53 protein-coding genes and 1 tRNA gene are annotated in these 57,671 nt (G+C 68.1%); 15 read left to right on the top strand and 39 right to left on the bottom strand.

All coding sequences use genetic code 11. The features are described from left to right. Window positions 1–121 precede the first annotated feature (121 nt). From ASD66_RS20705 to ASD66_RS20690, 4 genes are read left to right on the top strand one after another with little or no spacing between them, the layout of a single operon-like run. On the top strand, window positions 122–910 hold the full coding sequence (locus ASD66_RS20705; RefSeq protein WP_082599640.1) for an ABC transporter ATP-binding protein: 789 nt from the start codon (window positions 122–124) through the stop codon (window positions 908–910). Beyond that, window positions 907–2,259, top strand: a complete 1,353-nt coding sequence (locus tag ASD66_RS20700) for an ABC transporter permease (RefSeq protein WP_056892090.1) — start codon at window positions 907–909, stop codon at window positions 2,257–2,259. Before ASD66_RS20705 ends, ASD66_RS20700 begins: the two co-directional genes overlap by 4 nt. A gap of 29 nt (window positions 2,260–2,288) precedes the next feature. Then, entirely contained in the window at window positions 2,289–3,566 is a 1,278-nt protein-coding gene (locus ASD66_RS20695) for a sensor histidine kinase (protein WP_056892089.1), read from the top strand. Then, window positions 3,506–4,162, top strand: a complete 657-nt coding sequence (locus ASD66_RS20690) for a response regulator (RefSeq protein WP_056892088.1) — start codon at window positions 3,506–3,508, stop codon at window positions 4,160–4,162. Before ASD66_RS20695 ends, ASD66_RS20690 begins: the two co-directional genes overlap by 61 nt. A 326-nt stretch (window positions 4,163–4,488) precedes the next feature. On the opposite strand, the gene ASD66_RS20685 is transcribed toward ASD66_RS20690, so the two are convergent. The 14 genes from ASD66_RS20685 to ASD66_RS20620 all read right to left on the bottom strand — a co-directional run bounded on the left by ASD66_RS20685 (window position 4,489) and on the right by ASD66_RS20620 (window position 19,355). Next, window positions 4,489–5,565 (bottom strand): acyltransferase family protein, encoded by a 1,077-nt coding sequence (locus ASD66_RS20685; protein WP_235530184.1) that lies wholly within the window; start codon window positions 5,563–5,565, stop codon window positions 4,489–4,491. Further along, entirely contained in the window at window positions 5,562–7,031 is a 1,470-nt protein-coding gene (locus tag ASD66_RS20680) for a hypothetical protein (protein WP_156388827.1), read from the bottom strand. Before ASD66_RS20680 ends, ASD66_RS20685 begins: the two co-directional genes overlap by 4 nt. 27 nt (window positions 7,032–7,058) lie before the next feature. After that, on the bottom strand, window positions 7,059–7,232 hold the full coding sequence (locus ASD66_RS20675; RefSeq protein ID WP_200950136.1) for a Flp family type IVb pilin: 174 nt from the start codon (window positions 7,230–7,232) through the stop codon (window positions 7,059–7,061). A gap of 106 nt (window positions 7,233–7,338) precedes the next feature. Further along, window positions 7,339–7,527 carry a Flp family type IVb pilin gene (locus ASD66_RS20670; RefSeq protein WP_056892084.1) on the bottom strand — a complete coding sequence of 63 codons (189 nt, stop codon included), beginning with the start codon at window positions 7,525–7,527 and terminating at the stop codon, window positions 7,339–7,341. Between the two features lie 170 nt (window positions 7,528–7,697). After that, entirely contained in the window at window positions 7,698–8,336 is a 639-nt protein-coding gene (locus ASD66_RS20665; RefSeq protein WP_056892083.1) for a response regulator transcription factor, read from the bottom strand. Next, the gene (locus tag ASD66_RS20660; RefSeq protein ID WP_162254300.1) at window positions 8,308–9,777 is read right to left on the bottom strand and encodes a sensor histidine kinase; all 1,470 of its coding nucleotides are present in this window, start codon (window positions 9,775–9,777) and stop codon (window positions 8,308–8,310) included. The genes ASD66_RS20665 and ASD66_RS20660 overlap by 29 nt, the downstream gene beginning before the upstream one ends. Before the next feature lie 134 nt (window positions 9,778–9,911). Beyond that, window positions 9,912–10,844: a type II secretion system F family protein gene (locus tag ASD66_RS20655; RefSeq protein WP_056892081.1), complete on the bottom strand. Its 933-nt coding sequence runs from the start codon at window positions 10,842–10,844 to the stop codon at window positions 9,912–9,914. Window position 10,845: 1 nt separating this feature from the next. After that, window positions 10,846–12,741 carry a type II secretion system F family protein gene (locus tag ASD66_RS20650; protein WP_056892080.1) on the bottom strand — a complete coding sequence of 632 codons (1,896 nt, stop codon included), beginning with the start codon at window positions 12,739–12,741 and terminating at the stop codon, window positions 10,846–10,848. Beyond that, window positions 12,738–14,123: a CpaF family protein gene (locus ASD66_RS20645; RefSeq protein WP_056892079.1), complete on the bottom strand. Its 1,386-nt coding sequence runs from the start codon at window positions 14,121–14,123 to the stop codon at window positions 12,738–12,740. Before ASD66_RS20645 ends, ASD66_RS20650 begins: the two co-directional genes overlap by 4 nt. Window position 14,124: 1 nt before the next feature. After that, window positions 14,125–15,309 (bottom strand): AAA family ATPase, encoded by a 1,185-nt coding sequence (locus ASD66_RS20640; RefSeq protein ID WP_056892078.1) that lies wholly within the window; start codon window positions 15,307–15,309, stop codon window positions 14,125–14,127. Continuing rightward, complete coding sequence (gene cpaB / locus ASD66_RS20635; protein WP_082599638.1) at window positions 15,306–16,082, bottom strand: Flp pilus assembly protein CpaB; 777 nt, start codon at window positions 16,080–16,082, stop codon at window positions 15,306–15,308. The genes ASD66_RS20640 and cpaB overlap by 4 nt, the downstream gene beginning before the upstream one ends. Window positions 16,083–16,125: 43 nt before the next feature. Continuing rightward, the gene (locus ASD66_RS20630; RefSeq protein ID WP_056892076.1) at window positions 16,126–17,793 is read right to left on the bottom strand and encodes a Tad domain-containing protein; all 1,668 of its coding nucleotides are present in this window, start codon (window positions 17,791–17,793) and stop codon (window positions 16,126–16,128) included. Next, complete coding sequence (locus tag ASD66_RS20625; protein ID WP_082599637.1) at window positions 17,793–18,230, bottom strand: TadE/TadG family type IV pilus assembly protein; 438 nt, start codon at window positions 18,228–18,230, stop codon at window positions 17,793–17,795. The genes ASD66_RS20630 and ASD66_RS20625 overlap by 1 nt, the downstream gene beginning before the upstream one ends. Window positions 18,231–18,464: 234 nt before the next feature. Next, complete coding sequence (locus ASD66_RS20620; RefSeq protein WP_056892074.1) at window positions 18,465–19,355, bottom strand: Bax inhibitor-1/YccA family membrane protein; 891 nt, start codon at window positions 19,353–19,355, stop codon at window positions 18,465–18,467. Between the two features lie 350 nt (window positions 19,356–19,705). Between ASD66_RS20620 and ASD66_RS20615 the strand changes: the two genes are divergently transcribed. Continuing rightward, a complete protein-coding gene (locus tag ASD66_RS20615) occupies window positions 19,706–21,010 on the top strand; it encodes a hypothetical protein (RefSeq protein ID WP_156388826.1) in 1,305 nt (434 codons plus the stop codon). Window positions 21,011–21,281: 271 nt separating this feature from the next. On the opposite strand, the gene ASD66_RS20610 is transcribed toward ASD66_RS20615, so the two are convergent. Then, window positions 21,282–24,746, bottom strand: coding sequence for an Ig-like domain-containing protein (locus tag ASD66_RS20610; RefSeq protein WP_056892072.1), 3,465 nt, complete (start codon window positions 24,744–24,746; stop codon window positions 21,282–21,284). 250 nt (window positions 24,747–24,996) lie between these two features. Here ASD66_RS20610 and ASD66_RS20605 point away from each other — a divergent pair, with 250 nt between their 5' ends. Both ASD66_RS20605 and ASD66_RS20600 read left to right on the top strand, forming a co-directional pair. Further along, window positions 24,997–25,425, top strand: coding sequence for a DUF5990 family protein (locus ASD66_RS20605; protein WP_056892071.1), 429 nt, complete (start codon window positions 24,997–24,999; stop codon window positions 25,423–25,425). A 278-nt stretch (window positions 25,426–25,703) separates the two neighbouring features. After that, a complete protein-coding gene (locus tag ASD66_RS20600; RefSeq protein ID WP_056892070.1) occupies window positions 25,704–26,846 on the top strand; it encodes a glycosyltransferase in 1,143 nt (380 codons plus the stop codon). A gap of 161 nt (window positions 26,847–27,007) precedes the next feature. On the opposite strand, the gene ASD66_RS20595 is transcribed toward ASD66_RS20600, so the two are convergent. From ASD66_RS20595 to eno, 11 genes are all read right to left on the bottom strand, one after another. Then, window positions 27,008–27,081: transfer RNA gene (locus ASD66_RS20595), tRNA-Leu, on the bottom strand. Window positions 27,082–27,094: 13 nt separating this feature from the next. After that, window positions 27,095–27,661, bottom strand: a complete 567-nt coding sequence (gene def, locus ASD66_RS20590; RefSeq protein WP_082599636.1) for a peptide deformylase — start codon at window positions 27,659–27,661, stop codon at window positions 27,095–27,097. Continuing rightward, window positions 27,658–28,185: a glycine cleavage system protein R gene (locus tag ASD66_RS20585; protein ID WP_056892069.1), complete on the bottom strand. Its 528-nt coding sequence runs from the start codon at window positions 28,183–28,185 to the stop codon at window positions 27,658–27,660. Before ASD66_RS20585 ends, def begins: the two co-directional genes overlap by 4 nt. Window positions 28,186–28,210: 25 nt before the next feature. Beyond that, window positions 28,211–29,056, bottom strand: coding sequence for a uracil-DNA glycosylase (locus ASD66_RS20580; protein ID WP_056892068.1), 846 nt, complete (start codon window positions 29,054–29,056; stop codon window positions 28,211–28,213). A gap of 7 nt (window positions 29,057–29,063) precedes the next feature. Further along, window positions 29,064–29,375 carry a hypothetical protein gene (locus ASD66_RS20575; protein ID WP_056892067.1) on the bottom strand — a complete coding sequence of 104 codons (312 nt, stop codon included), beginning with the start codon at window positions 29,373–29,375 and terminating at the stop codon, window positions 29,064–29,066. Between the two features lie 43 nt (window positions 29,376–29,418). Continuing rightward, entirely contained in the window at window positions 29,419–30,336 is a 918-nt protein-coding gene (locus ASD66_RS20570; RefSeq protein ID WP_321163515.1) for a Ppx/GppA phosphatase family protein, read from the bottom strand. Window positions 30,337–30,355: 19 nt separating this feature from the next. Next, a complete protein-coding gene (locus ASD66_RS20565) occupies window positions 30,356–30,790 on the bottom strand; it encodes a type II toxin-antitoxin system VapC family toxin (protein ID WP_056892065.1) in 435 nt (144 codons plus the stop codon). Beyond that, a complete protein-coding gene (locus tag ASD66_RS20560; RefSeq protein ID WP_056686033.1) occupies window positions 30,787–31,023 on the bottom strand; it encodes a type II toxin-antitoxin system VapB family antitoxin in 237 nt (78 codons plus the stop codon). The genes ASD66_RS20565 and ASD66_RS20560 overlap by 4 nt, the downstream gene beginning before the upstream one ends. 212 nt (window positions 31,024–31,235) lie before the next feature. Continuing rightward, the gene (locus ASD66_RS20555; protein WP_056892064.1) at window positions 31,236–31,757 is read right to left on the bottom strand and encodes a DUF501 domain-containing protein; all 522 of its coding nucleotides are present in this window, start codon (window positions 31,755–31,757) and stop codon (window positions 31,236–31,238) included. Further along, the gene (locus ASD66_RS20550; protein WP_056686027.1) at window positions 31,754–32,332 is read right to left on the bottom strand and encodes an FtsB family cell division protein; all 579 of its coding nucleotides are present in this window, start codon (window positions 32,330–32,332) and stop codon (window positions 31,754–31,756) included. Before ASD66_RS20550 ends, ASD66_RS20555 begins: the two co-directional genes overlap by 4 nt. A 7-nt stretch (window positions 32,333–32,339) precedes the next feature. Continuing rightward, window positions 32,340–33,620, bottom strand: a complete 1,281-nt coding sequence (gene eno / locus ASD66_RS20545) for a phosphopyruvate hydratase (protein WP_056892063.1) — start codon at window positions 33,618–33,620, stop codon at window positions 32,340–32,342. A 209-nt stretch (window positions 33,621–33,829) separates the two neighbouring features. Here eno and ASD66_RS20540 point away from each other — a divergent pair, with 209 nt between their 5' ends. The 6 genes from ASD66_RS20540 to ASD66_RS20515 all read left to right on the top strand — a co-directional run bounded on the left by ASD66_RS20540 (window position 33,830) and on the right by ASD66_RS20515 (window position 41,669). Then, the gene (locus tag ASD66_RS20540) at window positions 33,830–36,139 is read left to right on the top strand and encodes an esterase-like activity of phytase family protein (RefSeq protein ID WP_056892062.1); all 2,310 of its coding nucleotides are present in this window, start codon (window positions 33,830–33,832) and stop codon (window positions 36,137–36,139) included. A 200-nt stretch (window positions 36,140–36,339) separates the two neighbouring features. Further along, the gene (locus ASD66_RS20535) at window positions 36,340–37,263 is read left to right on the top strand and encodes a MetQ/NlpA family ABC transporter substrate-binding protein (RefSeq protein ID WP_056892061.1); all 924 of its coding nucleotides are present in this window, start codon (window positions 36,340–36,342) and stop codon (window positions 37,261–37,263) included. A gap of 2 nt (window positions 37,264–37,265) precedes the next feature. Beyond that, window positions 37,266–38,288, top strand: coding sequence for a methionine ABC transporter ATP-binding protein (locus ASD66_RS20530; protein ID WP_056892060.1), 1,023 nt, complete (start codon window positions 37,266–37,268; stop codon window positions 38,286–38,288). Further along, window positions 38,288–38,947 carry a methionine ABC transporter permease gene (locus ASD66_RS20525; RefSeq protein ID WP_056686012.1) on the top strand — a complete coding sequence of 220 codons (660 nt, stop codon included), beginning with the start codon at window positions 38,288–38,290 and terminating at the stop codon, window positions 38,945–38,947. The genes ASD66_RS20530 and ASD66_RS20525 overlap by 1 nt, the downstream gene beginning before the upstream one ends. 177 nt (window positions 38,948–39,124) lie before the next feature. Further along, window positions 39,125–40,159, top strand: a complete 1,035-nt coding sequence (locus tag ASD66_RS20520) for a FlgD immunoglobulin-like domain containing protein (protein ID WP_156388823.1) — start codon at window positions 39,125–39,127, stop codon at window positions 40,157–40,159. Between the two features lie 232 nt (window positions 40,160–40,391). Next, complete coding sequence (locus tag ASD66_RS20515) at window positions 40,392–41,669, top strand: hypothetical protein (RefSeq protein WP_056892058.1); 1,278 nt, start codon at window positions 40,392–40,394, stop codon at window positions 41,667–41,669. Between the two features lie 77 nt (window positions 41,670–41,746). Here the strand turns inward: ASD66_RS20515 and ASD66_RS20510 are convergent, their stop codons facing one another. The 8 genes from ASD66_RS20510 to lon all read right to left on the bottom strand — a co-directional run bounded on the left by ASD66_RS20510 (window position 41,747) and on the right by lon (window position 52,876). Beyond that, window positions 41,747–42,214 carry a hypothetical protein gene (locus ASD66_RS20510; RefSeq protein WP_156388822.1) on the bottom strand — a complete coding sequence of 156 codons (468 nt, stop codon included), beginning with the start codon at window positions 42,212–42,214 and terminating at the stop codon, window positions 41,747–41,749. Window positions 42,215–42,274: 60 nt separating this feature from the next. Continuing rightward, window positions 42,275–42,739, bottom strand: coding sequence for a hypothetical protein (locus ASD66_RS20505; protein WP_056892056.1), 465 nt, complete (start codon window positions 42,737–42,739; stop codon window positions 42,275–42,277). A gap of 17 nt (window positions 42,740–42,756) precedes the next feature. Further along, window positions 42,757–44,130: a TrpB-like pyridoxal phosphate-dependent enzyme gene (locus tag ASD66_RS20500; RefSeq protein ID WP_056892055.1), complete on the bottom strand. Its 1,374-nt coding sequence runs from the start codon at window positions 44,128–44,130 to the stop codon at window positions 42,757–42,759. Window positions 44,131–44,204: 74 nt separating this feature from the next. Further along, a complete protein-coding gene (locus ASD66_RS20495) occupies window positions 44,205–44,855 on the bottom strand; it encodes a MazG family protein (protein ID WP_056892054.1) in 651 nt (216 codons plus the stop codon). A gap of 13 nt (window positions 44,856–44,868) precedes the next feature. Continuing rightward, window positions 44,869–45,570, bottom strand: a complete 702-nt coding sequence (locus ASD66_RS20490) for a hypothetical protein (protein ID WP_156388821.1) — start codon at window positions 45,568–45,570, stop codon at window positions 44,869–44,871. A gap of 67 nt (window positions 45,571–45,637) precedes the next feature. Further along, on the bottom strand, window positions 45,638–49,249 hold the full coding sequence (mfd, locus tag ASD66_RS20485; protein WP_056892053.1) for a transcription-repair coupling factor: 3,612 nt from the start codon (window positions 49,247–49,249) through the stop codon (window positions 45,638–45,640). Between the two features lie 61 nt (window positions 49,250–49,310). After that, on the bottom strand, window positions 49,311–50,468 hold the full coding sequence (locus tag ASD66_RS20480; protein WP_056892052.1) for a low temperature requirement protein A: 1,158 nt from the start codon (window positions 50,466–50,468) through the stop codon (window positions 49,311–49,313). 71 nt (window positions 50,469–50,539) lie between these two features. After that, a complete protein-coding gene (gene lon, locus ASD66_RS20475) occupies window positions 50,540–52,876 on the bottom strand; it encodes an endopeptidase La (protein WP_056892051.1) in 2,337 nt (778 codons plus the stop codon). 136 nt (window positions 52,877–53,012) lie between these two features. Here lon and ASD66_RS20470 point away from each other — a divergent pair, with 136 nt between their 5' ends. Further along, window positions 53,013–53,579, top strand: a complete 567-nt coding sequence (locus tag ASD66_RS20470) for a TerD family protein (RefSeq protein ID WP_056685980.1) — start codon at window positions 53,013–53,015, stop codon at window positions 53,577–53,579. Between the two features lie 12 nt (window positions 53,580–53,591). On the opposite strand, the gene ASD66_RS20465 is transcribed toward ASD66_RS20470, so the two are convergent. The 4 genes from ASD66_RS20465 to ASD66_RS20455 form a co-directional block, all read right to left on the bottom strand. Continuing rightward, window positions 53,592–54,050: a hypothetical protein gene (locus ASD66_RS20465; protein WP_056892050.1), complete on the bottom strand. Its 459-nt coding sequence runs from the start codon at window positions 54,048–54,050 to the stop codon at window positions 53,592–53,594. Between the two features lie 58 nt (window positions 54,051–54,108). Further along, window positions 54,109–54,567, bottom strand: coding sequence for a bacterioferritin (gene bfr / locus ASD66_RS20460; protein ID WP_235530183.1), 459 nt, complete (start codon window positions 54,565–54,567; stop codon window positions 54,109–54,111). A gap of 10 nt (window positions 54,568–54,577) precedes the next feature. Continuing rightward, window positions 54,578–54,784, bottom strand: coding sequence for a bacterioferritin-associated ferredoxin (locus ASD66_RS24280; protein WP_056685971.1), 207 nt, complete (start codon window positions 54,782–54,784; stop codon window positions 54,578–54,580). A 93-nt stretch (window positions 54,785–54,877) separates the two neighbouring features. Then, window positions 54,878–55,786, bottom strand: coding sequence for a LysR family transcriptional regulator (locus ASD66_RS20455; protein ID WP_056892048.1), 909 nt, complete (start codon window positions 55,784–55,786; stop codon window positions 54,878–54,880). 72 nt (window positions 55,787–55,858) lie between these two features. On the opposite strand from ASD66_RS20455, the gene ASD66_RS20450 reads away from it, so the two are divergent. Next, window positions 55,859–56,770 carry an EamA family transporter gene (locus tag ASD66_RS20450; protein ID WP_056685965.1) on the top strand — a complete coding sequence of 304 codons (912 nt, stop codon included), beginning with the start codon at window positions 55,859–55,861 and terminating at the stop codon, window positions 56,768–56,770. A 156-nt stretch (window positions 56,771–56,926) separates the two neighbouring features. Here ASD66_RS20450 and ASD66_RS20445 read toward each other — a convergent pair. After that, window positions 56,927–57,671: lipid-transfer protein (locus ASD66_RS20445; RefSeq protein WP_235530182.1), on the bottom strand; the 745-nt coding region annotated here is incomplete at its 5' end.

Here is a 57,671-nt window from a genome sequence, read left to right as displayed (position 1 = left end):
AGGTGTCGGTGAGCCAAGGGTAGGGCCGACGGGGTGAGGACCGAAGAGTAGGGATTTCCCTACCCCGGTTGGCGGTTTGCGACCATCGATCCGGAGCCACCGCGCAAATAGCGTCAGAGGCATGAACTCACAGACCCACGAAACCCGGTCAGCCCTCGACACCCAACCCGCCCTCACCGTCCGCGACCTCACCCGCTCGTACGGCGACGCAGCCAACCCGGTCCGCGCCCTCAACGGCATCGACCTCACCATCCCGACCGGCAGCTTCATCGCCGTGATGGGCCCCTCCGGCTCCGGGAAGTCCACGTTCCTCAACTGCGCCGCCGGCCTCGAACGCCCCGACGGCGGCCGGGTGCTGATCGGCAGCGACGACGTCACCGACTGGTCGGAGTCGCAGCGCACCAAGCTGCGCCGCGACCGCATCGGCATCGTCTTCCAGGGCTTCCACCTGATGCCCTACCTGACCGCCGAGCAGAACGTCGGGCTCCCCCGGCGCCTGGCCGGCGACCGGGTCGACAAGCAGCTCGTGCGTGACCTGCTCGGTCGCGTCGGGCTCGCCGAACGCCGCAGCCACCTCCCCGGCCAGCTCTCCGGCGGCCAGCAGCAGCGTGTGGCGATCGCCCGCGCCCTGGTCAGCCGGCCCGCCGTGCTGCTCGCCGACGAACCGACCGGCGCGCTCGACTCGTCCAGCGCCCGCGAGATCCTCGAGCTGATGCGGCACAGTGTCGACGAGCTGGGCCAGACGGTCGTCATGGTCACCCACGACCCCGTCGCCGCGTCGTACGCCGACTCCGTGGTGTTCCTCGTCGACGGCCGCGTGGCCGGCCGGATGGACCGACCCAACGCCGACGCGGTGGCCAGCCAGATGGCCCACCTCGACGACCTGGTGATGGCAGGAGCGGCGTCATGATCGGCCTGGCAATGCGCTCGCTCAGCGCTCGACGTACGGCGTTCACCGCCACGTTCGCGTCGATCTTCTTCGGCACCGTGCTGATCGGATCGTTCGCGACCCTGCTCGAGACCTCGTTCACCGACATGGCCAAGGTCGACCAGGACACGCTCTTCATCATGGGCGCCGTTGTCGGCAGCTGGGGCACGATCATCGTGCTCTTCTCCCTCGCCTCGACGCTCGGCATCGCGGTCCGCCAACGCGACGTCGAGATCGCCCTGCTCCGCACCATCGGCGCCTCGCCCCGCCAGGCCCGGCGGATGATCCGCATCGAGACCTTCGTGGTCGCCCTGGTCGCCTCGGCACTCGGCGCCGGTGCCGCCTGGCTCGGCGGACGCGCGCTCTTCACGATGATCCGTGAGGGCGGCATGGTCGCCGACACCGTCGACTACGCCGGCGGCCCGGCCTCCCTGGGCATCACAATGCTCGCCGTGCTCGCCACCAGCCTGGTCTCGGCGACGATCGCCGGTCGCAAGGCGACCAGCGGTGCCGCCACGATCGCACTGACCGACGGCAATGCCGGCACGCAGAGGATGCGCTGGTGGCGCGTGCTCGTCGCCGTGCTCCTGATCGGCTACGGCGTCACGATGGCGGTCATCACGATCACCGTCACCGCCCACTCCGACGACCCGTACGACGCGATGGCCACCTCGGGCTCCAGCTCGATCCTGGTCGCGGCCGGACTGGCCTGCATCGCTCCCCTGCTGCTGCGCTGGGCGGCCACCCTGATCCGCCCGCTCGTGGGTCGCGCGGGAAGCACCGGCCACCTCGCGGCGTACAACACCTCGCGCCGGGCACCGCTGCTGGCCGGCGTGCTCGCCCCGGTGATCGTCTTCACCTCCGCCAGCATCGGCACCCTGATGGCGGTCGGCATCGACGGCCGCACCCTGGCCGAGTCGAACCCCGACTCCGACACGATCAACATGCTCAACAACGTCGTGGTCGGCATGATCTCGCTGTTCGCCGCGATCATGGTGGTCAACGCGTTCGCGGCCGTCGTCTCGCACCGCCGCGGTGAGCTGGCCCGGCTGCGCCTGCTGGGCGCCACTCCCGAGCAGGTGCGTGGATCCGTGGTCGCGGAGGCCGCCATCGTCGCGGTGGTCGGCGTCGTCCTCGGGACTGCCGCCTCACTCGCCACGGTCGTGCCGTTCGCGATCGCCCGCGACGAGGGCATCGTCCCCGACGGACAGCTGTGGTTGCCGCCGGTGCTGGCCGTCGTCGCCGTCGCCATCACGCTGTGCTCCGCCGCGGTCGCCGTACGCCGCACCACGGCACGCCAGGCCCTGGCCGTCGCGGGTGCAGGGCAATGAAGGCCGACGCAGTGACAGACTCAATCACCATGTCCCTGCCCTTGCCGCGGATCGAGTCGATCCTCCCGAAGCCGGTGAACCGCGAAGCGTTCATCGAGCGGCTCCGTCTGACCACCGTCGCGCTCGGCCAGGCCTTGCTGATGGTGCCGGCGCTGGTGCTCGGCATCCTCACCCTGCTGGCCTGGCCGCTGCTGCTGGTGTTGGTCGGCTTCGGGCTGGCCCACCTCGCGGTGCCGGCCACGGCCCAGCTGACCCGGCTGCACCGCTGGGTCTCCGGTCAGCTGCTGGGCGAGACGATCAGCAGCGGGTACGCCGACACCACCGGCACGAACCCGCTGACCCGGGCGTTCATCTGGCTGCGCGACCCGGCGCGGTGGCGTGACTTCGCGTTCCTCTGGTTCTCCGTCACCGGCGGCTTCGTGCTGTCGCTGGTGGTGGTCGGCCTGCTGGTCTCGCCGATCACCTACCTCTTCGGGCTGGTGCTCGACACGAGCGTGGCGTGGGCGCTGCTCCTGCTCCTCTCGGGTCCGATGCTGGTGGTGTGGTGGCTGGTCACGCCGGCCCTGGTGCGGGCCCGGGCGCTGGCCGAGCGCGGCATCCTCGGCCACTCCCGCGTCGAGCAGCTCGAGCGCCGGGTCGAGGAGGTCGCGGTCTCCCGCTCCGAGGCACTCGACCACTCCGCCGCGGAGGTCCGCCGCATCGAGCGCGACCTGCACGACGGTGCCCAAGCCCGCATCGCCGCGGTCGGGATGAACGTCGGCCTGGCCGAGAAGCTGCTGGCCACCGATCCGGGCGCGGCCGCGGAGCTGCTCAAGGAGGCGCGTGAGACCACGGTCTCCGCCCTCGAGGACCTCCGCTCCGTGGTGCGCGGAATCCACCCGCCGGTGCTGGCCGACCGCGGACTGGGCGGTGCCGTCGAGGCGATCGCGATGGCGATCCCGTTGCCGGTGACCTTGGCTCTCGACATCGACGGCGAGCTCCCTCCGCCGGTTGAGTCGGCCGCCTACTTCGCGGTGACGGAGTGCCTGACCAACATCGTCAAGCACGCAGACGCCAGCAGGGCCTGGGTGACCGGCTCCTACGACGGCGCACTGCTGCGACTCGTCGTCGGTGACGACGGACGCGGCGGCGCCGACCCGGCCGGCTCCGGGCTCGCCGGTGTGTCGCGGCGACTGCTCGCCTTCGACGGCACAATGGACCTGACCAGCCCTCTCGGGGGACCCACAGTCGTGACCATGGAGCTGCCGTGCCCGACCGCCCACGGATCGTCCTCGCCGAGGACCAGGCCCTCCTCAGGGCCGGCCTGACCAGGATCCTGGAGGCCACCGGCTTCGAGATCGTCGCGGCGGTCGACAACGCCCCGGCACTCACCGCTGCCCTCGCGGGCCCCGATGTGGATGCCGCCGTGGTCGACGTACGCATGCCGCCGTCGTTCACCAACGAGGGCCTGGTCGCGGCGATCGCCGCCCGGCAGGCCCGGCCCGGGTTCCCGGTGCTGGTGCTCAGCCAGTACGTCGAGCCGCTGTATGCGCGCGAGCTCCTCGCCAGCGGAGAGGGTGCGGTCGGCTACCTGCTCAAGGACCGGGTCGCCGACGTCGACAACTTCGTGGCCTCGGTGCAGCAGGTCGTCGACGGCGGCACCGTGCTCGACCCCGAGGTCGTCGCCGCCCTGGTCGGCGGCGTCTCCCGGGACCACCCGCTCGAACGGCTCACCGCCCGCGAGCGGGAGGCACTGACCCTGATGGCAGAGGGCCGGTCGAATGCCGCCATCGCCGCCCGCATGTTCGTCACCGAGAAGGCGGTCGGCAAGCACATCAACAGCATCTTCACGAAGCTGGATCTCCCCCAGGCCTCCGACGACAACCGCCGCGTCCTCGCCGTCCTCACCTTCCTCGGCGGCTGAGCCCTCGGTGGTCGCGCAGGCCGAGGAACGAGCGTCTCGAAACCACCACCCCGCCGTTGGTTGAGGAGGGCGCTCTGCGCCCGTCTCGAAACCAACCACCACTCAACGAATCAGGATGTACTGATTCCTGAAGCGCGCGCGCCACGTCCCGCTGCGGGTGGGCGGCATCGGCAACGGTGGTGCAACTGCGTCGTAGGTCTGGCCGGTCGGCGTGGTGATCTCGATCGTGTGCCGCTCCGGCCACTGACTTCGCGTCTGATGCCGCCATCGAGGCGTTGTCGCCCAGCGAGCCGATAATTCCGAGGTGATCGAACAGGAAACTGATGCTAGACAGCGCCACCGACAGCGAGTTCTGGCTGAGTCGCAGGGGTACCGCGACGGTGCTTCAACCGCAAGAAGGGTTCCTCGACGCACACCCATGACAAGTGCACGATGGTCGCCGTCAGGAGAATCGCCACAAGGAAGGACACAGCCTTGCCCGGCCAAGACACGCCCGCCGCCGCTGCCAAGATCGGGTAGTGCCACAGATAGATGGCATAGGAGCGCTGGCCGATCAGTCTCATGATGGGGCTCGTGAGGAGACCGGACCGAGGCTCCTGCACCAGCATCACGATCGCCGCGGCAGTCAGCCACGGCACAAGGGTCGTGACGATGAGGAACTCGGTCCGGAGGCCGACCAAGCTCATTGCCAGCACCACCCCGAGCGCTGTAGCGGCGATGAACGGGCGATTCCGTCCCACGGGCCGCCCCGACAACCACGCCGCCGCCAGACAGCCAACGAGAAGCCCATCCATGCGCGAGTCGGTGCCGAAGATGATGCGAAGCGGGTCTGCGTCCACGGAGTACAGGTAGAGCCGCTCGATGATGGCAAACGCCGATCCCGCCGCCGCCGCCCACATGACGGCTCGCCGCCCCCAACGCATGCTCGCGACGAAGACCAAGGGCCACACGATGTAGAACTGCTCTTCAACCGCCAGGGACCACGTGTGCATGATGATGGTGTCGTGGCCCTGCATGGCCGTCGTGAAGTTTCCGACGTAGAACACGGCTCCGAGGAAGTCTTGACCGCTCGGCATTACAGGACTGTCCGAAACCACGGTCAGGACGGCGACCACCCCGAGGAAAAACAAGAGTGCGGGCAGCAGTCGCAGCGCTCGTCTGACGTAGAAGGCACGGAACGACACGCAGCCAGCCCCGGCCCGTTCGTCCAGAAGCAACGCGGTGATCAGGAACCCGCTCAGGGTGAAGAACATGGTCACTCCGACGGTGCCGGACGCATGCACTTGCGGCACCATCGTGTGTGCCAGCAGGACCATGAGGATTGCGATCCCACGCACGCCGTCCAGGACAGGCCGGCGACCGAGGTGCCAGGTCTCTCGTTCGCGGCTGCGCGCGAGACTCACGGCGCGACCAGATAGACGCGTCCCGCGTCAGCAGTAATCAGGTCCCAGGAAAGGCGTTCTTGCAGGGCCGTGGCCAACGGTGAGTCCTCCACCAGCAGCGCGTGGCGCGCACCCGTGGTCCGAACCGCTTCCCGCCACCCGGCGGCCGCGGCGTTCATGGTGGCGTAGTCGTGAAGCTCGCCCAAGGAGTAGGCCTCGGTGAACCCGTCGATGAGCGGGTCGACGTTGGGGTGCGCCCAGCGCAACCAGCCGCCCGACGCGTAGTCGTTCAGCACGGGAGTGCCCGAGGGAAGGGCACGGAGCTCATCATTGATTCCTGAGGGCATGCCAGCCGGCTTGGCCGCCACGTGCGGCACCACCATGGCAAGGACGGCGAGGGAAGCCACCACCGCGCCGAGCAGAACCGTCGCTTCGCGACGGCTGCCCGCTTCTCGCGATCGACCCAGCCAACTTTGGATGGCAGCGGCCAGGAGAGGCGCCGCGATGATGGCGCCCAATGTGACGGTGCGAACTGCGAGCAGTGTCCATCCAGTCGCCATCAGCAAGAGCAGCAAGCGCGTCCACGGAACTCGCTCTGTCTGACGAGCCCAGGTGAGAACGATCAACGCGAGCATGAGGGCTGTCGCTCCTGGTCCGATCGCACGGAACGACGGAGCCTGCCACTCGGTGATGAATGCACTGATTCCACTGACAGCAAAGGGCGCCTCCAACAACGCGGGACCCACCGGCGTGATGGCCGCTGCGCAAATTGACGCGACGGGGAGGGCTGCAAAATGGAGCAGGGTTCGTCTATCCACACGGCGATCCAGGGCCAGTCCGAGGACGACAGCGATGCCGACGAGAGGCCCGGTGAACCACATGCCGTGCGAGCAAGCCCACACCCAGGTCAAGGGCACCAGCCACCAGCGTGCGCGCAGGTCGTCGGCCGTGCGGAGCCAGGCAACAACCGTGACTGCCAACAGGATGTAGGTGACCATGTGCGGTCGCGGCGACAAACTGGCACTCATGCCGACCGTGCAGAGTGCGACAGTGAACGCGGCAGCGGTCAACCCAGCGCTTCGTCTGCAGGTCTGGTAGATGATGACGACCAGCACCACGAGGGAGAGCCCGAAAAGCCACGCAACGCCGGCCAGTCCGAACGCGGACTCGAAGCGGGACGCGATCACCTCCGGCAGCCACTGGGTGAGGACGAACGGACGATCGTCTGACGTTGACCAGTCCGGTTGGCCGACTGATTTCGCGGTCCAGACGTCGGATCCGAGCCGGAGGTGCCAGAAGCTGTCCGGATCCGAGATGGGACGGGCAGCCTGACGAACCACGGCCGCGATGAACATTGCAAGCAACACGAGAGGTGCCCAACCGAGGATGCCGGACGCGCCGTCGGCGCCGGCTCTTGCCGGCGCCGACTCGTCGCTCCCCGTTGTCCTCGCTCCGGAAGGTGCCTGATCAGTCAGCGATTGCTCCATGTGCTTTGCCCCCGAGAGTTCGATTGCTCAGAAGTTGCCGACAGCCGCAGCAAGGGTGTCGTAGTACGAGTTGAGGGCATTGCCGAAGGTGGCCACGCCGAGAAGGATGGCCATGGCGATGAAGCCGACGAGCAGGCCGTATTCAGTCGCGGTTGCGCCGGACTCCGAAGACCTGGTCTTCGATCCCTGCAAGAGACGCATCAGGATTCTCATGTTCCCTCCGAGTGAATCTGTTGGTGAAATGCCCACGGCCGACCGCTGCCGACGTCTGTCGGCAGCGGCCGGCCGTGTTCAGGTCAGGCTGTGATCACCAACCGCCGACGGTGCCGCCCAGACCGGCGAAGAAAGTGTTGAGCGCGTTGCCGAAGATGGCGACACCGAAGACGATGACCAGGGCGATGAGCCCGACCAGCAGGCCGTACTCCGTCGCGGTCGCGCCCTTCTCGTCCTTGTCGGTCTTGCCGATGAGCATGAGGGTGATGAACTTCTCGAGCATTTGATTCTCCCTGTGTTGAGTCCTGCGGATGTTGAGTCCGAGCCCCCACAGGACTCGTTCTGGGCTCAATCTTGCCGGGATCCTTGGGCCTGCGGATCGGGTGATCCGCTCACACCCCATGGTCATTTCGGACTACCCGGGACCCACCAGGTGGTCTGGTCCAGTAGTCGTCAGGGTTTGACGGAGGAGAGCAGACCAGTGCGCATCGCAGTCACCAAAGCTTGGGCGCGATTGGTGGCGCCGAGCTTCTCGTAGATGCGCGTGATGTGCGTCTTGGCCGTCGACTCACTCATGAAGAGCTTGCCCGCGATCGCAACAGTGCCCAAACCTTCGGCAAGCAGCTCAAGCACTTCTGTCTCGCGACCGGTCAGCTTGGTCGGCTGCGGTTCCGAGGCTCGCCGGATCATGGCGGCGGTCAGACCGGAGCACAAGAAATTTCGGGGGGATACAGCCGCGTGACCGGCTGCCTGAACGACCTCGCTGGCCTTGCTGTCTTTGCCCACGAACGCTGAGGCACCCGCCTCCATGGCCGCGAAGATGTGCTCGTCGCCGGCATGCATGGTGAGCATCACCAGACCCACGCTGGCGCTCTCGGCACGGATGGCCCGGATGATCTCCAGTCCAGTGCCGTCCGGCAACTGCAGGTCGGTCACCACGACGTCGGGTTGCAGTGCTGCCCAAGCGGCCTTGCCCTCGGCGACGCTTCCCGCCTGACCGATGACCGTCATCTCTCCCTGCCGTTCGAAGGCGCGGGCCAAGCCCTGCCTGATCAGCTCGTGGTCATCGATGAGCAGGACGCGTGTGGTCATCGCTCGGGCCTTCCGTGATCGCACTGTTGTTCCTGGACTGCACTGTCACCACAGTGCCACCATCTGGCCGGGGCGTGATGGTGAAGTTGGCATCGATTCGCTCCGCACGCTCTCGCATCGTGTGCATCCCGTAGTGGCCGGGGCGTGCCCCCGCCGCTCCGACACCGTCATCTTCGATGACCAGACGGACGCACTTTCCGTCGCTGGCCAGCGTGACCCACAGGTTGATGGCACGCGCGTGCTTGCGCACATTGCCGATCGCCTCCTGCCCAATGCGCAAGAGCTCCTGCTCGACGCGCGGGGGCAGTCGTGGGCCGCGCTCATCGAAGAGCAGGTGGACGCGCATGCCGCTCTGGTGACTCACCTCGCGGACATACTCAGCCAAAGCACCCGAGACGCTGCTGGCCTCGTCGAGGTCGTGCCGAAGGTCAAAGATGGAGAATCGCAACTCACTGACCACCCGGGTGATCTCGGCCCGCAAGTCGTCGGCCATTTGGCGTGTGGCGGGGTCGACGCTGGTCTCCGCGATCTCATCGGCCAGATAGCCCAGAGAAACGATCTCTTGGGCAACACCGTCATGGATGTCCCTGGCCAGCCTGTTGCGTTCTTCCGACGTGGCGAAGGAGCGCACATCGTCGAAGAGGAGTGCCGTGTCGAGACGCACCGCCTGGGTGTCGGCAATGACCTGGAGGTCGGCCAGTTCCGCCTTCGACCACGTGGAGGTGCGGCCGAGCAGCAGGACACCGAAGCAATGGTCACCGACCCGCAGCGGCAGGGCGACCAAGCCCTTCCCCTGTCGCGGGCGGCCAGTCCAGGCGCAGATCGACGCCATCTTCTCGTCGGCGGCGGTCACCGGGCCGTCTATGACGAGCGATTCGAACGTGTCCTTCCCGATCTTGAGGATGACGGCGGACCGTTCCGCGCTCACCGCCTTTCGTGCCGCCTCGTTGAGTGCGCGGGCAGCAGTGACACTGTCCAGGCCCACCGGAAGTTGTTGAGTCAACGTGTGCAGCTGCGCAACCAGGTGGTGGGCTGCGGCGTACGGTGCCTGCGTCGTCTCCATCTCGCGGACAGACCGGCTCTGCCAGACGGCGAGCATCCCCGCGCCGAGGCCGAAGACCAGCCAAGGCATGGAAGCCTGGATCGCTGCTCCGTCTCTTTCCAGTGAGTTCATTGTTGCCCAGGCGCCGATCATTGCAGCACCACAGGCCAACGACGTGTTGACAGTTGTCACCCATCCGTGCCGCAAACCCGCGACAACCGGCGGCACAACGAGATAGATGAGCAAGGGTTCAACCGGTCCATCGGCTGTGCCGATCAGCACGACGGCCAAGACTCCCTCGACCACCGGTGTCCAGGGCAGCGTGCTGCCTTCGGGGTTGAACTCAACCGCGCAGGCAACCGCGGCGAGCAACACCAACGAGATCAGGATGATGCCCACCGAGTCGATGCTCCCGACACTCAGGGCCTGGCCCGTCGGGATCGCCAGCACGAAGGCCCGGGCGGCCGTCGTGACGCGCCAAGACCGCGCGCCAGCCGAGGCCGCGCGCGAGGGAGTGCCGGATCGAAGTCTCATCAGCCGAACAGACCCTGAGCCGATAGCACGACCGGCCCCATGATCACGATGAAGATGCACGGCAGGATGAAGAAGATCAGCGGGAACAGGATCTTGACCGGGACCTTCTGGGCTTTCTCCTCGGCGCGTTGTCGTCGCTTGTCACGCATCTCCTTGCTCTGCACCCGCAAGACCCGGGCGATCGGGATGCCGAGCTGATCGGCCTGCACCATCGCCAGGCAGAAGGACTTGAGGTCCTTGATCGTCGTGCGCTCGCCCATGGCCCGCATCGCCTCCATGCGACCCACGCCGATCTGCATCTCCTGGAGCAGGCGCGCGAACTCCTGAGCCAACGGCCCCGTGGTGTTCTTTGCCACCCGAGCAACCGCGGCATCGAAGCCGAGCCCGGCCTCCACCGAAATCGTCAACAGGTCGAGAGCGTCCGGCAACGCATTCTGCATCAGGAGCGACCGCTTCTCCCCCGCGTTGTGCAGCAGGATGTTCGGCAGGAGGTACCCCAGTGCCCCAAGGGCTCCAGTGACTAGGAGCAGCTTGGGGGCTGCGTAGTCCTGGGACAGCCCGTACAACCCTCCCAACCCGCCCAGGAACGCCATCCCCAGAACCTTGAGTCCGATGATGCGATTGACATCCCAGCCTTGAGGGTTGCCCGCAACATCAAGCTTGTGCTGGAGGCGCTCTGCAGTGTCAGCACGGGTCAACTTGCGCCCAAGACCCACCACCTGCTCACCCATGGGCGCAATGACACGCTCTGAGAAGGGCCGCTCAAGCTCCTGCTTGAGCACATCGGGAGCCTGGTCGATGGCCCGCACCGCCGCCAGCGAACGTGCGACGCCGCGCCGTTCATTCGTGGCCACACCGATCACAGAGAGAGTCAGGGCCATCGCGCCGAACAGGAGCAAACCGCCCAGAAGGAGGAGCATTCCCGCGCCCATCTCAGACCTCCACCTTGACGATCTTTGACATTACGAAGAATCCACCGAGGAGCATCGTGATCGCCGCCGCACTCATCGCGTACCCCAGGGGCTCGGTGTAGAGCGGGCGGACCGCATCTGGGCGGACCAACAGCATGTAGAGGAAGAGCACGATTGGCATGCCACCTAGCACGTAGGCGGACATGCGTCCTTCGGCACTGAGCACCTTGACCTGCCTACGGAGGTACTCCCTCTCGCGGAGCGTGTTCGCCACGGTGTTCAACAACTCCGACAAGTTGCCGCCGACCTCGCGCTGGATCCGGATCGCCATGACGACCCAGGCAAAGTCCTCGCTCTCCATCCGGTCCGCGACGCCATCAAGGGCCTCCTCGATCTGTACGCCGAGGCGCTGCTCGACCAGAGCCCTCCGTAGTTCACCGGACATCGGCTCGATGCCCTCGCGCACGACGGTGTCGATCGCCTGCGGCATCGACAATCCCGCGGAGAGTCCGCCCGCCATGAGCGTGAGCGTCTCTGCCAGCTGGGAGTTGAACGCAGCCAGTCGCTTGCTGTGCCGACGCCTGAGGTAGAGCCAGGGAAGGATGGTACCGAGGACAAGGAAGACCACCATGGCCGGACCACCACCGAGGATTAGTCCGATGAGTCCCGCAGCAGCCGCCACGCCAGCATGGATCAACAGCCACTCGGCAGCGGTCAGCGAGACTCCTCCGCCGGCGAGACGCTTGTTCAGCCTCTGTTCAAAGTCCCCCTTCACGAAGTTCTCGGTCAGGGCAACCGCGGACTCCTTGAGGCTGGCCGGCGCAGCCTCCCCCGCGCGCTTGCCCTTGCCTCCGGGCTTGGCCTCGCCGAGGTACACCGCGAGACGCCGCTGGTTCTCGCTCGGGCCCTTGGCACCCATCATCACGATGGCGAGCAGGATCGCGAGACCGACGCCGAGCGCCAGTCCCCCGAGCAGTAGGGCACCCTTGCCGACCTTCGCCTCGCCGTGCGAGACCGCCTGCGGCCCTTGATCGGCCACCGCGATCGTGACCAGCGCCGAGTCGTCGTACGTCGCGCCGCCCGCGGTGAGCTGCACCGCGAGGTTGACCTCGTCAGTGGACTTCTTGGGAGCCGGGAAGGTGACCAGCACCTGGCTGGCCAGAGCGTCGGCCTGGGCGGTGAAGACGCCCTCGAGCGACGCTGGGTCAGCGTCGATGACGCTGCCGCCACTGGCATCGGAGATCTGGGAGAGCAGCGCTCGGTCGGCCGGGCTCTGGTCGAGGGACACCACGTCGACAACAACCTGCTTGTCGGTCGCGGAGGCGATCGCGTCCGCGATCGGCGCACCGCCACCCTGGTCCTTGCCGTCAGAGAGCACCAACACGTTGCGTGCTCCGTCGACTCCGGCGAGGTCGACGGCTTCGACGACTGCGTCGTAGACGCGGGTTCCGAGGGTCAACTTGATGTCATCGATGGCCGCCGCCAGAGTGGCGTGATCGGTGGTTGGCTCGATGGTGCTCTGCACTGTGCCGGAGAAGGTCAGCAGGCCGATCTTCACGTCCTCAGGGGCCGCGTCGAGGAACGCCTTGGCTGCAGCCTTCGCGTCCTCGATGGGTGCACCACGCATGCTCCGGCTCGTGTCGAGTGCGAGCACCGTGGTCCGCTCGATCTCTCCCGCTTCGACAGTCTTCGCCGTGGCGTCTACCGGGTCCCCGTCGACGGTCACGGTCACCGCGTCCAGGTCGGGCGTGGCACCACCGGGCAACTTGTCAACCGCGACCAACACCGACACCTTGCCGTCCGCGGACTCGACGTGATCGATGTTGATCTCATCGGCCGCGTGGGCGGGCGATGCGAAAAGCACGATCCCCACTGCCCCGAGCGTGGCTGCGGCCCGAGCCAGGCGGCGCTTGGTCACCGGTAAGCCCCCATCGCGAAGACCGCCGGGTCGACGTGCACGTTGTGATCGGCCAGGCGGTCGAGGAACCGCGGGCGCAACCCGGTCGACTTGAGGTGACCCCGTGCACGACCGTGCTCGTCGAACCCGGCGGCGTAGTCGAAAAGGAAGACGTCCTGCAACGTGATGACGTCGCCTTCCATGCCGATCACCTCGGTGATCGCGGTGATCCGACGGGTGCCGTCCTTGAGACGGGTCTGCTGGATGATCAGGTCGATGGCACTCGAGGCCTGCTCACGGATAGCGCGCACCGGCAGATCCATCCCGGCCATCATCACCATTGTCTCGACTCGCGACAGCGCATCGCGTGGGGTGTTGGCGTGCACGGTCGAGATGGAACCGTCGTGGCCGGTGTTCATGGCCTGGAGCATGTCGAGCGCGGACGCGTCACGGATCTCACCGACGACGATGCGGTCGGGCCGCATGCGCAGGGAGTTGCGCACCAGGTCGCGGATGTGGACGGCGCCCTTGCCTTCGATGTTGGCCGGGCGAGACTCGAGGCGAAGCACGTGCTCCTGGTGGAGCCGAAGTTCGGCGGCATCTTCGATGGTGACGATGCGCTCGTCCTCAGGGATGAAAGAAGAGAGCACATTGAGTGTCGTGGTCTTGCCGGCACCGGTTCCACCCGAGACCAGGATGTTGAGGCGTCCCTTGACGCACGCTTCAAGCAGCGTGGCCGACTCTCGGCTCAGGGTGTCGAAGGAGATCAGGTCCTCGACGGTGTACGGGTCCTCGGAGAACTTTCGGATCGTGAGCTTGGAACCATCCAGCGCCAACGGCGGGATGATCGCGTTGACACGGCTGCCGTCGGGAAGGCGCGCATCCACCATCGGGCTGACCTCGTCGACACGGCGGCCGATCTTGCCGACGATCTTGTCGATGGTGCGTCGCAGATGCGCCTCATCGCTGAAGACTGCATCGACCCGGGTGAGCTTGCCACTGCGCTCCACGAAGATGTCCGTGGCACTGTTGACCATGACCTCGGTGAGGTCGGGGTCGCGGAGGAGCGGCTCCAGCGGACCGTAGCCGAGAATGTCGTCGGCGATCTCTTGGGTGATGCGCGTGCGGTCGGCGCCGGACATCGGCTGGTCAGTAGTGGCGATGGCGGTCTGCAGCGCGGCTCGAACCTGAACCTCGAGCTCGCTGGCCGTCATGTTGACGTCGTAGAGCTTCGGCCCGAGTGCCGTCACCAACTGGGCGTGGACGACCTTCTTGAGGTCGGCGAAAGGATCGCGAAGCGTCGGGCGCTTCGCGCGGTCACCCGCCGGAACACCCGCCTCGGGGTCACTGTTCACCAGGGTCATGCTGCGCTGTGCCGCCTGGATGCGGTCTGCAAGTGCCATGTCAGCTCACCTTCTTCATCCGGAGCTTGCGTCGGCTTCCCCGTCGGGAGCCACCTGCCGACTCCTGAGGGGGAGCCGGGGCAGCGTCGGCGTACAACTGACCGGCGAAACCGGCCAGGGTCTTGCTGATCTGGTGGCCGGAGTTCGAGCGGACGATCGCCTCACCACGGTTGACCGCCGCGAGAACGTCGCGGCTCGACGGCAGGCTGATCGTGGCGTCGACGCCCAGGGTTTCTTCGAACTCCTTGGCAGACAGGCCTACTTTGGAGTCGGCACGGTTGAGCACCAGACGCCAGCGTTCACGCGGGAAGTTGAGGAGGTCGAGGGTGCCCGCGGCAAGCTTCAGGCTCTTCAAGGAGGGGATGTCGAGAGTGCCGACCACTACGAGCAGCTCACTGTGGTCGAGAGCCGCAAGCGCGTGGTCGTCGAAGGCGCCGGAGGTGTCAACCACCACGACCTCGAACATCGTCTTCAGTGTCGCCAGCACCGTGGACACCTGGTCGGGCTGCACATGGGTCTCGAGCTGCACGGGCGCCGCCAGAACGCTGAGACGCTCCGAATGCTGGCTGAGCAGGGACTCGATGCCGCTCGCGTCGATGCGACCCGACAGTTGGGTCAGGTCGGCCAACGTGTGCAGTGGAGTCAGTTGCAGCATGATCGCCACGTCGCCACACTGCACGTCGAGGTCGACGAGACACACACTGTGACCTTGGTCGGCCAGCGATGCCGCCACGTTGGTGGCCACCATGCTCTTGCCCACGCCGCCCTTGGTGGAGAACACCGTGAACAGCGCACCGTCAGTCGCATCGGCGGTGCGATCGGCTGTGCCGATCATTGCGTGCGCAAGGGTTCGAGCCCGCCCGACGGCCCCGCCCAGACCGGCAAGGTCGTTGGCCGCTAGCACGTCGCGCATACCGGAGCGCAGTGCGCTGGCCAGCACATCAGAGTCCACCGCCGGCCTGAGCATGATCACGCCGAGGGCGGGGCGCTGGATGCGGCTGGCCTCTGCAAAGGCACCTGCCGAGCCCGCGTCGACAGAGGTACCCAGGACGACGGCGTACTCGTGCAGGTGCTGCGTCAGGTGCTCCTGCAAACGGTCGAGCGAGTCGACCACGCTCACGTCAGCACCCAGCTCCTCACGCACGAGGCGGATCAGTTCGGGGTCCTGCTCAACCAGGGTGGTCATTGCCCGATCCCCGCAAAGACTTCCGGCATGATGTCGCGGACGACAACGCCCGGTCCGTCCTTGACCTTGGATTTCTCGCTCAGCAGCGCGAAGGCGAGGTCGCCGTTGCGGTCAGCAAAGATCAGCTTCTCGGCCTGCTCCTGGTCGACTGCGAGGGTGAGGATCGTGCGCGGAATCTCTTCCGTGGTCTGACCGTCCTTGGTCTTGGTGGTCTTCGACGTGATCGTCGTCGTGCCGACACCGATCACCTGCACCTTCGAGACCAGCAGACGTGTGTAGGTCGAGAGCTTCTGGGTGCTGCCGTCGGCCTTGATCGCCTCCGGGTCACCGGACGCGAAGATCGCCACCTCGGAGCCCGGAATCACGAAACCAGCCACGCGTGCCGGGTCCGTGAGGTCGACGCTGATGGCCAACTTGTCGTCCGGGATGTTCAGGGCAGCCTCGGAACCCGCGGCCCCGAACTTCTTGCTGATGATCTGCTCACCCGGATAGATCGCGCCCAGAGCTACGTCGTTCGTGATCGAGTTCGTCGAGGTCAGGGCCCCGTCGACCATGTCGTCACGGACCACTTCAGCGGTCTCGAACTTCCCGGCGGACTGCGCGTCCTTGACGGACTCGCCTGCGTCGATGGTGTCCGTGACGGTGAGCACCTCGACCAGTTCTTGGCCTTCGGTGGCCCGGGCGTCGATGCCCTGTACGTACATCACGATCATCGCTGTGCCCAGGGCTGCGATGAAGAGCGCTGCCATCAGGAGGATTGAGCGTCTACCCATGAGTGTTGTCCTTGTCGCTTGATGTCTTGTTCGCCCCGAGTCGTCAGTCGACGAGGACGATTACCTTGGCTCCGGTGCCCGTGTATTCGGATTCGCCGCCCTCGGCGAGGGCCGTGTCAGGCAGTGCCTTCTCGTTGAGGAACCAAACCCGCAGCTCGCGGACCTTGGTCCCGTTGAGGTCGATCCCGTTCTCAGTCGGGACAGTGCCCGGCGAGTTTTTGGTCGCCGAGGCTGGCTGGTCTGTGATGAAGCCAGGCCGGAAGCCCTGCACCGAGACGTCCTTCTTGCCGTTCGGCGCTTCTGTGATGATCGGCACCCACAGGAACCGCGGCGACTTGAAGATGTCGGGGCTGATCACGGGCCCGCCGTCGTAGCTGGCCTGGGTCACGTCGCCCACGCGCACAGAAGAGTTGGTGAAGAAGCAACTGAGCACGTCGTCGTTGAGACTCTTTCCGCCAACACTCGTGTTCGGCCGACTGCACGGTGACGTCGCCGGCCGAACCAGCCTTCCCGGGTATCCCGATACTCCGTTGATCAGACCGTCGCCGAGTGCGTTGGCAGGCAGACCTGTGTCGGTCGACAGGCAGTTCTGGCCATTCGTCGCGGTCTGGATCGCACCAGCAACACCACTGCAGAGGTTCGGCGCGTTCGGCGCGCCTGGCATGGTGCCCAGGCTGTGCGACAGCCCGAGGGCCACGTTCAGCGCCAGCATGCCGTTCGGTCCTCCTCCGGCGGTCTTGCCGTCATTGCGGTCGATATAGAGGGAGCCGAAGTTGCCCTGCTCGCTGCCCTGGCAGAACAGTTTCTCGTCGCCGATGGTCAGCTTCTTGACCCCACTGGTCGCGTTGCCGTCTGTTGCCGACCACTTGTTGTCCTTGAAGACCCGGACATACCAGATGTCGTCGTTGTTGATCACGTCGCTCGGCACGGTGGAGACGGTGATCTTCGTGTTCGAGTTGACGGTCATCGTGGTGCCGCCACCGGGGCTCTCCCAGTGATCGCCCGAGGCATTGGTGAAACCGACCTTGGTCACACCGGTGAGGTTGGTGCCGGTGATCACGAAACCCGGCAGCGACGTGCCCACCGGCGACAGGCTGGTCGACAACCCGGTCGGGCTCGCGTTTGTCAGGGTCGGCGTCGTCGGCGTCAACGGAATCACCGGAGGGCTGCCGTGGCCGTTGGAGTCCTGGGAGAGGATCTGCTGACCATAGTTGCAGGTGGAGCTGGCGTAGAACGGCATGTTGCCGTTGCGCGGCGGCGACTTCACCTCTGCTGCGGCGAACGCCGGCACGTTGACGGAGTCGACATCCGAGACCGCCTTCGCAAGACCGAAGTTCACCTTGGCCACGGGTGCGGTCAGTTCGATGCGCCATCCGGAGCACTTGACGTTCCCGCCCTTGAGCGTGCCGTCGAGCTTTATGTCGCCCAGGGCCTTCGGGTCGCCACCTTGGTCGATCCAGTTCTTGAGGAGATACTCCGCGGCAATCTCCTTGGAGAGAGGGGTGCACACGTTGGTGCCGTCGATCTCGGGTGCCGCCGCCAGAACCGCCTGGTCAACAGCGCTCTGCAACGACGCGCGCTTCGCATAGACCTGGCCCATGTCGACGGCGACCGCGCCGACACCCAAGAGAACCAATGCGAGGAGCGCGAACAACACTGCCGAGGCGCCGCGCTCGCCGCGCGGCCGGTCGAGTCCCAGGAAACTTTTCATCAGCAGCCTCCCACGTATTCGATGCGAGCCGAGGCGGTCTTCTCGACGTCAGGGAACTCGGGCAGGAAGCCGCCGATGGAGGGTGACTTGAACTTCACCCTCACCGTCACTTGGTCGCCCGGCTCCTTGCCTGCGCCGGTGTTGCCCGGGCCCTTGCTGAAAGTGGGCGTGACGGTGATTGCACCCGACGCTGCACCACCGACGAAGGCTTTGACCTTGGCGACATTGTCGCTCGCATCGGCGTTGCACGGGTCCACGGCGTACTGCCGGGCCCCCTCACGTGCGGCGTTGGCGCCAGTCTGGTAGGCCCAGAAGAAGATGGATGCCTGAATAATCCCGATCAGCAGGGTCAGCAGGATGACGGCGATCAAGCCGAATTCGACAGCAGCCGCACCGCGCTCATTGCGCTTGCGTGCTCGCTTGTGTTCCCCACACATCTGCCCACCCCTTGGTCTCCGGCCAACCCCCCGGCCAAAACGGACATTAGGTGCCTGCGGAGAGCCAGATACATGAAAGCCCTTATTTAGGCCCTCTTGTCCACAGAGACCACCCGTATGGACTAGACCGGAGTGACACGAAATGGGTAAGACGGGTAGATGCAACGAGGCGCTCCCCAAAATTGGGGAGCGCCTCGTGAAGTCCGCCGTGGCGGCACTGGGGTGTCAGATGTGTCAGTCTTGACTGAAGAACGCCAGGATGCGCAGCAGGTTGGTGTAGATCCAGACCAGGCTCACGGTCATCGCGAACGCTGCACGCCAGGACTCCTTCTCCGGGAGTCCGGCGGCGACGCCCTTCTCCACGAAGTCGAAGTCCATGATCAGCATGAACACACCGAGGATCAGGCCGGCGAAGGCGGTGACCATGCCGAGGCCACTGACCCCGAAGAGGCCGATCTGGGCGCCGAACATGCCCAGCACGAGCTCCATCAGCGAGAGGCCGATCATGCCGAAGACTGCCGCGATCACGAACTTCTGGAACTTGGCCGTGACCTTGATGTTGAAGAACTTGTAGGCAGCGAGCGTGCCGGCGAAGGCAGCGAAGGTGCCGATCACGGCTCCACTGACCACACCCTGACCGAACTGGGCGTCGAACAGCTTGCTGAGGCCGCCGAGGGCGACACCCTCGAACGCACAGAAGAGCAGCACGAGGGCCGGGCTGACGCTGCGCTTGAAGGAGTTGACCATGGACAGCGCGAAGGCGCCGAGGCTACCGATCGTCACCGCAGCAATCAGCTGGTTGAGGTCGCTCTGCGTCAGGTTGGCGTTGTCCTTGATCTCGGGCGTGAGGATCCACGTCGCGAGCGCGGTCACGATGACCAGGCCCAGCGAGATCGCGGTCTTCTGCACGACCGAGTCGATCGTCATGCGGCCCTGGTCGACCTGGCCCTGTCCGTAGCCGGTCTGGCCGGGAGCACCGGTGCCCCACTGCGACGGGTCGGAGACAGGCTGCTGTCCGTAGCCGCCGTGCGTCTGGCCGTTGCCGGCGTACGTCTGGTTGCCATAGGCGTTGGCCTGCCCGTTGAACTCGGGCGAGCGGTTGAACACCGGGTTGTTGCTCTTCATGGTGGTCTCCTCCTTGGAGGCCGGGGCGGTGCCGTCGCTCTGACGACTCCCACGTGCATCTTCAGTCTAGGGGCTGCCTGCATGAGTGAAAACGAACGGCTCCGAGCAGTTGTTCCCGAACGTAGGTTCGCTGCACGTTTTCCTGAACCAGGACCAGGACACAAGGTGGCGCGAAGTTGTCGAACCTCCTGCGAGATTCGTCGTGCCATGCGCTAATTGACCGGTGAACACGTCGACCGTAGTGAGAGCAGGGCGAGCGCATGCCATGGCCTTCTGTACTGTCACGCGCTGACCGTTCATCCGGTGGATCCGAGTCGGCCAACCCTCTTCACAGATCCACGGTCCTGTTCGTGCGAATGTGGGCGTGCGCCCATGTCATCCATCTCGCCGTCAACACTGGGTCGCGTCTGGATTCACCCTTCAACATTGGTGTGGTTGTCGCCGCGGCCGTGCTGATCCTTCGACCGACGTCGCGCCGCTGGCTTTGTGTGATGCTCACAGCCCAGATCGCAGACTTTGTCGCCGAGATGCCGTTCAGTCCCGACCATTGGGCACTCCTCGCGTTCGTGAACCTCGCGATCCTGATCACCATGGCACGTCGGCGGTCCGCGAACCTCGATGCTCTCGCCGCATCGTTTCCTGCCGTGCGTGTGATCATGCTGGTCGCCTACAGCGCTTCTGCCTTGGCCAAGTACAACAGCACATTCATGGAGCCGGTCACCAGTTGCGCCGGAGCCATTGCCAGCCTCGCCAGCTTCGGGTTGACACCACGCATGGAGCTTGGACCGTTCTGGGCAATATCCGTGATGGTCGCTGAGACTTCAATCCCGATCTTGCTGGTTCTGCCATTCACCCGACGCCACGGCGTCCGCGTGGCGATGATCTTCCATTTCATGCTCAGTGCGAGCCCGGGGTTTGCAGTCCCGGATTTCTCGTCAGCTCTGTTCGCGTTGTTCCTCCTCTTTCTCTCCATCGAAGACATCAACCACGTCTTGGATCGAATCAAACGCGTCACCGACCGCTCGAGCGTCGTTCGCGATGCCCGACGGCTGCCCTGGGTCACTGCGACGTTGGCCGTTCTCGCCTTCGGGTTCCTGGGCTACCTGACACCCGCAGCCAGGGCGATCGTGTTCACGTTCTGCTTGTTGTATCTCGGCGGCATGATGCTCGGAGTGCTCCTGACCTGGCGTGCGGCTCGAACCACGAAGGCCTTTGGCCGCGTTCTGTGGGTGCAGGTTCCCGTGATCGTTCTGACGGTGTTGTGGGCTGCGAGCCCCTACCTCGGAGGGCGTACGACGGGAGTCTTCACGATGTTCTCTGGTATTCGCACCGAGGGGACGGCACCAAACCCACTTCTGATTCCGACTGTTCACCTCACGGACTGGCAGGAGGACTTGGTCGTAATGGAGTCAACCAACGACGACGCGATCGAAACCGCCGGCGGCGGGCACATCGGCATTCCGCTCATGAGTCTTCGAAGAATGGCCATGGACAATCCCGACCTGGAAGTCACGGGAGACCTCCACGGAAAGACGGTGACGTTTGGTCCGCGGGCGGGCCAGACCAAATTCGCCCCGCTCGAGTGGTGGGAGTACAAATTCCTTCTCTTCCGTCCAGTCGTCATCGACAAGACTCCGTACTGCAGCAACAGCTGAACGCGGCCTCGGGTTCGACTCCTTCTCGATTCACGCCTCCACGACTTCAGGACGCCTGGCAAGCACCCTGACACGATCTGACGTGCACTCGACTGGAGGCGCGAGATCCTGGCACGGTGACAACCACCTTGAGTCGCCCATACGCCGCGGTTTGACTCCCACGTCGACCACCAGGTTCCCGTGACGGAGGTAATCCGCACGACTCACCGGGCAGCGACCTGGCCACGCCATCGAGGTATCCGGCCGAGCAAGCGCATTGCGACGGCAAGGGTCAGCTGACCTTGAACGTCCAGGTCTTGCCGACGAGAACGTTGCCCTTGACGTCCTTGATGCCCGACGAGACCGTCACGCGGTAGTACTTGCCCCGCCTGAGGTTCGCCGACGGGTTGAGGGTCGCCGCCGTACGAGTCGAGTTGAGGCGGAGGACGGCCCGGATCCGGGTGGTGGAGCCGCGGAGGGTCAGTTTGAAGGTCGATGTGGTGACCCCGGCGACCCGCTCGCTGAAGCGCACACCGACGTTGGTCCCGGCCCTCGCCGTCGACGTTGGGGTCGCCGACGTCACCGTGGGGCGTGTGCCGTCGACCCGGAACGCGCGCCACGCGGAGGAGCCGACAGCGTTCCGCTTGGCGTCGATGCCGGTCACGCGCCACTTGTAGGACCCGTCGGGGACCGGCTCGGTGGCAGCCCACGCGTTGGCTGCGGTGGTGATCGTCTTCCAGTTGCGGGAACTGGCGTCGTTGCGGATCTCGAGCTTGTACGTCGTGGCGCCCGGCACCTCACCCCAACTGAACAGCGACGCGTTCGGGCTGACCCACACCCCGGAGGCAGGCGCCGTCAGGGTCGGCACGGCTCCCTTGGACAGGAAGCTGCCGGCCGAAGACCACTGCCCAGGATTGCCACTGGAGTCGGTGCGACGGACCCGCCAGCGATAGGCGACGCTCGACGGCGGCAGCGGCTGGTCCCAGGCGTAGGCCGAGGTCTTGACGTCCTTGTAGAAGACCCGGTTCGCGGTCGAGAAGGTCGTGTCGTTGTTCTTGTAGACCTCGACGCGGTAGGAGCCGGTGAACGCCTGCGACGCCCACTGGAAGGCGGCCGTGCCCGATACCGTCTGACCGTTGGCCGGTGCCTCGAGGAGGACCCGCGGGCTCTCCTTGACCAGGCTTCGCGGCGCGGACCAGGCCAACCCGTTGCTCTCGGCGTCGATGGCCTGAACCCTCCAGTACAGGGTGCCTTCGGGGTAGAGCTTGGTGACTGCGGTGTACGTGGTCTGGTCCACCTTCTGATCGTCAATCAGCGTGGCTCCGGAGAACGTCGGGCTGGTGGCCACCTGGATCCGGTACTGCATGCCCGCCTGTGGGCTCTTCTCACTGGTCGCCCACCACGTCGTTGCCTGGTTCGTCACGAAGTAGTCCTCCCACTCGAAGGTCACCTCGTTGCTGGACACGTTCTCTCCGGTCGGATCCGAGTCAGATGCGGGCCCGGTGAGCTTGACGGGGGGCGACTGCTTGCGGAAGGACTTGGATCCCGTGCCGATGCTGGAGACCGGGTCCGGGCCGCAGACGTTGAGGGCCTTGCAGGGCCTGATGTGCCAGTAGTAGGCGCTGCCGGCCTGGCTCTCGGGAAGGGCCGCCCGGTTGTTGCTCATCGTGAACGCATAGCGGGTGTTCGTCGTCCCCGGGATGGTGGTCTCGACGAGGTTGGTGAAGTTGGCGTCCTCAGAGATGTAGAGGATGTAGAACGCGATGTCCGGCTGCGGGTCCCAAGAGAGCACGGGAGTGGCCGGGACGCCGTCGCACAAAGCGGCACCACAGGTCGTGCCCGCGTCGAGGGCCTGCCCGTCGAGGGCGAGGCGCTGGCCCTGCACGGGTGCGAAGTCCGCGATCCGGAAGGTGTTGGTCGGTCCCACCTCGATGATGGCCCCGCCGGCGGTGTAGGCCGTGACCTTCCAGTCGTAGCCACCAGGAAGGAAGAAGTGGCTCGAGGTGTCGGTGACCGCCGGGTAGGGAAGCTTCAGCCCCAGCACGTCGTCGGACCATGCGTCTTCGGTGTAGAAGGTGCCGGACCCGGCAACACCGACGGAGAGCTTGTAGTGGTCGGCCTCCGGATGCGGCTCCCAGGTCAACGCTGGGGCTCGGGTGGTGGCCGGGTCGCTGAGGCGTCCGGCGAGCGCGGTCAGTGGAGCGACGCCCGTCGTCGGGATGTCGCCACTCACGTTGAAAGACCGCTGCTCGATCACCGAGGCGACGCCGGTCGAGTCGAGGGCCCTGAGCGTCCACGTGTAGGGGCCTGCGGCCGCGGTGAGCCGGGGGACGGCCGTCGGTGTGTACGACGTCGAGTAGGTGGTGGCGGTCTTGACGTTGCTGCCACTGCTGTTCTTGATCGTGAGGTCATACTTCGCGGCGCCCTTGACCGCGTTCCACCGGAAGGTCGGCACGTCGACGGTGGCACCGTTGGCCGGGCTCACTCCGGAGAAGTAGGCGGCGTCGTAGACGAACGACTGGGTGGCCGAGTAGATGCCCTGGACTCCGGGGACGCCGGGCTTGGTGAACGGCCGGTCGAGCGGACGGACCCGCCAATACATGATGGTGCCCGGGTCCATGACGCAGTCCTCGTCGGGCCGCACGGAGGCGGAGGACCCGGTGACCACGAAGTTGCCCGGGGTGTACGTCGTCCCGGCGGTCTGACAGGTCTCGAAGGTGTTCGGCGAGAAGTTCGCATCGGTGCCGACGTCGAGCTGGTACTGCGTCGCGTGGGTCACCGGGGTCCACTGGAAGTACGGCGCACCACTCACGTGCTGCAGACCGTCGCCGGCCGGGAACACCGCCTCGGGGCGGTTCTTCCAGACCCGGTTGAAATTGTTCTCAGTCTCGGTCCAGGCGGTCGGCTGACCGGCGAGGTCCACGGCTCGCACCCGCCAGTAGTACTGGTTGTTGTCGTAGGTGATCGCCGGGGAGTACTTCGTGCCGTAGACCTTGGCATTCTCCTTGTTGTCGACGATCGTCTGGAAGGCGTCGTCGGTGGCAACCTGGAGCTGGTAGTACTGCGCACCGTCGACGGGCTCCCAGTCGAGCACGACGTCGGTGACCTCCTCGTCTGCGCTGTTCGCCGGACCGGTGATCGTGACCGACTTGATCGACTGGACCGTGAAGCTGACCGCTGGAGACGGCTGGGAGACCACCCCCGAGCCCTTGACCGCCTGGACGCGCCAAAAGCGGGTGCCGGCCTCGAGCGGGTCAGGCACCACAAGGGAAGTGGTGCTGGTCGTGTAGGACTTGGCACCGACGAAGTCGTCCTCGGTGTCGACCTCGACGACGTACGACGTCGCCCCCTGGGTGCCGGTCCACGAGAGCAGCGGCGGGTCTACGGGCTGTTTCAGGGGAGCGTTGTCCACGGGCGAGATCGGGGTCGGGGCCGCGATCTGGGCGATGTCGAAGGAAGAGACCGCCCATCCGGACGCAAAGCCCGCCGAGTTGAGTGCACGCACTCGCCAGTTCTGCTCTCCGGTGGACAGCAGGACGGTGGGGACGGCACGGGTGTTGGTGGTCGTCGTGGTGAACCCGGGCGAACCGAAGTCGCTGTCGTTGTCGACCTCCACCTCGAACTTCACGGCGCCGCTGGGACGCGACCACGAGAGGGTTGGCGTGCTGCTGGAGATGGCGCCGTCGGGTGCCAGGTTCGTGGGGCGGCCGACCGCTGCACTCGCGCTCGACACACCGGTCAGAGAGGCAGCGGCCACAGCCCCTAGGGCCACAAGAGCGGCGAGCCAGTGACGACGTGCAGACGTCGTGGTGGAGTGACTGGACACCCGGGACCCCCTGCTGAGCGATGACAGATCGCACTCACGCTAGGCACAGGGGCCGGCCTCCGAGGCGAAAGCCTGAAAGGTGGTCCGATCGGACTATATGAACTGTCCGATCGGCGGCGCGGCGACCATCCCGGCCTGGGAGGGCTGGCGCGCCTCATTAACCAACGGAGAGGATCGAGGCATGCGCGTGCGGATCGAGGGCCACCACCTGCCGGGCCGGGCGTACGCCGAGCACACGAACGTGCACGTGGCGGTGCAGGTGGGCCGGCTCCCCCACGAACCGGTGCGGGGTGACGCGCGTGAGGCGAGCTGGGAGTTCGACGTACGCGTCGTGCCCACGGACGACGGCCCGGACTGGCGCGGCGAGGCCGTGCACGGTCGCCGCGGCGAGCGCTTCCTCTACCTGACGTGGGGCGACGTGTCGGACGGCGAGTGGGGCATGTTCCGCCGGGCCAAGCTGATGGTCGACGACATCGATGCGGCGCTGGTCTCTGTCGCTGACAAGGACGCAGACCGCGTGCTCGTGGCCCGGGTCCACCTCACCGACGACTATGGCTGCCCGCGTTGCGCACGCGTGCGGGCGCCGGCGATCGAGTGGAGCGTGGAGTAACTACCTCTTGCGGCGGGCCCATTCGCCGTACGCCTGGAAGGTGAGTCCCATGACGCCGAGAAACAGGGCGAATGTCAGCAACAGACCGAAGACTTCGCTCACGGCTGTCCTCCTTGTAGTAGACCCCCTGCCCACCCGAAAGACTCGCTACCCAGAGTACGCCGGCGCCAAACCCGAGCGGGTTTTGGTTTCGAGACGGTCGCAGAGCGACCTCCTCAACCAACGAAGGCGCGGCGACCTCCTCAACCAACGGGGGCCCCGGGAGTAGGTTGGCCGGGATGCGGATCCTCTTCACGTTCATCGGCGGACAGGGCCACTTCTGGCCGCTCGTCCCGATCGCCCGCGCAGCCGAGGCGGCCGGCCACACGGTGGCGGTCGCCGGGTCGGGCAAGCTGCTGGACGTCGTCCGTGGCGCCGGGTTCACCGCCTTCGGCACCAGCGATCCCCACCCACCGGGCGGCGACCCGAACACCGGCTTGCGCGACGACTCTCCCCTCGAGCCGGCCGACCGCGAAGCCGCCGAGCGCGAGTTCGCCGACAACTTCGCCGGTAGGGGCGCGCGGCGGCATGCGACCGCACTGCGCGAGATCATCGGCGAGTTCGTGCCCGATGTCGTGGTGCGTGACGAGGCCGACTTCGGCTCCGCGGTCGCCGCCGAGCGCTGCGGGGTGCCGTGCGCGACGGTGCTGGTGCTCGCTTCGGGCGCGCTGCTGCGCCGCGACCTGGTGGCGCCGGTGCTCGACGAGGTGCGCGCCGAGCACGGACTTCCCGCAGACCCCGGACTCGAACGGCTTCACGGCGCGTTGGTGCTCTCCCCGTTCCTGCCGAGCCTGCGCCACCCCGAGCATCCGCTGCCTACCGATGCCTTCCTCTACCGGCCCGGCGACGCAGTGCCGGTACGAGCCCGTCACCCCAGGCCGCAGGTCTACTTCACCCTGGGCACGGTCATGGGCGGCGCGTCGGGTGACCTGATCGAGCGGGTGCTGGCCGGGCTGAGCAAGGTCGACGCGGACGTGGTCGTCACCGTCGGCAGCAAGCTCGACCCCGCTTCCTTCGGACCCCAGCCGCCCCAGGTGCGGATCGAGCGGTTCGTGCCCCAAGCCACGCTGCTGCCGACCTGCGACCTCGTGATCTCGCACGGCGGATCCGGCAGCCTGATGGGCGCGCTCTCCCACGGACTGCCGTCGGTGCTGTTGCCCCTGGGCGCCGACCAGCCGCACAACGCCGAGCAGGCCGTGGCGATGGGCGTGGCCGTCGAGCTGGACGCGGTCGAGGTCACCGCATCCGACCTCGCCGACACCGTCGACGACGTGCTCAACGACGACCTGTTCCGCTCCGCCGCACAGCGCGTCCAGGCCGAGGTCAACGCGTTGCCGCCGGCCACTGCCGTCGTACCGCTGCTCGAGGGCCTGCTGCACTGACCTCGGGCCGACGCGGTCGGCTGCTGAGCGACCACGATCATGCAGGTGGGCTGTTGTGACGCAGGAATTCGCGAAATCGTGGTCACAACACGACGTGTGCACGATCGTGGTCGGTCGGCGGCGCAAGCCGCGGCCGAGCGGGCCGGCCGGCCGATCTGACGTACCCCCGGTGGGGTTCGAACCCACACTGAAAGGTTTTTAAGACCTCTTCCTCTGCCAGTTGGGATACGGGGGCTCCCGGGTCCCGACTATAAGTAGGTCTTGCGGGCGTGGATGGCGTGCGCGCCGGCGGCCCGGTCCAGGAACAGCAGGCCGTCGCAATGGTCGATCTCGTGCTGCAGCGCACGCGCCTCGAAGGCGTTGGCGCGCAGGGTCACCGTCTCACCGGTCCCCGGCAGCTGCCCGCGTACGACGACCCGCGTCGCCCGCTTCACGTCACCGGTGAAGTCGGGAACGCTCATGCAGCCCTCGCGGGCCTTCTCGTTGCGGGAGGACTCGACGACCTCGGCGTTGCACAGCACGAAGGTGCCGTGGTGGTCGCGGGTCTTGGGGTGCTCGGAGACGTCGACGCAGAAGACCTTGACCGACTCCCCCACCTGGGGCGCGGCCAGGCCGACGCAGCCGGGCGAGACCCGCATCGTGGCGACCAGGTCGGCGGCCAGCTGCACGATCTCGGGCGAGGTCGGGTCGACGTCGGCGCCCACGGTGGAGAGCACGGACGCCGGGGCGGTGACCACCTCGAGCACGCGCCCCTCGACAGCCAGCGAGGACTCGGTCCACGCGGCGACTTCGTCGTTGAGGTCCGCCGAGCTCACAGCTCGTCGGCCTCGACCTCGTGCAGGCTCACGCCCACCCCGAGCTCGGCGGCGGTCTCCCGCAGCGACACCAGCAGTGCGTCGGAGTCGACGTCCTTCGGCAGGTCCACCTCGGCGACCAAGACGTAGAGGTCTCCGGCCAGTCGCGTGGTCAGGTCGGTGATGTTGCCGCCCACCTCGGCGACCCGGGACACCACCGACGACACGATGCCGGGGCGGTCTCCGCCGTGCACGCTCAGCACCCACGACGTACCAGCCAGGTCCGCGACCCTCTCCACCGGGAGCTCGCGCACCGACACCGTGAGGTCGCCGCCGGACGCCAGCGGAGCGAGCGCCGCCTCGACCGTGTCGACGTCGGCGTCGCCCGCGCTGATCAGCGTCATCGCGAAGTGGCCGCGCAGCAGGGTCATCGAGGAGTCCTCGAGGTTCAGCCCGAGTCCGCCGAGGATTGCGGTGGTCTCGGCGATGATGCCGGGGCGGTCGTGGCCGAGGACGGTGATGGCGTGGAGAGTCACGGCGCCCATTCTGCCGGACCCGTGCCCCGCCCACTCACTCGCCGGCCAACTCCTTGGCCCGGGCCAGCACCGCGTCGGTCATCTCCTCGGTCAGCCGACCCGTGAACGTGTTCTGCTGGCTGGGGTGGAAGCAGCCCAGCAGGGTGACGCCGTCGCCGCGGGCGGACCCGGCACCGAGAGTGGCCTCCGCGCCGTGGCCGAACTTCGGCTTCGGCCTCGGTACGTCGAAGCCGGCCGCACGGAACGACCGCAGCGTCGCGTCCCAGCCGTAGCCGCCCAGCGCGACGACCACCTTGACCGTCGGCGCCAGGAGCTCGATCTCGCGCTCGATCCACGGCGAGCAGATGGTGCGCTCCTGGGTGGTCGGCCGGTTCTGGGGCGGGGCGCACCGCACGGTCGCGACCATGCGCGCACCGATCAGCCGCTGCCCGTCGCCGGCGTGCTCGGAGGTGGCCTGGGCCGCGAGCCCGACCCGGTGCAGCGCGGCGAACAGCCAGTCCCCCGAACGGTCGCCGGTGAAGATGCGCCCGGTCCGGTTGCCGCCGTTGGCCGCCGGAGCCAGGCCGATGATCACGATCCCCGGGTGCTCCTCGCCCCATCCCGCGATCGGCCTGCCCCAGTAGGGCTGGTCGGCGAAGCTGGCCCGCTTGTCACGGGCGACGTCCTCACGCCAGGTGACCAGGCGCGGGCACGCCGCACACACCGAGACTCCCGCATCAAGCTCGGACAAGGACGCCTCGCGGGCGAGTCGACGTACGTCGTCGGCGGTGTGGGCGACCTCCGTGTCGGGCGACGCGGGGTCGTCGGGCCAGCCGGTGCCGGGCGGCACCGGCGAGCCGAACGGTTGCCCGGTCAGCGGATGCGGCAGCAGCTCGGCCACGTGGGCGTCAGGAGCCAGTTCCGTTGGTGCCCAGCCCGTTGGAGCCGGCGTCGGGTGCGAGGTGCGCGCCGCCGGGCTCGGAGTGTCCGAACGGCAGCTTCTCCGCCGCGGCGCTGGCGACGTGGGCCGCCTTCTCCTTCACGACCGGGGCCTGCGCCCGCACGGTCTCCTCGGCCTTGGCGACTCCGGCCTGCACCGGCGGACTCTGGCGAACCTTGCCCGCGGCCCGGGCGATCTGCTCGTAGCGTTCGTGACCGGCCTTGGCCCCGAGCACGTAGCCGATGGCGATCCAGAACAGCACCTTGATGAGCTTCAACATGTCGTCCTCCCTCGTGAGCGTGTGGTGCCTCGACCGTATCGCTCTAGCTGATCGACCAGGCAATGCCGTCGAGGATGTCCGCCTCGGAGACCACGAGGGTCTCGACCGTCGTACGCCTCAGCACCCGGTCGAGCACCAGCGCCCCGGCGCCGATGACGTCGGCGCGGCCCGGGTGCATGTAGGGCAGCGCGAGCCGCTGCTCATGAGTCATCGCCAGCAGCCGCTCGGTGAACTCGTGCAGCCCGGCCACCGGGATCACCGACTGGTCGATGCGCTCGCGGTCGTACGTCGGCAGGTCGAGCACGCCGGCGGCGAGGGTGATGATCGTGCCCGCGACCCCGACGACGGTGGCCGCGTCACCTGCAGGGACAGGGCACCGGTCGAGATGCGCGTCGATGTCTTCCGTGGCGGCGGCGATCTCGGCGGCCGTCGGCGGATCCGAGTGGAGGTGGCGCTCGTGCATGCGCACCGAGCCCATGTCCATGCTGAACTCCTGCTCGGGCCGGTCGGTGCCGAGGATCAGCTCGGTCGACCCACCGCCGATGTCGACCACCAGCACGGGCGTCTTGGGTGCCTCTCGCAGGTTGCGGACCGCACCGTCGAAGGCGAGCCGGGCCTCCTCGTGGCCGGCGACCACCTCGGGCTCGATGCCGAGGCGCTCACGCACCCCGGCGACGAACACGTCGGCGTTCGAGGCGTCGCGGCTGGCCGAGGTGGCGCAGAACCGGAGCCTCTTGACCGGGTGCTGCTCGATGAGTGCGGCGTACTCGTCGATCGCGGCGAACGTGCGGGCCAGCGCCTCGTCGGCCAGCCGGCCGGTGCGGTCGACGTCCTGGCCCAGGCGCACCATCCGGGTCTCGCGAACCAGCACGTCGGGCAGGTTCGCGATCATCAGCTTGATGGTGTTGGTGCCGCAGTCGATCGCCGCCACGGTGTTGGTCTGCTCGCCCTGGTTCGTCACGCGCGCCATCGTAGGCGGGTCAGGTCACGAGCGGATTGGCCACGTTCAGCGCCGGGAACCACGAGAAGTCCCGGTCCGCGCTCAACAGGGTCTCGACACCGTGGCCCAGGCAGATGGCAGCGATGCGCGCATCGTGCACCTTGGGGCCGACGACCGAGGTGTTGTCCAAGAGATCGGCGAGGATGGTGGCGTGGTCGCGCGACTCGGAGATCATGTGAAGGTTGGGCAGATCCACCAACTGCCGAACAGCTGCCAAGGCGACGTCGGGCGCTGTGGCGGGCCGATAGATGCGCGGATGCGTGACGACTGCCAGGAACTCATGGACGCACGGCCAGGGAATCGCCCAAGCGGCCCGGCCCGTCGCGAGTCCGTGGAGGGCCGCAGCCGCCGGAGCGTGATGGGGGCTGTCCTCTCGGTGCGCGTAGACCAGGACGTTCGTGTCGACCGCGATCATGCGGGCAGGTCGTAGGACCGGGCGATCGCGTCAGCGGGTGTGATGCCAGCAAGCAGCCCTTCGCCCTTGACGGTCGGAAAGACGAAGTCAACACGCGGGCCGCTCTCGCTGCGGCGCTGCAGCTCGGCTCGCAGCCCGGCAACGATCAACTCGCGCAACGTGGTCCGCTGAGTGCGGGAGAGCGCCTTGGCCTCCGCCGCAAGCTCGTCGGGAATCTCGATCGTCGTCTTCATACTGCTCACCATACCAGTGGACCCATACTCCCGTACTTCCGTGCGGTCCGGTTCACTCCGTCAGACCGCTCGTTGGCGTTGAGTGCACGATTTGTGTCGCGGTCGGGCCGACTCTCGACAGAAATCGTGCACTCAACGCAGTAATCAGGTGGGCGCGTTGCGCACGCGGGCACGCGGCGGGCGCCAGTACGACGAGTCAGCGCGACGCAGGATCAGTCGGAGGCCGAGGTCGAGGAGGCTGAGACGCAGGGGCCCGACTTCCACCAGTCACCCAGGATCTCGAGCACTTCGTCACCGAGCGGGTTCACGCCCGGGCCCTGGGCCAGCGACTGGCCGGCCAGCACATGGAGGCACTTGACCCGGTTGGGCATGCCGCCGGCGGAGATGCCGGCGATCTCGGGGACCTGCTGACCGGTCGACGCGGCGATCGCCTCACGCGCGGCGAGGTAGGCCTCGTGCGCGGCGGCGTACTGCTCGGCGAGGGCGGGGTCCTCGGAGAGGCGCTGCTGCATCTCCTTCATCAGCCCGGAGGCCTCGAGGGTGCCGATGCGGGAGGCGGCGCGGGGACAGGTGAGGTAGTACGTCGTGGGGAACGGTGTGCCGTTGTCGAGGCGCGGCTCGGTGGTCACGACGTCGGGGTTGCCGCACGGGCAACGGTGGCCGATCTCGTGGATCGAGCGGGGCTCGCGGCCGAGCTGGGCGGCGATCGCGTCGACGTCTGCAGGCTCGATCATTTCGGCGGGGCGATCTTGTTCACCGGGGTGTCGGGCTTGTCCTTGTTGGGGAAACCCGCGGCCTCGACCGAGCCCCAGGCGGTGTCCCACCAGGCCGGCGGCTCTTCCTCGGGCAGGTCACTGGCGTCGGTGAGCTGGTCCTTGGAGTCGAGCGGGTCGCCGTTCTCGTCGAGCACCATGTAGCCGGTCTCGCCGGGCATGATGTAGTTCAGCCGCTCCCGGGCCTGGGCCTTCACGTAGGCCTCGTCGTCCCAGCGGCGCTTCTCGCGCTCGAGCTGGCCGATGTCTTGTGTCGTCTCGTCGATCTGCGCGTGCAGGTCGGAGATGTGGCTCTGCTGCTCGAGGTAGGCCCGCATCGACGAGGCGAACGACACCGTCAGCACCGCGAGCACGAGCACCAGCACGGTGCCGCGACCGGTCAGCTTCGGGCGGACCGGCGTACGGCGCGCGGCCGGACGGCGTGGCGACGTACCGGGCGTCGCGACCGCACCGGGGCGCGGCCGCGACCCCCGGGGGCTCGTGGGCCTCCGGGTGCCTCGGGGACCGCTGCCCCGGTTCGGTCGACGCTCAGCCATGGGTCAGTCAGCTCCGGGCGTAGCGCGGGAACGCGGCGGCACCGGCGTAGCGGGCCGCCTCGCCGAGCTCTTCCTCGATGCGCAGGAGCTGGTTGTACTTCGCGACTCGCTCGGAACGGGCCGGGGCACCGGTCTTGATCTGGCCGCAGTTGGTGGCCACGGCGAGGTCGGCGATCGTGGTGTCCTCGGTCTCGCCGGAGCGGTGGCTCATCATGCAGCGGAAGCCGCTGCGGTGCGCGAGGTCGACGGAGTCGAGGGTCTCGGTGAGCGAGCCGATCTGGTTCACCTTGACCAGCAGGGCGTTGGCCTGGCCACCGTCGATGCCGCGCTGCAGCCGCTCGACGTTGGTGACGAACAGGTCGTCGCCGACCAGCTGGGTCTTGGCGCCGAGCTCGTCGGTGATGGTCTTCCAGCCCTCCCAGTCGTCCTCGTCGAGGGGGTCCTCGATCGAGACGATGGGGTACGCCGCCACGAGCTCGGCGTAGTAGGCGGTCATCTCGGCGGCCGTCTTCGAGGCACCCTCGAACGTGTAGGTGCCGTCGGTGCAGAACTCGCTCGCCGCGACGTCGAGCGCCAGGGCGATGTCCTTGCCGAGTGTGAAGCCGGCCTTCTCGACCGCGGTGGCGATCAGGTCGAGCGCGGCCCGGTTGCTGTCGAGGTTGGGCGCGAAACCGCCCTCGTCGCCGAGGCCGGTGGCCAGGCCCTTCTCCTTCAGCACGGACTTGAGCGCGTGGTAGACCTCGGTGCCCTGGCGGAGCGCCTCGCGGAAGGTACTCGCACCGATCGGCGCGATCATGAACTCCTGGATGTCGACGTTGGAGTCGGCGTGGGAGCCACCGTTGAGGATGTTCATCATCGGCACCGGCAGCAGGTGGGCGTTGGGGCCGCCGACGTACCGGTAGAGCGGGAGCGCGGCCGAGTCGGCGGCGGCACGGGCCACGGCCAGCGAGACGCCGAGGATCGCGTTGGCACCGATGTTGGCCTTGTTGGGGGTGCCGTCGAGGTCGAGCATCGTCTGGTCGACCAGGCGCTGGTCGTCGGCCTCGAGGCCCTCGATGGCGGGAGCGATCTGGTCGAGGACGGCCTTGACCGCCTTCTCGACGCCCTTGCCGGCGTAGCGGTCGCCGCCGTCGCGCAGCTCGACCGCCTCGAAGGCTCCGGTGGAGGCACCGGAGGGCACCGCCGCCCGGGAGAACGTGCCGTCGTCGAGCTGGACCTCGACCTCAACCGTGGGGTTGCCGCGCGAATCAAGGATCTCGCGGGCGCCGACTGCAGCAATGGAAGCCACTTGGGAATGCTCCTGGGGGTCGATGGATCGAGCGGCCCCAGCCTAACCGGGACGACTCCGGCATTCCGGCAGCACCCGCGCGTGTGGGACGGGTGTGCAACGGTCACCGCAGCACTGTCGGTGGTTCACCTGACGGCTACCTGCACGCCAGACGACCCCACGAGCATGCCCACGTCTCGTCTCGGGACCGTCGCTCGAAAGGCACACTCATGCTCGTACGCCGTGGACTGGCGCTCGCCGCCGTCGCCGCGTTGCCGTTCTCGCTCCTGTCGCTCGTCGGCACGACCGCCTCCGCCGCACCACCCGACGAGACCTCCTTCCACCGCCTCGCGACGTACCCGGTCTTCCAGAACGTGCCGGACGGCGTGGACCCCGCCGACCCGACGGTCGCGGAGATCTCGTCGGGCAGCGCCGACGGCAACACCCTGGCCTACACCGACGCGCTCGGCGGCCGGATCGGGTTCCTCGACATCGCCGACCCGTCGGCGCCGAAGGGCCTCGGCAGCCATGACGTGTCGGGGAGCAGCAAGGGCGGGCAGCCGACGTCGGTCGCGGTGACCGACTCCAGTGCCGGCGAGGTCGCTCTCGTCGTGGTCGACGAGAGCACCTACCCCGGGCTCGAGGACACCCCGTGGGAGGACGAGGACCCGGCGCCCGGCGTACGCGAAGGACGCCTCGACGTGGTGGGCCTGGCGGCGCCGCACGAGGAGATCGCCTCGATCGACCTGGGCGGCCAGCCCGACTCGATCGCCATCTCCCCCGACGGCAGGTACGCCGCGATCGCGATGGAGAACCAGCGCAACGAGGCAGTCACCCCCGAGGGCGGCGACGAGGGCGACCTGCCCCAGCTCCCGAGCGGGTTCGTCCAGATCATCGACCTGGCGAACCCCGACCCCACCACGTGGGAGCCCCGTCGCGTCGACCTGCCCGCCGAAGCCCTGGCCGGGCTCGAAACCCCCGAGGACGCCGAGCCGGAGTACGTCGACATCAACGACGACAACAAGCTGGCGTTGACCCTGCAGGAGAACAACGGCGTCGTGGTGATCGACCTCGCCACCGCCACGATCGACCACGCCTTCAGCGCCGGGAACGCGCGGGTCGAGGGCGTCGACACCACCAAGAACGGCCTCTTCGACCCGACCGGCTCGATCTACGCACCCCGCGAGCCCGATGCGATCCAGTGGGTCGGCGACGGCCTGGTCGCCACCGCCAACGAGGGCGACTGGTTGGGTGGCACGCGCGGCTGGACGGTCTTCGACACGGCGACCGGCGACGTGGTCTGGGACGCCGGCAACACCTTCGAGCAGATCGCCACACGACTCGGCCTGCACAACAACGACCGGGCCGCGAAGAAGGGCGCAGAGCCCGAGGGCCTGGCGTTCGAGACCATCGGCGGTACGCCGTACGCGTTCGTCGGCTCGGAGCGCAGCAACTTCGTCGCGGTCTACGACATGACCGAACCGACCGCGCCGGTCTTCACGCAGGCGCTGGCCACCACCAACGGACCCGAGGGACTGTTGCCGATCCCGTCGCGTGACCTGCTGGTGGTCTCCTCCGAGGAGGACGACGCGGAGGCCGGGGTGCGGGCGTCGGTCGGGATCTTCAAGCTCGAGGACGGCGCCCCGGCGTTCCCCTCGGTGGTCTCCGACGACGTCGACGGGCAGCCGATCGGTTGGGGCGCCCTCGGCGCGCTGAGCGAGGACCCGGCCGACGCCGACAAGCTGTGGGCGGCCAGCGACTCGGCGTACGCCACCGGCCGGATCTACCACCTCGACGTGAGCGCGAGCCCGGCCCGGATCGAGAGCGTCCTCGAGGTCACCGATGCCGACGGTGCCCGGGCCAAGGTCGACATCGAGGGCATCAGTGCTCGCCGGGGCGGCGGCTTCTGGGTCGCCTCCGAGGGCGCGACCGGGCCGCAGAACAAGGTGCTCCGCCTCGACCGCACCGGTCGTGTCGTCCAGACGATTGCGCTGCCGGCGACGGTCGCCGGCGGCCTCGGCAAGTGGGGACTCGAGGGCGTCTCGGCGGTCCGGAACGGCGTGAACGAATACGTCTATGTCGCGCTGCAGCGTGCCGTCGCCGGTGAGCCGTTCGCCCGGATCGGTCGGTACGACGTGCGCGCCGGTCGCTGGACCTGGTTCGGCTACACGCTCGAGAGGACCGACGTCGAGGGTGACTGGGTCGGCCTGTCCGAGATCACCGCGATCGACGCCGACACCGTCGCGGTCATCGAACGCGACAAGCTCAACGGTCCGCGCGCTGCGTTGAAGGCGGTCTACACGGTCGACCTGCCGATGTCCCACAAGGCCGCCGTACGACCGGTGAGGAAGCGGCTCGCGGTCGACGTACTGCCCGCGATGCAGGCGCTGAACGGCTGGACCCAGGAGAAGCTCGAGGGTCTCGGCATCACCGGGGACGGCCGGGTCTTCGCGGTCACCGACAACGACGGGCTCAAGGACGCCACCGGGGAGACGCAGCTGCTCGAGCTCGGCTCCGCGAAGTCCCTCTTCCGCCGCTGATCCTCGATACTCCCTGACGTTCCGGTCCTCCTTGGGGCCGAAACGTCAGGGAGTATCCCGTTGAAAGATCAACCGTGAGGGAACGCACACCCCGAAATCGTGAGATCGGGGAATGTCGAGCGAGCGAGTGGACTTAAGGTCACGTCACCACTCATGCACCTCCGCCCCACCACCCCCGGGACGGACCGGAAAGGACGACGATGTCGACGCCCGACGTACCTCTGATCGAGGCCCCCAAGAAGAACCCGCTGTTCCTGATCCTGGGCGGCCTCGTCGCCCTCGCGCTGATCGCCGGTCTCATGTACGCCGTGTTCCTGCGCGGCGACGAGAACGAGAAGGTGACCATCGGCGTCGTCGACTCCAGCGAGGCCTACTGGCAGACGTACGTTGACGAGGCGAAGAAGGAAGGCATCGACGTCGAGCTGGTCAACTTCACCGAGTACACCCAGCCCAACCCGGCGCTGACCAACAAGGACATCGACCTCAACGTCTTCCAGCACATCGTCTACCTGGCTGACTACAACGTCGCCAACGACCAGGACCTGACGCCGATCGGCTCGACCGCGATCTACCCGCTGGCGCTCTACTCCAAGAAGTACGACGACGTCGCCGACATCGAGGACGGCGAGACCGTGGCCGTGCCGAACGACCCGAGCAACCAGGCCCGCGGCCTGCTCGTGCTGCAGTCGGCCGGCCTGATCACGCTGAAGTCGGGTGGCTCGATCTTCTCCGACCTCTCCGACGTCGACGAGGCCAACTCGAAGGTGAAGGTCAAGGCACTGAGCGCCGAGCTGACCGTCACCTCGCTGGAGGACCTGGCTGCCGCGATCGTCAACAACGACTTCGTCGCGGACGCCGGCCTCAAGCCCGAGGACGCCATCGCCCAGGACGACCCGTCCGACCCGAACGCCGTGCCCTACGTCAACGTGTTCGTGGCCCGTGCGGACGACGCCGACGACGCGACGTACAAGAAGCTCGTGAAGATCTTCCAGGACAGCGACGCCGTGCAGAAGGAGCTCATCGAGGCCTCCGCCGGCACCGGGGTCTCGGTGAAGACCCCGGTCAAGGACCTGGCGTCGTCGCTCGAGAAGGTCGAAGCCGACACCGAGGCACAGAAGAAGTAGTCGTGGCCCTCATCGAGATCCGCGCCGCGTCCCGGGAGTTCCCGGGGCGCGGCCGCGGCAGTACGCCGGTGCTTGCGCTGGACCGGGTCGACCTCGACGTGCAGGAGTCGGAGATCCTCGGGATCGTCGGCTACTCCGGCGCCGGCAAGTCGACGCTGCTGCGGTTGATCAACGCCCTCGACCAGCCGACGTCCGGCACGGTCACGGTCGACGGCTCGGTGGTGAGCACGCTCAAGGAGCGCCAGCTGCTGCCGGTGCGGGCCGAGATCGGGATGATCTTCCAGCAGTTCAACCTGCTCTCCAGCCGCACCGTGTGGGGCAACATCGCCTACCCGCTGCAGGTTGCGAAGGTGCCGAAGGCTGAGCACCAGGGGCGCATCTCGGAGCTGCTGCACTTCGTCGGCCTGGCCGACAAGGCGCACGCCTACCCGAACGAGCTCTCGGGCGGCCAGAAGCAGCGGGTCGGCATCGCCCGCGCACTGGCGACGAACCCGAAGATCCTGCTGGCCGACGAGCCGACCAGCGCACTCGACCCGCAGACCACCGACGAGGTGCTGGCCCTGCTGCGCCGGGTCAACGAGGAGCTCGGCATCACGATCGTGCTGATCACCCACGAGATGGAGGTCGTGCGCACCCTGGCCCACACCGTCGCGGTGATGGAGGAAGGGCGCATCGTCGAGCAGGGTCCCGTCTTCGACCTGTTCGCGAACCCGCAGCACGAGGCGACGAAACGGTTCGTCAGCACGCTGGTCGAGCAGGGCCCGCCCGAGCACGCGCGGGCCCGGTTGCGCGAACGCCACGACGGCCGGTTCATCACCCTCTCGCTGCGTGACGACTCGGTGACGCCGTCCGACGTGTTCGCCCAGCTCATCGACCGTGGTGTGCGCTTCGAGCTGATCCACGGCGGCATCGAGGACGTCAACGGCCGCACCTTCGGGCACCTCACGCTCTCGCTGACCGGCGACCGCGTCGCCGAGGCCGTGACCGCGGTCTCCGCCATGGTCGAGACGACGGAGGTGCCGTGATGGAGCGGCTCAGTGAACTGCAGGACCTGTTCTGGGCGGCCACCGGCGAGACCCTCTACATCGTCTTCGCGGTGCTCGTGCTCGGCGGACTCGGCGGGCTCCTCCTCGGCATCCTGCTCTACGTGACCCGCGGTGGCGGCATCAAGCCCAACGCCCCGGTCTCGTTGGTCGCCAACATCGTGGTCAACGTCTTCCGGCCGATCCCGTTCATCATCTTCATCGCCGCGGCCCAACCCCTGGCCCGCGCGGTGACCGGCACCGGCATCGGCAACAAGCCGGTGATCTTCGTGATGGCGATCGCGGCCACGTTCGGCATCAGCCGGATCGTCGAGCAGAACCTGCTCACCGTCGACCCCGGCGTGATCGAGGCGGCCCGCGCCATGGGCGCCAGCCGCACCCGCATCGTGTTCACGGTGCTGCTGCCCGAGGCCCTGGGCCCGCTGATCCTCGGCTACACGTTCGCCCTGGTGGCCCTGGTCGACATGTCGGCCGTGGCCGGCGTGGTCGGCGGTGGCGGACTCGGCAACTTCGCGATCGTCTACGGCTACCGCCAGTTCGACGAGGTCGTCACGTGGGCCGCCGTACTCATGATCATCCTGATCGTGCAGCTCGCTCAGTTCCTCGGCAACACCCTGGCCCGCAAGGTCATGCGCCGCTGACCCCGGGTTGCCCGGCCCGGACCGCCACGTCATCGGATTCGGGTATCTCCCTGCGGTACGACGCGCACCGCGCACCCGCCGTCATACGTTCGAGTTCCGAGACATGACTGGGGGCCGCACGGCCGTGCGACCCCGAGGGTCCATCAGGCAACCGGGGGGACCATGCGGCGCACGCTCGTGAAACTGGCTGCAGGCCTGGCCGCCGTTCCGCTCGCGCTCCTGACCCCGGCCGGTCCGGTGACTGCCGACGAGACCCCGACCGCGGCCGGCCCCGACCAGATCGTGACGCCGGCCGACGACTCGATGATCCCCGCCGGCCCGGTGAGCTGGAGCGTCACGGCCGGAGACGTCGGCTACTTCGAGGTGACCCTCACGTGCAACGACGACCCGGTGAGCGAGTCCTCCTTCCGCAGCGACGCTCCGGGGAGCCTGCACACCGGGACCTTCCCCAGCGTGGCCGGGGGCTACTGCAACCTCGGCGTCTACAACTCGGGCACGGCAGTGACGACGTGGTCCTACTTCAACGTGTCGCCACCGATGCCCACGGTCGTCGACCTGACGGCCGGACCCAGCACCTTCTACCCGCGGGTGCGTGACGGCTACCAGGACCACGTGGCCCTGACCTTCCAGAGCCGGCTGGACTCCGCCATCACGGTGAGGATCCGGGAGGACTCGACCGGCCGGACAGTCCGGACCCTCCAGTCCCCCGAGGACATCTGGTCACTGCACTACGGTCGGCGAACCCTCACGTGGGACGGGCTCACCGCCGGCGGCGCGATGCTCCCAGTCGGGCGCTACACCGCATTCGTCACCTCGACGCTGGACGGTCACTCGAGCACGGAGCACGTCCCGGTCTGGATCGCGACCGGCCACCGCAATGTCAGCGTCACCCGGGTGAAGGACGGGCGCCGCGGCGCCAGCAACACCACGCGGGGCAACTGCCGCACCCGGGATGCCCATCCCGGCAACCGCCTGGAGTGCCACGGCGGCACCTACGCCCAGGCGACCTACACGTTCACCGTCCCCACACACGCCCGCAACATCGCCTGGGCCGTCCGTGGTTCCAGCGTGTGCTGCGGCAGCGGCCGACTCGTCCGTGCCGGCACCCGGGTCGCGCCGACTCGCTTCCGCATCCGGGTCCGAGTGACCGATCACAGGTCGTACGTCGTCCGCCGGGCCCTGATCCGCTACACGGTGCGCCGCCAGATCTGAGCGCTTGTAGTCGGATCGAACCATGGCCCCATGGTCCGAAATGCACACCGAGGGACCCAAGTAGGCCATGTTCATCCGTTCCCCCACGGTGCAAGGGTGTCTGGCCCTACGCTCGGGTGCGTCCGCGGTCTTCTGCCCCGGACCGGGGGCCCGCGCGGTCAGGTGAGCCACGACGACGGACACAAACCGGCACGCGCATGTCCTCCAAGCCACGCCTCGGACAGGAACATGCATGCGTCTCGCAGTCTCGGCACTCACGGCAGCTGTGCTGGCCGTTCCACTCAGCGCTCTCGTCGCCACCGGACCTGCGACGGCCGATGACTCGTCGCTGACCAACGACTCGGCACAGGTCGAGACGTCGGTCTCGGGCGACCCGGAGCCATCCGACTCGCCGGCCGAGTCGTCGTCGGAGGTGCCGGCGGACGAGACCGAGACCCCCTCGGAACCCGTCGCGCCAGCCGGGCCGGCGGATGACGACGCGGCCACACCCCAGCCAGAATCCACTGAGGGCGCGAAGACGACCCCGGGGATCACGGCGTCTGAGGCACCGTCCGCAGCGGCAGCGTACGCCGACAGGATCCTGGCGCCGGCGAACGGCGCCAACGTCCCTGCCGGCAATGTGAGCTACACGTTCGTTGCCGGCGACGCGGCCTCCTACTACGTGGAGCTGACCTGCGACGACACCTACGACTACGTGTCCCACTCCAGTTCGTACGCCGGTCAGCAGTTCAGCGGATCCCTGGGCCCGGCGAACGCGGGTGAGGACTGTCGTCTGGAGGTCTACAACTACGACACGGGCATGTCGACGTACAGCGACTTCACCGTCGCCCTGCCCGCACCCGAGGTCCGCAACCTGAGCGCCAGCCGGACCACGTTCTATCCCAGGGTTCGCGACGGGTACCTCGACAAGACGGGCTTCACCTTCGGGAGCCGACTTGACTCGGCCATCACCGTGAGCATCCGCCGGAACGCGACGGGTCGAGTCGTGCGAACCCTCAAGTCATCGGCCAATTCCTGGGCCGACTACTACGGGCGACGCACGCTCGCGTGGAACGGCCTGAACGCTGCGGGCAGCAAGGTACCCGTCGGTCGCTACACCGCCATCGTCAAGTCCACGTTGGGCGGCCGATCGGCGACTGCCCACGTCGTCGTCCAGGTCGCGACGGGATACAAGACCTTCACGATCTCCAAGGTCAAGGACGGGTGGTACGACTCCCGGGACCAGACCCGCGGAAACTGCTACACCCGCGACTACGACCCGGGCAACCACCTCGACTGCTGGGGTGGCGCCTACGCCCAGGCCAGCTACAACTTCGCCATCCCGGCGAACGCCCGAAACATCCGCTGGGCAGTCGGCGGCTACAGCCTGTGCTGTGACAGCGGCCGCCTCATTCGCACCGGGACCCGAGTGTCCCCGACTCGCTTCATGGTCCGCGTGAAGGTGACCTACTGGCGCTCGTTCGTGGTCGAAAGGGTGCGTCTCCGCTACACGGCGCGCCGCCAGATCTGAGCCCAGCCTCTCGATACTCCCCAACGTCTGGCTCCTCCTCACGTCCGATCGAGGCGCCAGACGTTGGGGAGAATCTGTCAGGTGGAGGCGGAGGCGGCGGACTGGGCGGCGCGGGCGCGCATCAGGAACGCGATCCACAGCAGGAACACCGCGTCGGCGGCAGGCACGTCGTCGGGCACGTCGACCCACGGCTTGTTGGTCCAGAAGCTGCCCTTGCCGCTGGCCCCGATCGCGGTGCCGTCACGGAACACGTCGTACGCGCTGATGAACACGCCGGCCGGCTTGATCTCGTACGTCGTGCTGCCGGACGTGACCTGCCAGCCCTGGCGCCAGAAACTGGGCCGGGTGGCGCTGAGGCGCAGGGCCGGGTCGGACTCGCAGATGCCCGTGCGGGCACCGCCGTCCTTGCCGAACGACCACGGGCGGCCCTCGATGACCACGGTCGCCCGCTCCGTCCAGAACGACTTGTCGAGCTCGGCGATCGTCGTGCCGTCCGCGCGCGAGACGGACATCAGGCTCATGCTCTTCTCGAGCTGATATCTCATGGCGCAGTCACTGCCCGATCTGCGCGACCGGGAAACCTCACGTCGTACGGCGTCGCGGGCTCACGTCGAGGCGTTGGCCGCGGCGGCTCCACGCCGACTCCTGGCCACCATCAGCATGGAGACCCACAGCAGGAAGACCGCGTCCTCGACCGGCACGTCGTCAGGCAGCTCGATGCAGGGCGAGTTGTCGTGCCGCCGATCGGTGCCTGTCGTGCCCACCGCCACACCCCTCCGCTGCACATCGAACCCGGGTGCCATCCAACCGAGGGACTTGACCGCGTAGGCGACGCGGCCGCAGGTCACGCTCATGTCGGGCTTGCGGAAGCCTGCCCGGTGTGCGTTGAACCGCAGCCGTGGGTCGTCGTCGCAGTCTCCGGTCACCACGAAGCCGGCCGTGCCGTAGGACCACGCCTGCTCACCGATGTGCACCGTGGCCTGCTCCTTGAACGAGACCTTGTCGAGCGTGGCGACCACGGCGTCGTTCTCGTCGAGGACGCGTCGGCCCTTGTCGAATCGGAGTCTCATGCCGGGTTGTTTCCCCGTCAGGACGAGGGCGAAACTTCGGCAACCTCGGGTACGCCGGCGAGCGCGGCGGTGAGGTCGGCCTCGGAGAGCGGGTCGTCCTCGAGATGCCCCGCGAGGAACGAGTCGTAGGCGCCGAGCTCGAGCAGCCCGTGGCCGGACAGCAGGATCACGATCACCTTCTCCTGGCCCGACTCCTTGGCCTCCAGCGCCTCGCGGCGGGCCTGGGCCAGGGCATGGGCGGACTCGGGTGCCGGCACGATGCCCTCGGTGCGGGCGAACTCGACAGCGGCCTCGAAGCACTCGCTCTGGTGCAGCGCGGTGGCCTCGATCAGGCCCTCGTGCACGGCGTGGCTGACCAGCGGCGCCATGCCGTGGTAGCGGAGGCCCCCGGCGTGGATCGTGGACGGCACGAAGTCGTGACCGAGGGTGTACATCTTCATCAGCGGGGTGAGGCCGGCGGTGTCGCCGAAGTCGTAGCGGTACTCACCACGGGTCAACGTCGGGCACGAGGTGGGCTCGACGGCCAGGATCCGCGGGCTCTGGTTGCCGGCCAGCTTCTCGCGCAGGAACGGGAACGCCAGCCCGGCGAAGTTGGAACCACCGCCGGCGCAGCCGACGACGAGGTCGGCACCGGACTCGCCGGCCTTGGCCAGCTGGAGCAGGGTCTCCTCGCCGCTGATCGTCTGGTGCAGGAGCACGTGGTTGAGCACCGACCCGAGGGCGTACTTCGCGTTCGGGTCCTGGCCGGCCAGCTCGACGGCCTCGGAGATCGCGATGCCGAGCGAGCCGGGGTGGCCCTCCGGGAACGCCTTGCCCGACTCGGTCATCCGGCTGGGTGAGCGGTGCACCTTGCCGCCGAAGACCTCGATCAGCGTGCGGCGCTGCGGCTTCGTGTCGTACGACGCCCCGACCTGCCAGACCTCGCAGGTCATGTCGAAGAGGGAGCAGGCGTAGGACAGGGCGGTGCCCCACTGCCCGGCACCGGTCTCGGTGGTGAGCCGGTTGATTCCGTTGATCTTGTTGTAGTAGGCCTGCGGCACGGCCGTGTTGACCTTGTGCGAACCGGCCGGCGAGACGCCTTCGTACTTGTAGTAGATCCGCGCCGGCGTGCCGAGCTTCCGCTCCAGCGACCGGGCCCTGAACAGCGGCGAGGGTCGGTACTGCGCGTAGACCTCGCGCACCGCCTCCGGGATCTCGATGAACCGTTCGGCACTGACCTCCTGGGCGATCAGCTCCGGCGGGAAGAGTGGCGCGAGGTCGTCGGGACCGACCGGCTGGTGGGTCCCGGGGTGCAGTGGCGGCGGAGGAGGCGTGGGCAGGTCGGCGACGATATTGTACCAGTGCGTCGGCATCTCCGACTCGTCCAGCAGGTACTTGCGCGGCTCAGTCATCACGGCTCCTCCGGGTTGGTTGGCGCCAACCTACCGCCGGATCGGAGCCCGCTCAGGCGAACGGGCTCAGAGGTTCACGTCCCGGCAGCGCGGCGTACGGCGTCACGCAGCGCCTGCTCGGGATCGACGCCGTCGCGGCGGGCCTCGTCGACGAGGGCCAGGAGGCGGTCACCGAGGTCGGCGTCGGCATCGGAGACTTCGACCAGGGCCGGCACGGTGCGTCCCTCGCGAGCCAGCCGGTCGAGCACCTTGTCGGCCAGCAGCAGCGCCGGCAGCGTCGGGGGCAGACCGTCGAAGACCGAGGTGCGTTGCTTCTCGTCGGCCTTGATCGCCTGCCAGATCTCGTTGATCTCGGCCGGATCGTCGGAGGCGGCGGCGTCGCCGAAGACGTGCGGGTTGCGGCGCACCATCTTGGCGATCAGGTCGGCGGCGACGTCGTCGATCGTGAAGGCGCCGGTCTCGGCCGCGATCTCGGCGTGGAACCAGACCTGCAGCAGCAGGTCGCCCAACTCCTCACGCAGGTGCGCCAGGTCGCCGAGCTCGATCGCCTCGAGGGTCTCGTGCGTCTCCTCGAGGAGGAAGCGGGCCAACGAGCGATGGGTCTGCCCGGCCTTCCACGCGCACTCGGTGCGCATCCGGGTCATCACCGCGGTCAGCTCGACCAGCCGCTCCCCCGGCACCGTGTCCGGGAACGAGTCCGACGCCGCGTCCGACGAACCTGTCATGAGAGGGCCTCGCTCAGCCGCACTTCTGGGAGTCCGGCAACGACGCGAGGTAGGCCTTGCCCTCGGACTTGCCGTTGGCGAACTTCAACGCCTCGGCGGTGAGGTCACTGACCGCGACGGAGAGCTGCCCGGAGTCGCCCGTGAAGCGTGGGTCCGTGGTGATCTCGAGCTCCTGGCCCCAGGCCTGGACGACGGAACGGCCCCGATCGAGGGCCTTCTGGCCGGCGGGCAGGCCGGTGTCCATGCCGGCGGCCAGGTAGATCACGCTCGCGGTGGGCTTGAGGCTCAGGTCGACGTACTCGTCGATGGACTCCTCGCTCGCCGGCGGAGCACCCGCGTCCTTGGGATTCAGCGCGTCCTCGGCCTGCTTGCGCAGCACCGGCAGCAGGGTCGCCTTCGCCTCGGAGAGGTCGAGGTCGTGCGCCTCGGCGTACTGCTCCGCCACCTGCTCGGTGGCGAGGTCCTCGATCGCGGCGGACCGGGCCAGCGCCATCGGCACCTCGAGCTTCTGGGCGTGCAGGCTCTCGAGGTTGAAGTCGCAGAACTCCCTGGCGCGCGCGTCGACCTGGTCGATCGAGATCTCGTGGTCGCCGACCACGGCGGCCGCACCGGGGTGCACGTCGGGGCCGAGGTCGGACCCGCATCCGGAGAGCGCCAGCATCGACACTGTGCCCATCGACACTGCGCTCAGGGCTACGGCGAGGCGGATCCTCACGGTCGGACTCCTTCGAGGTTTGCTGATCTTGCGTCCACCCACATTCAAGCAGGCGGCGTGACGCCGCTCACGCCCCGGGTTGTACGGCGACCGCCGGCGGGTCGATCACACCGTCGATCACCTGGCGTGCCCACGCGAGCAGGTCCTCGTCACGGATGTGGCCACCGGGCACGGTCGGCCGCGGCACGAGCACGGTCTTGCTGGTCGTCTTCACCAGCGACTTCGGGTAGACCCGTTGCAGCTTCAGGGTGCGTGACTCGGGCAGCTCGACGGGTGCGAAGCGCACGTTCTTGCCGGCCAGGGTCACCTCGCTGATGCCGGCCTGCCGGGCCCGCGCGCGGAACCGGGCTACCTCGAGCAGCGAGGCCACCGACTTCGGCGGGTTGCCGTAGCGGTCGAGCATCTCCTCGCGGAGCAGCTCGACGTCGGCGTCGGAGCGCACCTCGGCCAGCCGCTTGTACATCTCCAGGCGCAACCGCTCGGAGGGGATGTAGTCGTGGGGCAGGTGGGCGTCGATCGGCAGCTCGATGCGCACCTCGGCCAGCTCGGGCTCCTTGTCACCGCGGAACTCGGTGACCGCCTCGCCGACGAGTCGCACGTAGAGGTCGAACCCGACGTCGGCGATGTGTCCGGACTGTTCGCCGCCGAGCAGGTTGCCGGCGCCGCGGATCTCGAGGTCCTTCATCGCGATCGCCATGCCGCCGCCGAGGTCGGAGTGCTGGGCCAGCGTGGCCAGCCGCTCGTGGGCGGTCTCGGTCAGCGGCTTCTCGCTCGGGTAGAGGAAATAGGCATAGGCGCGCTCACGGGAACGCCCGACGCGGCCACGCAGCTGGTGCAGCTGCGAGAGTCCGAGGGTGTCGGACCGCTCGATGATCATCGTGTTCGCGTTGGACACGTCGAGGCCCGACTCGACGAGCGTCGTACAGACCAGCACGTCGAAGCGCTTCTCCCAGAAGTCGAGCATCACCTGCTCGAGCTGGCGCTCGTTCATCTGGCCGTGCGCCGTGGCGACACGGGCCTCGGGCACGAGCTCCTTGATCTTCTGCGCGGCCTTCTCGATCGACTGCACCCGGTTGTGGATGTAGAAGACCTGGCCCTCGCGCAACAGCTCACGGCGGATCGCGGCGGTCACCTGGCGGTCCTCGTAGCCGCCGACGTAGGTCAGCACGGGGTGCCGCTCCTCCGGCGGGGTGGCGATCGTCGACATCTCGCGGATGCCGGTGATCGTCATCTCGAGCGTGCGCGGGATCGGGGTGGCGGACATGGAGAGCACGTCGACGCTGGTGCGCAGCGTCTTCATCTTCTCCTTGTGCTCGACGCCGAAGCGCTGCTCCTCGTCGACGACGATCAGGCCGAGGTCCTTGAACCTGACCTCGGCGTTGAAGAGCCGGTGGGTGCCGATGACGATGTCGACGGTGCCGTCGGCCAGGCCCTCCATGACCTCCTTGGCCTCCTTGTCGCTCTGGAACCGCGACAGGGCGCGCAGGTTGACCGGGAAGCCGCTCATCCGCTCGGTGAACGTCGAGAAGTGCTGGGTCACCAGCAGCGTGGTCGGCACGAGGACGGCGACCTGCTTGCCGTCCTGCACCGCCTTGAACGCGGCACGGACGGCGATCTCGGTCTTGCCGTAGCCGACGTCGCCGCAGACCAGGCGGTCCATCGGCACCTGCTGCATCATGTCGCTCTTGACCTCGTCGACCGTGCTCAGCTGGTCGGCGGTCTCCTGGAACGGGAAGGCGTCCTCGAGCTCACGCTGCCACGGGGTGTCGGGTCCGAACGCGTGGCCCTTGGTGGCCTGGCGTGCGGCGTACAGCTTGATCAGCTCGGAGGCGATCTCGCGCACCGCCTTGCGGGCCTTGCCCTTGCGCTTGGCCCAGTCGGCACCGCCGAGCCGGTCGAGGCTGGGCGCCTCGCCGCCGACGTAGCGGGTGACCTGGTCGAGGGTGTCGGCCGGCACGTAGAGCCGGTCAGGGGCCGCGCCACGCTTGGCCGCGCCGTACTCGAGCACGAGGTACTCACGGGTCGCGCCCTGCACCTCGCGCTGCTTCATCTCGACGTAGCGGCCGACGCCGTGCTGCTCGTGCACCACGTAGTCGCCGGGCTTCAGCTCGAGCGGGTCGATCTGCTTCTTGCGTCGCGCGGGCAGCTTGCGCATGTCGCGGGTGCTGGACTTCTGCCCGGAGATGTCCTCACCGGTGAGGACGGCGAAGTGCTCGCCGACCATGCCCGCGATCAGCTGTGCCTGCAGCACGTTGACCACGCCGTCGACGTCTTTCGGTGGTCGAGTAGGGCGCTCTGCGCCCGTATCGAGGTCTTTCGGTGGTCGAGTAGGGCGCTCTGCGCCCGTATCGAGACCGGGCGACTCGACCAGCCGGGCGGCGACCTCGTTCTCGCCCAGCACCTCGACGGTGCGCTCGGCCGGGCCGTGGCCCTCGCGGACCACGAAGACCTGCCTGCCGGCATCGAGCCAGCCCTTGATGTCCTGCACGGCCTGGGCGACGTCGCCGCGGTAGGCCTCGGCCGGGTTCAGCGCGATCACCCGGGTGGCGGGTGCGTCGGGGTCGAGCGGTGAGCCCGGGCCGTCCAGGCCATCCTCGTCAAGTCCGAACGGGCTCACCGACCACCACGACAGGCCACTGGCGATCGCGTGCTCGCGCACGTCGCCGAGCTCCTTGTAGGACGCGGCGCCGAGGTCGATCGGCGCCACACCGCCACTGGCCGCGGCGGCCCACGAGGCGCCGAGGAACTCCTCGCTCGTGGCGACCAGGTCGTGGGCCCGCGAGCGCACCCGCTCGGGGTCGAGCACCAGCACGTTGGTGGCGGCCGGCATCAGGTCGACCAGCAGCTCCATCTCGTCGACCAGCACCGGAGTCAGCGACTCCATGCCCTCGACCGCGATGCCGTGGGCGATCTTGTCGGTCAGCTCGAGGAGCTGCGGGTGGGCGGCACCGAGCTCGGCGGCGCGTCGGCGTACGTCGTCGGTCATCAGCAGCTCGCGACACGGCGGTGCCCAGAGCCGCTCGACGGTGTCGAGGGTGCGCTGGTCGGCGACCGCGAAGCTGCGGATCTCCTCGACGTCGTCGCCCCAGAACTCCACGCGCAGGGGGTGCTCCTCGGTCGGCGGGAAGACGTCGACGATGCCACCGCGGACGGCGTACTCGCCGCGCCTCTCGACCAGGTCGACACGGGAGTACGCCGCGTCGCTGAGCCGGCGGGCCACGTCGTCGAGGTCGACGGTGTCGCCCTTGACCAGCTCGACGGGCGCCAGGTCGCCGAGGCCCTTGACCTGGGGCTGCAGCACGCTGCGCACCGGTGCCACGATGACCTTGAGCTCGCCCTCCTCCGGGTGCACGATGCGACGCAGCACCGCGAGGCGTCGGCCGACCGTGTCACTGCGCGGGCTGAGCCGCTCGTGCGGCAGCGTCTCCCAGCTCGGGAAGTAGGCGACCAGGCTCGGCTCGATCAGGTCGGAGAGCGTGTCGACGAGGTCCTCGGCCTCACGCTGGGTGGCGGTCACCACCAGCACGGTGCGGCCCTCGCGGACCAGCCCGGCCACGACGAACGGGCGTACGCCGGCCGGCCCGGTCAGGTCGAGCGCGTTGACGGTGCCGACGTCGGCCAGCGCCCCGGCCAGGGTCTTGTCGGCCAGCACGACATCGGCGAGCCCTTGCAGGCGCATTGCGTTCCTCCACACGACGACAGCCCCCGGTCAGGAATGACAGGGGGTGAACGTGGCCATCCTACGGGGCCCAGGCGACAGGTTTCTGTGGGCGGAGCTCGAGGACCAGTAGGGCGCAGCACAGCACACCCGCCCACAGCTCGGACCAAGGAACGAACGTGACCGCGACCAGGCCGGCGATCACCAGGACCAGCGGCCCCCACGTGCGCACCGACGAGTCGTGCAGCCGCAGGTGGACCGCCCACAGGGCCATCAGGAACACCGCCGCCGGTCCGGTGACGAACGCCGAGCTGACCACGTCGCTGATCTCGGAGTGGTGGGAGTAGTAGTCGATCCGCGCCGCGAGACCGGCTCCGAGGGCGGCACCCGAGGCGAAGATGAAGTAGTGGCCGAAGCCCCACGCGAAGGGGTTCACGTCGTTGTCGCCGGAGAGCACGTCGCCGGTGTCGCGCGAGAAGTAGAGCCACCAGGTGCTGAAGACCACCAGGAGTCCCCCGACGACCACCAGGCCGGCCCGCCAGCCGATCGTCTCGTCGTCGATGGCGACCTGGATCGCCACCGTCGTCGACAGCACCGTCTCGCCGAGCACGATGATGAACATCAGCGAGTAGCGCTCGGCGATGTGGTGCGGGTGCCAGGGCGTCGGCCCGGACTGCTCGGCCCAGAACGGCACGGCCAGGTCGGCCAGGGCGAGCACCAGGAAGGCCGGCACGAGCAGGTCGTGCGGAACCCACAGGAACGCCACCCAGCCGAGCTGTACGGCGACCAGGCCCAGCACGTAGCGGCGGCAGGTGGCCCGACCTCTCGTGTGGCCCTTCGCGGCACGCAGCCACATCGAGACGAGGCCGATCCGCATGATCACGTAGCCGACGACGATGAGGGTGAAGTCCTCCTCGAAGAGCCGGGGCACACCGGCGGCGACCACCAGCGATCCCGAGATCTGCAGCAGCGTCAGCACCCGGTTGAGCGGGTCGTCACTGTCGAAGGCGGAGTTGAACCAGGCGAAGTTCAGCCACGCCCACCAGATCGCGAAGAAGGCGATGCCGAAGAACAGCACCCCGTGGGCCACGTGGTCCTCGCTGATCGCGTGGTGCAGCTGCAGCGCCGCCTGCGCGATCGCGACGACGTAACAGAGATCGGTGAAGAGCTCGAGCGGCGTCGCCGCCCGATGCTCTTCCTGGGGATCACGGGGGCGCAGGGCGAGTCGCGGCGAGACCATGGCGCAGAGTTTTCCACGTTCCCGGCCGGAATCGGGCGCGCCCGCGTGGTGATGCGGACGCGCCCGCCCGATCAGGCCGCGACGACCTGCTCGGCCTCGGGCACCAGGGCCCGCTCGAGGATCTCGGTGACCCGACCGACCGGGGTCACGGTCAGCGCCGCCAGGATCTCGGCCGGTACGTCGTCGAGGTCGGCGCGGTTGCGCTCCGGGATGAACACCTCGGTGACCCCCGCCCGTTGCGCCGCGAGCAGCTTCTGCTTCACCCCGCCGATCGGCAGCACCCGACCCGAGAGCGTGACCTCGCCGGTCATCGCGATGTCGGAGCGCACCGCCCGACCCCTGAGCAGCGACACCAGTGCGGTCACCATCGTGACCCCCGCGGACGGTCCGTCCTTCGGTGTCGCCCCCGCCGGGAAGTGCACGTGCAGGGACTGCTCGAAGGCGCTCGCCGGGATGCCGAGCTCCGCCGCGTGCGAGCGCACCCAGGAAAGGGCGATGTGGGCCGACTCCTTCATCACGTCGCCGAGCTGCCCGGTGACCGTGAGCCCGGCCTCCCCGTCTGCGGCCGACGTCTCGACGTAGAGGACGTCGCCGCCCATGCCGGTGACGGCCAGCCCGGTCGCGACCCCGGGCACCGACGTGCGCTCCTCGAGGTCCGGCGTGAACCGGGGCCGCCCCAGAAGGGCGGTCAGCTGCTCCACACCGATGTCGAGGCGCTCGACCTCGCCCGACGCGATCCGGGCGGTGGCCTTGCGGAACGCCTTGGCCAGCAGCCGCTCGACCTGCCGTACGCCGGCCTCGCGGGTGTAGTTGGCCGCGATCTCGCGCAGCGCCTCGTCGTCGATGGTGACCTCGTCGACGCCCAGCCCGGCCCGCTCGAGCTGCCGCGGGACGAGGAAGTCGCGGGCGATGGCGACCTTGTCCTCCTCGGTGTAGCCGTCGATCGAGACCAGCTCCATCCGGTCCAGCAGCGCGGCCGGGATCTGGCCGACCTCGTTGGCGGTCGCGATGAACAGCACGTCGGAGAGGTCCAGGTCCAGCTCGAGGTAGTGGTCGCGGAACGTGTGGTTCTGCGCGGGGTCCAGCACCTCCAGCAGTGCCGCAGCCGGGTCACCCCTGTAGTCGGAGCCCACCTTGTCGACCTCGTCGAGCAGCACGACCGGGTTCATCGAACCGGCCTCCTTCACGGCGCGCACGATGCGGCCGGGCAGGGCGCCGACGTACGTCCGCCGGTGGCCGCGGATCTCGGCCTCGTCGCGGACCCCGCCGAGTGCGACGCGGACGAACTTGCGGCCCAGGGTCCGTGCCACCGACTCGCCGAGCGACGTCTTGCCGACACCGGGAGGGCCGGCGAGCAGGATCACCGCACCGGAGCCCCGGCCTCCCACGACGTCGAGACCACGCTCGGCGCGACGTGCGCGCACCGCGAGGTACTCGGTGATCCGGTCCTTGACCTCGTCGAGCCCGTGGTGGTCCGCGTCGAGCACCGCCCGGGCAGCGGCGACGTCGGTGTCGTCCTCGGTCCGCACCGACCAGGGCAGGTCGAGCACGGTGTCCAGCCAGGTCCGGATCCAGCCCGCCTCCGGGTTCTGGTCGCTGGCGCGCTCGAGCTTGTCGACCTCGCGCAGCATTGCCTCCCGCACCGCCTCGGGCACGTCGGCCGCCTCGATCCGGGCCCGGTAGTCGTCGCCTCCGTCGGCGTCGCCCTCACCGAGCTCCTTGCGGATCGCGCTCAGCTGCTGGCGCAGCAGGAACTCGCGCTGCGACTTCTCCAGGGACTCGCGGACGTCGGACTCGATCTTGTCGCTGACCTCCGACTCCGCCACGAAGTCCCGCATCCAGCCGACCAGCAGTCGCAGCCGCTCGCCGACGAGCGGCGTCTCGAGGAGCTGCCACTTGCGGTCGTCGGAGAGGTACGGCGCGTAGCCGGCGGTGTCGGCGAGCACCGACGGGTCCTCGATGCGGGTCACCTGGTCGGCGACCTGCCACGCCTCGCGTCGTTGCAGCAGGCCTACCACGAGCTGGCGGTACTCCTCGGCGAGCGCGCGGACGTCGTCGTCCACGGCCTCGGCGTCGACCTGCTCGACCTCGACCCACAGGGCCGCGCCCGGGCCGGTCACCCCGCTGCCGATGCGGGCTCGGCCGCCGGCCTTGAGCACGGCCGCGGGCTCGCCGCCCGAGAACCGGCCGACCTTCTCGACACTGGCCACCACGCCGTACGACGCGTAGCGGTCCTCGAGCCGTGGTGCGACGAGGACCTGCGCGGGCCCACCGCTCTCGCGGGAGGCGATCTGTGCGGCGTCGATGGCGGCACGGGCGGGCTCGTCGAGCTCGACCCGCACCACCATCCCGGGGAGCACCACGACGTCGGAGAGGAACAGCACCGGAAGCTGAATGGGGTTCGTCATGCCGGTACAAGGCGTTCCCGGTCGGTGGTGTTCCGGCGTTCGCGGCCAGCGAACTCGGGAACACAGCGCGGCTTTCCGGGTCGGGAGTAGGTTCGGCCGGAGAGGAACAGATCGGCCGTCGACAGGAGGGTCCCGGATGATCGAGCTGACCAAGGGCGAGGAGCTCGCGCTCACCAGCGCGGACGGCACCCCGCTGGCCAAGGTGCTGATGGGCCTGGGTTGGGACAAGGAGAAGTCCGCCGGCTTCATCGGCTCCGGCGCCCCCGACGTCGACCTCGACGCCTCGGCAGTCGCCTTCGCCGGTGGGCAGTACGCCGACATGGTCTTCTACAACAACCTGCAGACCCGCGACGAGTCCGTCGTACATCTCGGCGACAACCAGAGCGGGCGCGGCGAAGGGGACGACGAGGTCATCACCGTCGACCTGGCCCGCGTGCACCCGAAGATCGACACGATCCTCTTCCAGGTCAGCAGCTACCAGGGCCACACGCTCGAGTGGGTGCGCAACGCCTACTGCCGTCTGGTCGACGAGCACGACACCGAACTGGCCCGCATCACCCTGACCAACGGGGTGAAGGAGACCGGTGCCGTGATGGCCCGCATCACGCGCGACGGCCCCCAGTGGAAGCTGAAGGCGATCGGTCAGGGCATCGCGGTCAAGGTCCCCTCTGAGTCCGTCGAGGCGCTGCGCCCCTTCGTCTGAGCGGCGTACGAGTCAGGCGGTCTTGCGGAACCACTCGCTCGCGTCCGGGCGGAACAGCACGACGATCACGGCGAGAGCGATCAGCGCAGCCAGCACGTTGAGGATCACGAACCAGCCGGGTGCGTCCTGGGCGAACGCGCTCAGGCCACCGATCACCGTCAGCACCGCCATCACGACGGCCACGATGCGCGCCCAGCCGGCGCCGGACTTGAACATGTAGGCGCTGAACGCGAGCAGTCCGCCGAAGATCACCAGCGAGATGATCGAGATGGCGACGTACGCCGGGGCGCCGTCCTCGGCCACCTCGCGGGGCAGGGATGAGTTCCGGGCCGCGAGGTAGTGATCGATGATGTCGTCCTTGAGGACGATCGTGAGCAGCGTGCGCAGCACCATGAAGCCGACCAGGCCGTAGATCAGCTTCTGACCCAGCGACACCGAGGGCGGCAGGGACGAGTTGGCCATCGTGCTCAAGGCAGGTTCCTTCCGAAGATCGCCCACCTGAGTGGTCGGCGCATCGGGGTGACCCTACTCAGGGACCGCCGATCGCGATCTGTTGGGCGAGGTACTGCTGGAGGCCGACCCGCTCGATCGCGTCGAGCTGGCCCTCGAACCAGTCGGCGTGCTTCTCCTCGTCACGCACCATGTCCTCGAAGACCGCGGCCGTGCCGTGGTCGCCCAGGTCGTGGCACTCCTGGGCACCGGCATTGAACTCTGCGACCGCCGCGCGTTCGCTGGCCAGCGCCAGGGTCAGCATCTCCTCGGCGGTCTCGCCGATCTGGATCGCGCTGAGCTTCTGCACGTTGGGGTGGCCGTCGAAGAGCAGGATGCGGTTGATCAGCTCGTCGGCGTCCTTCATCTCGTCGATGGAGAGGTCGTAGAAGACCTTGCCGAGGTTGGAGAGTCCCCAGTTGTCGAGCATGCGCGCATGCAGGAAGTAGGTGTTCGTGACGGAGAGCTCGAAGGTGAGCGCCGAGTTCAGCAACTCCACGACTCGAGGGCTAACTGGCTGCACCTTCCACCTCCACAGGTGACGTCGGGGCCAACGCCTCATGCTGGCACACCACACGCTTCACTGTGAAGATGCAGGATCCGCAGTCCTGACCGGCTCCGGTGGAGCGGCACACCTGCGACACGGTGCGTGCGCCCTCGTCGTAGGCACGCCGAACCGCTCCGTCATTGACGGCGGCGCAGTGGCAGACGATCATCGGTGGTCCTCGGTCGGGCGGGAGAGTTAGGCAAGGCTAACCTAGAGTCTCCGGTGCTGTCACCGCGGCCGCCCACTGGGCGAGACGCCTTCCTCAGCGCCCGCGCCCGCCTTGCGCGTCGAGCGAGGCCCGCTGCAGGGCGGCGAGCACGTGCTGGACGGCCAGGCGCTCGGCCCGGTCGGGTCGCATCACCGCGAAGATGTGTCGCGCGGTCGAGATGCCGCGCAGTGGCCGCAGGACCACACCACTCCCCTGTGGCGAGGTGAACCGCGGCAGGATGGCGACCTTCCGACTGCTGGCGACGACCGCCTCGATCAGCCGGTTGTCGCGCATCCTCTGGACCACGCGCAGCGGCCGGCCGGTCTTCTCCTCGACGGCGAGGCGGACCGTGTCGAACGGGAACCCGACCGGCACCCCGACCCACTCCTGATCGACCAGGTCGGCGGGGCGTACGTCGTCACGGGCGGCCAGTGGATGGTCCGACGCCATCGCCACGTCGAGTGGTTCGCGGACCAGCTCGACGGTGACCAGGTCCTCGGTGCCCTCCGGCGCGTGACGGGTCAGGCTGTGCGCGATGACGATGTCGTGCTCGACGACCAGGCCGGCGTACGCCCGCTCGGCGACGTCCTCGTCGGTGAAGACCAGCTCGATCGCACTGCCGTCGAGATCGGCAAAGACCCGCGGCAGGAGGTACGTCGCGGCGCTGGGCAGGCCGGCCACGGTGACGGTGCCGGACGGCTGGCCGCGGAACGCATCCCACCTGCCCCGAACGCGCTCGACCACCTGGGCGACGTCCTCACCTCCCTCCGCGAGCAGGCGACCGGCCGGCGTGAGCCGGAGACCCCGACCGGAGGGTTCGACGAGCACCGCACCGAGCTCGCGCTGGGCCGTGCGCAGCTGTTGGCTGACCGCCGACGGTGTGCGGTGCGTGGCCTTGGCCACGCCAGTGACGCTGCCCCTGACGGCGAGCTCGCGAAGCAGCTCGAGGTGTCGGACGTCCATGAAGGCAGCCTACAGAGACAGTGAAGAACTATTCGCTTGTCCTTCATCCTCGTTCGGGAAACGATGAGGCACATGCCATTGAACCACCGCCTTCTCGCCGTCTCCGTGGCGGTGATGTGGGGTCTCAACTTCGTCGCCATCCATGCGTCGCTGGAGCACTTCCCGCCGATGTTCCTGGTGGCGCTGCGATTCGCCCTGATCGCCGTCCCCACCTTGCTGCTGGTGCCGCGCCCTGACGTGGAGCTGCGCTGGCTGGTCGGCTACGGCATCGGGTTCGGGACCTTGCAGTTCCTGTTCCTCTACTGGGGCATGGCCGTCGGGATGCCCACCGGCCTGGCCTCACTGGTGCTGCAGGCCTCCGCCCCGTTCACCGTGCTGCTCGGCGCGACCGTCGCCCGCGACCGGGTCAGCGGACGCAGGCTGGCCGGGATCCTGGTCGCCGTCGCCGGACTGGCCGTCGTCGGCTGGCAACGCGCCGAGTCGGCCGCACTCCTCCCCTTCCTGCTGGTGCTGGCCGGAGCGTTCGGCTGGGCGATCGGCAACATCTGCAACGCCCGAGCTCGCGCCTCCAACCCGCTGCACTTCACGCTGTGGATGTCGGTGGTGCCGCCGGTCCCGATGCTCGCCCTGGCGCTCGTCGTCGAGGGCCCCGACCGGATCGCCGACTCGTTGACCGGGCTGGGTGACCCCACGGCCGGACCGGCCCTGCTCGGCCTGGCCTACACCGTGCTGATCGGGACGATCGCCGGCTCGGGCGTGTGGTCGTGGCTGATGGCCCGCCACCCGGCCGGCGTCGTCGCGCCGTTCTCGATGCTGGTGCCGGTCGTGGGCATGAGTGCCGCCTGGGTGATGCTCGGTGAGTCCGTCAGTCCCGGCGAGCTGGCCGGCGCGGCCCTGGTGGTGGGCGGCGTCCTCCTGGGCAGTCGCCTTCCGCGCGCCCGGGTCGCGCCTCCCGAAGCCGTCACCCAGCCGGCCAGTGCGTGACGCGGCTCCATCTGGTCCGCCACCGGCACCCACCCGAGCGCACCGAGAGCTGCAGTTCGTACCACTCACGGTCGAGTACGCGTACGAACTGCAACTCTCGAGGCCATGCCAGCGGGAGGCTCCTCCCGGCACTGCGATCACCGCCGCCGGAACGGGTCAGCGGGCGAGGATGACCGAGGAGCCGTGGCCGAACAGGCCCTGGTTGGCGGTGATCCCGACCCGGGCGCCCTCGACCTGACGACCCTCGGCCTGCCCACGCAGCTGCCACGTCAGCTCACAGACCTGGGCCAACGCCTGCGCCGGGACCGCCTCACCGAAGCAGGCCAACCCACCCGAGGGATTCACCGGGATGCGGCCACCGATCGTGGTGTCCCCGGCGCGTAGGAGCTGCTCGGCCTCCCCGCGCTTGCACAGCCCCAGGTCCTCCATCCAGTCCAGCTCGAGCGCGGTCGAGAGGTCATAGACCTCCGCCACGTCCACCTCATCGGGACCGAGCCCGGCCTCGTCGTACGCGGCGTCGGCCAGCGACTCCTTGAACGTCCGCTCCGGCGCACCCGTCACCCGGGTGGACTCGGTCGAGAACAACGGCATGTCGATCACCGTCTGCGGGAACACCGGCGTCACCGTCGAGATCGCCTTGACCGTGACCGGGTCGGTGAGCCCGTGCTTGCGGGCGTACTCCACCGAGGTCAGTACGACGGCCGCACCGCCGTCGCTGGTCGCGCAGATGTCCAACAGGTGCAACGGATCCGCCACCACCGCAGAGTTCAACACGTCCTCAGCGCTGACCTCCTTGCGATACCTGGCGTTCGGGTTCGCCAACCCGTGCCGTGCGTTCTTGACCTTGACGGCCGCGAAGTCCTCCGCCGTGGCGCCGTACAGGTCCATCCGACGACGGGCG

The sequence above is a fragment of the Nocardioides sp. Root151 genome (assembly GCF_001427925.1).
Lineage (GTDB): Bacteria > Actinomycetota > Actinomycetes > Propionibacteriales > Nocardioidaceae > Nocardioides.
The sequence above is the reverse complement of the archived record's forward strand: the minus strand, read 5'-3'. Positions and strand labels throughout refer to the sequence as shown.

Coding starts and splice junctions, on each gene's coding strand:
- ASD66_RS20450 (WP_056685965.1), top strand. CDS start 55,859: ATGCCATTGAACCACCGCCTTCTCGCCGTCTCCGTGGCGGTGATGTGG.
- ASD66_RS20675 (WP_200950136.1), bottom strand. CDS start 7,232: ATGCGTCTCTTGCAGGGATCGAAGACCAGGTCTTCGGAGTCCGGCGCA.
- ASD66_RS20605 (WP_056892071.1), top strand. CDS start 24,997: ATGCGCGTGCGGATCGAGGGCCACCACCTGCCGGGCCGGGCGTACGCC.
- ASD66_RS20540 (WP_056892062.1), top strand. CDS start 33,830: ATGCTCGTACGCCGTGGACTGGCGCTCGCCGCCGTCGCCGCGTTGCCG.
- ASD66_RS20630 (WP_056892076.1), bottom strand. CDS start 17,793: ATGAAAAGTTTCCTGGGACTCGACCGGCCGCGCGGCGAGCGCGGCGCC.
- ASD66_RS20560 (WP_056686033.1), bottom strand. CDS start 31,023: ATGAAGACGACGATCGAGATTCCCGACGAGCTTGCGGCGGAGGCCAAG.
- lon (WP_056892051.1), bottom strand. CDS start 52,876: ATGACGAACCCCATTCAGCTTCCGGTGCTGTTCCTCTCCGACGTCGTG.
- ASD66_RS20500 (WP_056892055.1), bottom strand. CDS start 44,130: ATGACTGAGCCGCGCAAGTACCTGCTGGACGAGTCGGAGATGCCGACG.
- ASD66_RS20525 (WP_056686012.1), top strand. CDS start 38,288: ATGGAGCGGCTCAGTGAACTGCAGGACCTGTTCTGGGCGGCCACCGGC.
- ASD66_RS20510 (WP_156388822.1), bottom strand. CDS start 42,214: ATGAGATATCAGCTCGAGAAGAGCATGAGCCTGATGTCCGTCTCGCGC.
- ASD66_RS20680 (WP_156388827.1), bottom strand. CDS start 7,031: ATGGAGCAATCGCTGACTGATCAGGCACCTTCCGGAGCGAGGACAACG.
- ASD66_RS20625 (WP_082599637.1), bottom strand. CDS start 18,230: ATGTGTGGGGAACACAAGCGAGCACGCAAGCGCAATGAGCGCGGTGCG.
- ASD66_RS20455 (WP_056892048.1), bottom strand. CDS start 55,786: ATGGACGTCCGACACCTCGAGCTGCTTCGCGAGCTCGCCGTCAGGGGC.
- ASD66_RS20640 (WP_056892078.1), bottom strand. CDS start 15,309: ATGACCACCCTGGTTGAGCAGGACCCCGAACTGATCCGCCTCGTGCGT.
- ASD66_RS20515 (WP_056892058.1), top strand. CDS start 40,392: ATGCGTCTCGCAGTCTCGGCACTCACGGCAGCTGTGCTGGCCGTTCCA.
- ASD66_RS20695 (WP_056892089.1), top strand. CDS start 2,289: ATGTCCCTGCCCTTGCCGCGGATCGAGTCGATCCTCCCGAAGCCGGTG.
- ASD66_RS20670 (WP_056892084.1), bottom strand. CDS start 7,527: ATGCTCGAGAAGTTCATCACCCTCATGCTCATCGGCAAGACCGACAAG.
- ASD66_RS20535 (WP_056892061.1), top strand. CDS start 36,340: ATGTCGACGCCCGACGTACCTCTGATCGAGGCCCCCAAGAAGAACCCG.
- ASD66_RS20495 (WP_056892054.1), bottom strand. CDS start 44,855: ATGACAGGTTCGTCGGACGCGGCGTCGGACTCGTTCCCGGACACGGTG.
- ASD66_RS20550 (WP_056686027.1), bottom strand. CDS start 32,332: ATGGCTGAGCGTCGACCGAACCGGGGCAGCGGTCCCCGAGGCACCCGG.
- ASD66_RS20505 (WP_056892056.1), bottom strand. CDS start 42,739: ATGAGACTCCGATTCGACAAGGGCCGACGCGTCCTCGACGAGAACGAC.
- ASD66_RS20600 (WP_056892070.1), top strand. CDS start 25,704: ATGCGGATCCTCTTCACGTTCATCGGCGGACAGGGCCACTTCTGGCCG.
- ASD66_RS20665 (WP_056892083.1), bottom strand. CDS start 8,336: ATGACCACACGCGTCCTGCTCATCGATGACCACGAGCTGATCAGGCAG.
- ASD66_RS20575 (WP_056892067.1), bottom strand. CDS start 29,375: ATGTTGAAGCTCATCAAGGTGCTGTTCTGGATCGCCATCGGCTACGTG.
- ASD66_RS20700 (WP_056892090.1), top strand. CDS start 907: ATGATCGGCCTGGCAATGCGCTCGCTCAGCGCTCGACGTACGGCGTTC.
- ASD66_RS20645 (WP_056892079.1), bottom strand. CDS start 14,123: ATGGCACTTGCAGACCGCATCCAGGCGGCACAGCGCAGCATGACCCTG.
- ASD66_RS20655 (WP_056892081.1), bottom strand. CDS start 10,844: ATGGGCGCGGGAATGCTCCTCCTTCTGGGCGGTTTGCTCCTGTTCGGC.
- ASD66_RS20480 (WP_056892052.1), bottom strand. CDS start 50,468: ATGGTCTCGCCGCGACTCGCCCTGCGCCCCCGTGATCCCCAGGAAGAG.
- ASD66_RS20555 (WP_056892064.1), bottom strand. CDS start 31,757: ATGATCGAGCCTGCAGACGTCGACGCGATCGCCGCCCAGCTCGGCCGC.
- mfd (WP_056892053.1), bottom strand. CDS start 49,249: ATGCGCCTGCAAGGGCTCGCCGATGTCGTGCTGGCCGACAAGACCCTG.
- ASD66_RS20705 (WP_082599640.1), top strand. CDS start 122: ATGAACTCACAGACCCACGAAACCCGGTCAGCCCTCGACACCCAACCC.
- ASD66_RS24280 (WP_056685971.1), bottom strand. CDS start 54,784: ATGATCGTCTGCCACTGCGCCGCCGTCAATGACGGAGCGGTTCGGCGT.
- ASD66_RS20585 (WP_056892069.1), bottom strand. CDS start 28,185: ATGGGCGCCGTGACTCTCCACGCCATCACCGTCCTCGGCCACGACCGC.
- ASD66_RS20620 (WP_056892074.1), bottom strand. CDS start 19,355: ATGAAGAGCAACAACCCGGTGTTCAACCGCTCGCCCGAGTTCAACGGG.
- ASD66_RS20565 (WP_056892065.1), bottom strand. CDS start 30,790: ATGATCGCGGTCGACACGAACGTCCTGGTCTACGCGCACCGAGAGGAC.
- ASD66_RS20470 (WP_056685980.1), top strand. CDS start 53,013: ATGATCGAGCTGACCAAGGGCGAGGAGCTCGCGCTCACCAGCGCGGAC.
- cpaB (WP_082599638.1), bottom strand. CDS start 16,082: ATGGGTAGACGCTCAATCCTCCTGATGGCAGCGCTCTTCATCGCAGCC.